Origin of the sequence: Salinibacterium sp. SWN1162 (assembly GCF_015864675.1) — a bacterium.
Classification (GTDB): Bacteria; Actinomycetota; Actinomycetes; order Actinomycetales; family Microbacteriaceae; genus Rhodoglobus.
The window spans coordinates 171,921-227,987 of record NZ_JADYWT010000004.1; the positions used below are offsets into that span (position 1 = coordinate 171,921).

A 56,067-nucleotide genomic window follows, 5' to 3' on the forward strand; every position below is an offset into this window, starting at 1 on the left:
CGCTGCTGCTCGACTGGCGAGTTCCTCAAGCACGCGCGTTTTATCAAGCGACCGCCGCGACGCCACTCGGTGCCCGAGCGCGCCGGCACCTGCAGAGTAACGGCCGCGACATCGTTCGCATCGACGACGAAATCTTCGACTCTGAACTTCTCGAAACTGATGCTGCTTCCCTTCAGGGCGAAGCGGCACTCATGGCGAGTCTCACCGCCGAGCGCACGGGTCGCATGGGCGACATCGTGGCAACGATCCAGGCAGAGCAAGACGCCATCATCCGTTCCGAGCTTCGCGGTGCTCTCGTCGTGCAGGGTGGGCCGGGAACGGGCAAGACGGCGGTCGCGCTTCACCGCGCCGCGTTCTTGCTGTACTCGCATCGAGAACGGCTGTCGGCATCCGGTGTGCTCATCGTCGGGCCTTCGCGCTCGTTCTTGCGCTACATCGAAGCAGTGCTGCCCTCGCTCGGCGAGACAGGTGTCGTACTCGCGAGTCTCGGCCAGCTGTTCCCGGGAATTGATGCGCGCCGCGAAGATGTCGACGTGGTCGCGCGGCTCAAAGGCTCGCTCGACATGGCGGAGCTCATCAAACGCGCCGTTCGTTCGCGGCGTGTGGTGCCGACCGAAACGCAGCGTATGGAAATCAACGGCGAGATTCTGGATGTACCCGCCGACCTGCTCCGTGCGGCGATGCAGAAGGCGTGGGACTCTCACAAGCCCCATAACCTCGCTCGGGTGATGTTCAACAAGGCTGCGATCGCCGGAATCAGTCGTTTGCTCGCCGACCAGTTGCGCTCCCACGGCAACACGATCGATGATGCTGACCAGAAGTGGTTGCGCGAAGATATTCGCACAGCGCACGACGTTAAGGTTGCGCTCAACACGGCGTGGATGCCGCTGACGCCCGAAAAGCTTATTAACGATCTCTATGCCCGCCCCAGCTGGCTGCGCAGCCTCACGCCCCGCTGGACGCCCGAAGAGCGCGACCTGCTGCGTCGCGAGCGCGACGCTCCATTCACCGTGAGTGACGTTGCGCTACTCGACGAAGCGGCAGAGTTACTCGGTGAAGTCGATGTGGCTCAGACGGCAGCAGAGCGCGAGCGCAAGCAACAGCGCAAGCGTGACGTTGAAAACGCGGCTGCGGCCATCCGCAACATGGATGTCGAAGGCATGATCGATGCAGAGACTCTCGCCGAGGGCTTCGAAGCGAGCGCCGAACGCGCAACGACGGCAGATCTGGCGGCGGCAGACCGCTCGTGGACGTACGGCCATATTGTCGTCGACGAAGCGCAAGAGCTCTCGCCCATGCAGTGGCGGCTGCTTGCGCGCCGCAACCCGCTCAAGTCGTTCACGATTGTGGGCGATGTCGCTCAGGCCAGTGCGGCTGCCGCGACGAATAGCTGGGGTGCTGCGCTCGCAGCAGATGTAGGCGACCACTGGCGTCTCGAAGAGCTCACCGTCAACTACCGCACGCCATCACAAATTGTGGCAGTGGCCGAAGCTGTGGCACTGGCCCACGATGTCTCGATCACACCGTCGCGTGCTGTTCGTCAGAGTGAGTGGCCCGTCGATGTCACGCTGGTGTCGGCCTACGAGCTGGGTGCTCGCGTTAGCGACGTTGTCGGTGCCGATCGAGCGATTTCCAGCGACGGCACTCTCGCGGTCATCGTCAGCGATTCGCTCACGAGCAGCATTGTGGATGCACTGCAGCAGACTTTCGCCGGAGAGGTGGGCGAGGGCGCTGCCGGCCTGAACAAGCCGATTGCTGTGCTCACGCCGCGCGAATCTAAGGGACTCGAGTTCGACTCGGTGGTCGTCGTCGAACCTCAGCGCATTGTCGACGAGATTTCCCGCGGTGCTGCGGCGCTCTATGTGGCGATGACGCGCTCCACTCAGCGGCTCAGCATCGTTGCTTCCCAGGGGCTTCCTGAAGGTATTCCCCTTCCGGAATAGGGGTGGTCGGGGGAGTTCACCCCCACTCGGGTATGCCCAATAGTGGGGGTTTCGGTGAATTCACAGGTTAGGCATTATTGATCTAGAAGTTATTCCTCGGGGGAGGAACCTTCACTCGGGAGCGATTCTTCGCCACGAGTCGGGCCGGAGGCGGGGGAGCCTCCGGCCCAACGTATTTCTTCATGCATCTCACTGCATGGAAGAGCTGGAGGGTCTGCGTGCCGCAGAATAACTATCTTCGCGGCCGGATCGCTGGACAATCAGCCATGGCCGCCGTCATCGCGGCGCAAGCACACTGTGCGCCGCGTGGATTTCTCGCGCGCATCGTTGGCGTCTCGCCGCTCACGGACGAAAGCCGAGCACACTACCGTGGGGCGGTCGGTGAACTGCTGGTCGGCTCCATCCTCGATCGTCTCGGTGATAGCTGGGACGTCCTTCACGGAGTGCCATTGGGGGCATCGTCTCTCGATCACTTCGCCGTCGGCCGCGCTGGCGTCTTCGCCATCTCGGTGGTTAATTGCCAAGGCGATGATGTAGCAATCCGCGGTGACGAACTCGTCATCGCGAAGACCATCAGTAACGCCATCAGCGAAGCGCGCGAATCGGCTCTGGCCGTTGCGGCGTCGCTTGAAGCAGCGCTGGGTACAGCCGTCAACGTGGTGCCGGTTCTCGTCATGGTGGAGCCCGTGAAGGTGTCTATGCCGGCACTTCCGGATGGCGTTCAGGTTCTTACCTCGATGCAATTAGAACAATGGTTGCTCTCGTCTGCTGCCACGCTCAGTGGCGAAGAAGTCGCGACGATCTCTGCGGCAGCTGAAGCGAGCGCCACGTGGCCAGAACCGGAGCTTTCCGCCGTCACCTCCCACACCCTCACGCGCGCTTTCGTGCAGATTCACCACGACGTTCGTGCTGCGAGCCTTCGACGTTTCTTGTGGGTGGTGGCCGCGTTGATCGTCACCTTCCTCTCGGTGTGGTCTCTGGTCTCTGTATTGACTGGCCTTGTCGTCGGTTTCTAGCGCGTCAAGCGCTTTCCGAGCTTCGGTAGGGCACGATTGGTGGATGTTTCGGCGCCATCCCTACCTAAGCGCCGCGACGTTCAGTTACTTAGCCCTAGTGGCGTGGCTGACATTGAGCCCGCAAGCCCCGGATCAAAGTGACGGTCCGTTGTGGCAATTCGCCGTATTTCTCGATCAGTTCTCGGCCACCGAATGGCTCACTTTTAACGACCTCGAGTTTGTGGCCAATATTGGCCTGTTCGTGCCCGTGGGATTGTTTTTCGTGTTGCTCGTAGGAAAACGGCAATGGTGGCTCGCACTTGCCCTGGCAGTTCTACTGACGGCGGGGATCGAGTGGGTGCAGCAGTTCATCCCGTCACGGGTATCTGACGTTCGAGACATCGTTTCCAACTCCGTTGGCTCTTCGATTGGGGTGGTCATTACTCTTATCGTGGCCGCGGCACGAGCCCGCGCCCGCCGCAGCGACCGTAATTGACGACAGTGTTCCGCTGAACCGTCAGCAACCGTAGGCTGTGGCCGTGACTTTTTTGCGAGGGTTTATCGCCTACTGCGTGGTGGCGACTGTGCACGTGGTGAGTTTGGCCGCAGGGTGGAATGACGTGGCGAGCGCGAGCAAATTTTCGCTCATGCCCGCGCTCATTCTTGGCGTCGTGATCGCGAGACGCCGGCCGTTCTCGCGGCCCGACTATCTACTGCTCGCAGCGTTGGCATTGTCGTGGCTCGGCGATATTTTTGTCGCGGATGCGGAGAGCTCAAGCTTTCTCGTCGGGCTCGCCGCGTTTTTCGGCGCCCACGCTCTTTACCTTGTGCTTTTCCTGACGGCAGTGCGATCGCGGCGGATACCGGGGTTCACGGCGCTGCTGATTGTGTGGTGGGTGGGCTTGCTCTTAATCCTGCGCCACGACCTCGGCTTCTTTTTCATTCCCCTTGCGGTCTACGGAGCAGTGCTGGCGGCGTCCACAGCAGCGGCCTTCGCGACGCAGCGTCTGATCGCAACGGGAGCGGTTCTCTTCCTCGCCTCGGATACGGCATTAGCGGGGGCTCTGTTCTCTCCGAGCGCGGTGTGGTGGCAATCGGATGTGCTGATCATGAGCTTGTACATCGCCGGCCAAGGCGCGATCGCTGCCGGGGTTGTGCAGGCAAGGAATGCTCCGCAGAACACTGCTAGCGTGGGCGAGTGAACCCTGATCCTTCCGAACCCGTCGTGCAGCGACAGGTCGCAGTGGGTCCGGTCGTCGCTGCGGTCGTAGGGCTCCTCATATTTGCGGTGATCGTGACCGTTGTCATTACTCTCGCCGCCGCATCCCCGCCGCCCTCGGTAATGTCGACCCCCGTGGCTCAGGATTCTTCATCAGCCGCTCCCCAGCAAACCAGTGCCCCGACGCCGGAGTCGACTCTTATCCCGCCCCGCGCACAGACGACGGCGAACGAATGCCGTGATTACACTGCTGAGGTTGAATCCCTCGATATTGAGTCTGCGCGCGTCGAGCAGTCCGATCGCGACGTAATTGTGGCCGAAATCACGTTCACGGCACCGCTCGAGCGCGATACTGCCGAGCTCGGGATCTACGCGGAGCGATCGGATGGCGATCGCTCCTACCAATTTTCAGTCGAGATCGATGATGGCGAGATCGACGATGTCACGGCGTACGAAATTGAGCGCGACGATAGCGATGGACTTGAGTCTGATGACGCCGAGATCGCGGGGAACACCGTGCGGTTCGTGGTCCCGCGATCCATCGGCAAGAAGTTGGGCGACGAATGGTCGTGGTTCGCCTTTAGCGCTGTCGACGGGGCCACCGTCGATACGTGTCCCGGAACCCCGGCGGCGCCGGAGTACCAGCGCTTCGAACGCTAATCTCGACTCGATAGCCGAACTCGGCACCACGAGTCTCGTTAGTGTGCGATGCACACGCCACTAGAGACGGTGGTACTGAGATCGGCAGCGTTTTGCGCAACCGGGCGAACAGCATCCAACGTCAGGGCGTAGCCCACATTGTTCTGCTCGGTGCTGCTGCCAAAGATGGTCCCGGCGATATCGCCGTCGAGCGTGAGCAACGGGCCGCCCGAGTTACCGGGATTCACTTGGCCGGCGAGCGTATATACCTCGCGCGGCGCGCCACCATCTCCATAGATATCGGGGCTCTCAAAAGTGCTGACCTGCTGTACCAGGGCAGGGTTTGTTGTAAAAGGTCCGCCATAGGGATAACCCTGAATCGCGGTGCTCGTACCGGGCCGGGCCGTGTCGCCGAGTCGCAAAGCATCAACGGTAAGGCCGGGTACCGCCAGTATCGCAAGGTCGTTGACGGAATCGAAGTACACGATCGTGGTGCCCAGAACTTGGCCGTTCATCGCCTCGACAACCGGGCCGCTCGTTCCGGAGACAACGTGGGCGTTGGTCATGACGCGTTCTGGGGCGACGACAAAACCACTCCCTGTCTGACCTTGACCGCACGCGTAGGCGTTTCCCGTGATGCGCACGACCGATTGGGCCGCAGCGTCAAGGGCGGGGCTCTCGGTGTCGATGGAGGGAATTTGTGCGTTCGGATCGCCGAGAGGGGAACCCAGCAACGGAAGCGCGCGGTCGCTGAGGGCCGTTCGCCAGCGGGCGATGTTCGCCTCGACCACATCAGGAGTTGCGTCTTGAATCGTGCGGATGACCGAGGAAGCAGCAATCGTGCGGGAAAGTATCGGTATTCCCAGCTGAGCCGCGCTGAAGCTGACGGTCGAGATGACTAGCGCGGCAAGCATCGCAATCGCGAGGCCGCCCACTGCGCGGTCGGCGCCACGGAGAGCCCGGGTTTCGATCGCTACGTGGATTGCTCGACCGGCGGCGGAACCTAATGCATGCCCGAGAGCAACGAGCGCGACCGCGACGGACACCGCGATGAGAACGCGCGCTTGCGGGTTCGATGCGATCTCCGCCACGCTGCGGGCGAACAGTGCGGCGAAGAAAATGCCGACGGCTACTCCCGCGATGACGAAGATGCTGCGGGTCAGACCGATCCGGAGCCCGTAGATCGCGTAGCCCACCAACACGACGACCAAGATGAGGTCGAGTAGCGGGGCGATATTCATTGTCTCAGCCTAGGTGGCAGCAGTGGGATGCTCCGTCGAATTGGGCGATCGCCCCACGCGAGATAATCTCTCACGGGGGAAGTTGTGGGGGATCTGGTGGGTAATAGTGTGCACGACAATGGTGCTCCGGCACTCGCGGCAGGGGGAACGGGCTTCGGTCTGGCCATGTCAGCGTGCTTGCGGGCTCAAGCCGCGCACGAGCAGCGCACGTGGTTTCAGCGGCTGCGCGGAGCCAATCCGCTGTCGGCCGAGGCCAGCGAGCTCTACGCCCACGGAGTCGGGGAGCTCGAATCCGCGGTCGCGCTCGCCGCGCTGGGAGGCGACTGGATCGTGGCCGCAGCCACCGACGAACAAAATGCGAGTCGCGGCGCGGACCACGTTGTTGTGGGTCCCGCTGGAGTATTCGCTGTGTGCAGCCGCCGGCATCCCGACGCGAAAGCGGTGACGGCGGGAAGGATGATCCTTGTCGACGGTGGGCGCGTGGCGTACGTGCGAGACGCCTCGATTCTCGCAGAGCGACTTACCGACTCCTTCGCCGCGCTCGGTGCGCCGAGCGTTAAGGTGCAACCCCTCGTCGCGCTCATGGGTACTTCTGAATTGGTGCACGGGCGGATGAAAGCTCCCGTTCCGGTGCTGTCGCTGCGAGATGTCGCAGCCTGGCTTATCCGCCATGAAGTGGTTTACTCTCGCGCCGAGGTTGCCGCTCTCGCGCCCGTTGCCGCACGTTTGAGTGGCTGGAACGTGCGGCCAGCCGCTACCGGCGCGAGCGTTCGCCTTACCGCTCGCTTTGAACGATTGCGCACAGAAGTGGATGCCGCTCGCCGGCGCTATCACCGGTGGCTCGTTGCCGGGGGAGCGGTCGCGCTCGCGGCCACCGTCACGATGGTGGTTGTCGCGATTCCCGCCGTTGTCGCTCTCTTCGCCGGGTAGTACTGCGGGAGCCCCGCCTCTGCTAAACTTTCAAGGTTGCCGTCTAACGGCCGCGGATAAAGAGAGCTCACGCATTCAGCAATGGGCACCGCGCAACGACTAGAAAGGGGATCACCTTATGGCTCTAGAAGCAAGCATCAAGAAGGCGATCATCGAAGAGTACGCAACCCACCCAGGTGACACGGGATCCCCCGAGGTTCAGATTGCGATGATGACTCGTCGCATCCTCGACCTCACGGAACACCTCAAGATGCACAAGCACGACCACCACTCACGTCGTGGACTGCTTCTTCTTGTTGGTCAGCGTCGTCGTCTGCTGGGTTACCTGCAGAACGTTGACATCACGCGTTACCGTACGCTGATTGAGAAGCTGGGACTGCGCCGCTAGTCGACTCGTCACACTTGCCACAGGCCGTCATCGCATTGCGATGGCGGCCTGTGTTGTTTCTGGGCGGTTATTTCTGGGCGAGGGAGAATCGCCGCCTACTCAGCGGCTACCGGTGCGCTGGTCGCGGTGTTCTTGGGCTTGCGCGGCAGCGTGAGCAGTGTGGTGAGGCTCACGGCGATCATCAGAACGGCGCCGATGGCGACGAGCGAGAACACGCCAGCTGCGGGGAGCACGAACATGGCGACGCCAGCGGCCATCGAGACGATGCCGCTGACCCACCCGAACCAGCGCGGGTGGATGGTGCCGCGCACACCACCGACGAGGTCGACGACTCCTTCGAGAATCCAGCCGATGCCGATCACCAGGGCGAGCGCGATGAGCGTTTGGAACGGGTTAGAAAGACACAGGATGCCGGCGATCACGATGAGGAGCCCAAGCAGGCCCGTGGTCCAGCGCATCGGCGAGTCGAGATTGTTAGCCACGAAGGCTGCAGTGACGCGGTACATGCCCGACGCGATGAGATAGATGCCAAAAAGCACCGCGATGGTGAGGAGTGTGGCATCGGGGAACAGCAAGCCGATGACTCCGAGCACGAGCCCGATCACGGCGACGGCCATGAGTTGTCCGCGGTGAACGCGCAAGAGTCCGGGCAGAAGATCCTCGGCCGAGAGGGAGCGGGCAGTCGTGTGTTCAGTCGAGCTCATTGCGGTCCTCACCAAAGTTGTCCGTGCGTGCCTTACGCGCCCTATTCTCCCAGTTCGAGCGCCCCGGTGTGCAATTGCGACGCACCGGTTAGGCTCGAAGGATGTCGCGTCGCGTTACTTACTCTCAGCTCGGTGGGCCAGAAGTGCTCACGATTTCCGAAATCACCGCTCCTCACGCGGGCGACGGCGAGGTGCGCGTGCGAGTGAAATTCGCGGGCATCAACCCGTTCGACGCGAAGGTATTTAGCGGAGCGGCCACGGCTAATCCTCAAAACGTGACATTTCCGAGTGGTAATGGCAATGATTTCGCCGGCGTGGTCGACGAAATCGGCGACGGCGTCGAGGGCTGGACGGTGGGCGACGAGGTACTCGGAGGCAAGGGTTTCAGCGGTCAAGCGGACTTCGTTGTCGTTCCGGCGGAGAAGCTCGTCCGCAAGCCGGCGCAACTGAGCTGGGAACAGGCGGGCGGTCTCGATATCGCCGGTCGCACGGCGTGGGCGAGCGTTGACGCTGTTGCTCTTACCGCGGCGGATACCGTTCTCGTGAGTGCCGCAGCGGGTGGCGTCGGCGTCATAGCCGCTCAGCTCGCCAAGCTGAAGGGTGCGACCGTCATCGGTTCCGCCAGCGCGTCGAACCATGATTTCTTGCGATCGCTTGGCATCCACCCCGTCACGTATGGCGAGGGTATGGTCGAGCGCATTCTCGAGATCAGCCCCGAAGGTCTCACGGCCGCTCTCGACAACAACGGCCGCGAAACCGTGGATGCTGCACTCGCGCTCGGAGCCCCGGCTGACCGCATCAACACCATTGCCGACTATGCGGCAGTGTCGGAGTACGGCACGTCGGGCGTGGGCGCTGCGGGTGCGACTCCGCAGGATCTCGCGTCATTGGCGGCCCTCATCGCTGCCGGCACCGTGCAGGTGCCGATCGACGAGGTGTTCCCGATCGAGCAGGTCTCTGCGGCGTATACCAAGCTGCTGCACGGGCATTCGCGGGGCAAGATCGTGCTCGCGCTCTAATAAACTGTAGATCCGCTGCGATTGAGAAGCAGCCGAACTCATTGCGGCAGAGGACACCACTTTCGTGAGCCAAGAATTGCCGGCGTCTCCGGCACGCTCGTCGGATAACGCCGCGAACAGAGCTCGTGCGCGCGATCCTTACTTCGACAACGCCAAAGCGATTCTCATCGTGCTCGTCGTCGTCGGCCACGCGATTGAAAGAATCGATCGCGGCTCTGCAGACACGCTGTACACCTGGATTTACCTTTTCCATATGCCAGCCTTTGTGCTCGTATCCGGCTACCTCTCTCGATCGTTTTCTGGCACCCCGCGGCAGGTCGCTAGTCTTATTTCTCTCCTGCTCGCGCCTTATTTTCTCTTCCAGACGGTGCTCGCTCTCGAGAACTGGGCTTTCAACGGAAACGATTTTGCGCTTCAGCTTTTCGTTCCGACTTTCTCGCTCTGGTATCTCGTCGCTCTGCTGGCGTGGCGACTCGCGATTCCGCTCGTGCGCGTCATGCGACATCCGATGATTTTCTCGATTGCGGTGTCAGTGTTGTCAGTTCTCGGAGGCGGTATTTCCCAAGAGCTCTCGGGCGCCCGCATCCTCTCGTTCTTGCCCTTCTTCACTCTCGGTTTGATGCTGACTCCTCAGAAGATCGAGGCCTTCACGCGGCTCACATCGTCGCTCTGGGTTCGCGCGGGTATCGCGTCTCTCCTTGTCGCGACGCTGCCAGTCGTCTACCTCGGTCGAGACGTCATCGACCGGCGCTGGCTCTATATGTATGGTCAGGTTGAGAAGTTTGGCCTCAGCGAAGCAGAGAACGTGCTGGTGCGTGTGATTGTCCTGGTCGTGGCGCTGGCGATGACGGTGGCTGTGCTGGCTCTCGTTCCGCGACGCAGAAGCGCAATAACGGTGCTCGGCGAGCGCACCCTCGAGGTCTACCTGCTGCACACGATTATTCTCTACCCGCTTTTTCCCCTGATAGCTTCGTGGCCAGGCTGGTCATGGGCTTCGGTAGCAGTGATGGTGGTCGCGGCGGTGCTGCTGACGTTCGCCCTCAGCAGCCCGCTCGCAATGAAAGCGACTCGATGGCTCACTCACCCCCTCGATGCTGTGCGGTGGGGCCAAAGCGTGTTCGGGCGCAGGCCGCTGCCTTAGCTCGGCTCTGACTGCGCCGCGCGACAGCCCTCGTCGAGCGCGCCGGTAGAGTGGGGCCGCACAACTTTCGTGCGGTCAACCCACCGAAGGATTTCGACATTTTCCAGCTCTTCTCGACCGGCATCATTGCGGGGATCGCGGGCTTCGCGTCATCCTTCACGCTCGTGGTTGCTGGCCTGCAGGCGGTGGGGGCGAGTGATGCGCAGGCAGCATCCGGTCTCTTGATCCTCACGGTGATGATGGGGCTTGTCACGATCGGGATGGCATGGCGCTACCGGATGCCGATCACAGTGGCGTGGTCAACTCCCGGTGCTGCGCTGCTGATCGTTGCAGCCCAGGGAGACGTGCAGTTTCAGGCTGCGGTCGGAGCCTTTATCGTCTGCGGAGTTCTCATCATGGTGTGTGGCCTCGTGCCCGCGCTAGGGCGATTGATCACGCGGATTCCGCAGCCGATCGCGAGCGCGATGCTCGCGGGCATCCTGTTCCCGATCTGTCTCGCTCCCATCACTGCGTCCGTTGAGTATCCCTGGCTCGGCTTGCCGATGGTAGTGACGTGGTTGATCCTGCTCAAGGTTGCCCCGCGGTGGGCTGTACCCGGAGCGCTCGTCGCGGCGATTGTCGCTATTGCACTCACCACAGAAGGGAGTGTGTTCGGTGGTGCAGCCGTCGCGCCGCAGCTCACGCCCGTTGTGCCAGTGTTCGACCCGACTCTTATCCTGAGCCTCGGCATCCCTCTCTTCGTCGTCACGATGGCGGGGCAGAACGTGCCGGGTTTTACCGTGATGCGCAGCTATGGCTACGCGGTTCCGGCCGGCCCCGCACTTTCTGTCACCGGAGCCGCATCGGTGGCGAGTGCGTTCTTCGGCGGTCACGCTCTCAATCTCGCCGCAATAACTGCCGCGCTCACCGCCAGCGAGGAGGCACACGACGACCCCAAGAGACGCTGGATCGCCTCTGTCGCCGCTGGGAGCACCTACGTGGTGATCGGTCTCGCCGCCGGGTTCGCAACGGCACTCGTATCGGTGGCGCCGCCCATCGTTGTCGTCGCCATAGCGGGGCTCGCAGTAATCGGCGCCCTCATTACGTCGGTGCGCTCGGCTCTGGATGCTGCTGAGCACCGGATCGCCGCGATAGCGACCTTTCTCGTCGCGGCTTCGGGGGTGACCGTGATCGGAATCGGCTCCGCGTTCTGGGCGCTCCTTGTGGGAGCAATCATCATGCTGTGGCTCGGCTGGAGCCGATCTGCCGGTCGGTCGAAACCCGTGACGACAGAAGAACCGAGTTCGACATGACCCAGAACACTTCACGCGACCCTTATCTTGACAATGCCAAGGCGATTCTCATCATCCTTGTCGTCGTCGGCCACGTGATCGAGCGCATCGATCGAGGATCAGCCGATGGCGTATACACGTGGATCTATCTCTTTCACATGCCGGCGTTCGTGTTCGTCTCGGGCTACTTCTCGCGAAGCTTCGTGGGTAACCCGAAGCAAATGGCGAGTCTTATCTCGGTACTAATCGCACCCTACGCGCTCTTCCAGATCATTTTTGCTCTCGAAAATTGGCTGATTCTCGGCAACAGCTTCGAGTTGCGACTCTTCGTTCCGGGGTTCGCGCTCTGGTATCTCCTGGCGTTGCTGGTGTGGAGACTCGCGATCCCGCTACTGCGCGCAGTGCGCCATCCAGTGCTGATTTCGTTCGCTGTCTCGATTCTTTCGGTGCTGGCGGGTGGCGTCTCACAGGATCTGTCAGCGGCCCGCATCCTCTCGTTCTTGCCCTTCTTCACTCTCGGGCTTTTCACCACGCCTGACCACATCGATAAATTCAAGCGGCTGACCGCTCCGCTGTGGGTGAGAGTGGGTACCGGAACGTTGTTCGCTGCTGCTGTGGTTGCCACCTATCTCGCGCACGACGTGCTGCCTCGACGCTGGATCTACATGTACGGCCAAATGGATACATTCGGCCTCACCGAGGTTGAGCATGTCGTGGTGAGGGTGGGCGTGCTCGTCACGGCGTCAGTGATGTCGCTCGTGTTCTTCTCGTTGGTGCCTCGATTCAGTAGCCCTCTTACCGCCCTTGGGCAGAGAACGCTCCAGATCTATCTGCTGCATACGATTGTTCTCTACCCATTGCGGCCGCTGATCGGTGACTGGTCTGGCTGGACCATCGGCACCGTCGCCTTAGCCGGAGTATTCGGTGTCGCGCTCGCGGTGGTTCTGGGCACACCGGCCGTGGCTCGAGCCACGCGGTGGCTCACTGATCCGCTGGCGTTCGTGGCTCTGGTTCGCGGCACTAGAGAAAGTCCCGCGCGGCTAAAGATCCGCTGCCGTGCGGATGACCAAACGAACCACCACGAAAAGAAACTTTAAAGTTTTGTGAGATTGCTGCATCCAAAACAGGGGTTCAGTCGGAAGTACTCCATGTAAGGCGATTTACGCCCGACCATGAGAGGACATGAACAGTGCGAAACAAAATTTTTGCTGGTGTAGCCGCCGGAGCCATTGCAGCCGTCGGAGTAGCAATCCCCGCGAACGCCATTTCAGACACCACCGCAGACCTCTACGTTCTGCACGGAGTACCAGGACTCACCGTTGACGTCTACGTGAACGGCGAGCTGACCCTCGATGACTTCGAGCCCGGTGACCTTGCTGGCCCGCTCGACCTTCCGGCCGACACGTACACAGTCGCGATCACCGCTGCGGATGCGGAAGACGACTCCGAGCCGGCCATCGGCCCGATCGACCTCACGCTCGAAGCCAACATGAGCTACACCGCGGTCGCTCACCTCGACGAGTCCGGTGACCCCACCGCCAGCCTCTTCACCAACGACCTTTCTCCGGTCGCTGCTGGTGAAGGTCGTCTGACGGTCCGCCACACGGCCGCAGCGCCTGCGGTAGACATCCTTGCCAATGACGCCGTGGCCTTCGAGAACCTCAGCAACCCCGACGAGGTGAAAGCTGACCTCGCCGTCGGAACGATTTCCGCAGCGGTAGCCCTCACGGGAACGACTGACCCGGCCATCGGCCCGGCTGATGTCGACATTGCTGAAGGTGTCAACACGATCGTGTACGCCTGGGGTAGTGCAGAAGACGACAACCTCGACCTCGCCGTACAGACCATTGACGGTCTTCACTCGAACCCGAGTGGCGTAGATGCAGGAACCGCCGGCCTCGCGGCTGACAGCAACAATGGCGCACTCGTCGCTGGCCTCGGTGGCCTCGCAGCGCTTCTTGCCCTCGCCGGCTTTGCTGCAACACGTCTCTTCGCTGCACGCGCAGCCAAGTAGACAACACCTGCTACAACTCAGTCACACTCAATAACAAGCACCCGCAGAACCCCAGCAAGGAGAACGTCATGGCCTCGAGAATCCTAGCCCTCACCGCCATGGCGCTTCTCCTTGCTGGTTGTGCTTCACCCCCCGCCGAATCGATCGCTCCGCGTCCCGTGCCGTCTGCGGCCCCGACCGCCGTGGTCGACGTACCCCGCCAGTCGAGTGAGATCGCTCCCGTCGAGCAGCTCGCCGCTCCGGTACGCATCCAGATCCCTTCCGTCTCGATCGATATCGAGATCACTCCCGTCGGTGTCGAAGATGACGGCGTCATGGAGATTCCCCAAAACATTCGTGTCGCCGGGTGGTACCGCTACGGCCCCTCGCCGGCCAGCGACACCGGCTCGACCGTGATCACCGCGCACGTCGACGACTTCGAGCAGGGCCTTGGCCCCTTCGCGTATCTCAAAGAGATGCCCGCGGATGCCGAGATCATTGTCACGACAGATGACGGCGTCGACCACCGCTACCTCCTCGAATCTCTGCAAAACATCAAGAAGACGCAGTTGCCTCTCGACCAGGTATTCGATCGAGATGGCGCACCTCGAATTGTGCTCATCACGTGTGGGGGACAGTTCGACGAGAACGTCTTGAACTACTCTGACAATGTCATAGCGATTGCCAACCCGCTGTGAACACCCTCAACCGGAGAGCTATGACCGACGACGAAGCCGCAGACGAAGCCCGCACCACGCAGGCATTCATCGCTGGCGACGAAGCGGCGCTCGCCGCGGTGTACAAACGGTGGTCGTCGCTCGTCTTCACGTTGGCGGTGCGGTCGCTCGGCGATCGGGGAGACGCGGAAGACGTCACTCAAAAAGTATTCGTCTCCGCGTGGACTGGGCGCTCGAGTTTCAAGCCGGAGCGTTCGAGCCTCTCCGCCTGGCTGGTCGGCATTACCAAAAACAAGATTGCCGACACTCACGAGGCTCGCGCCCGTATTCGTCGGCTTCAAGAAGAGCTGGCGTCTACGACATCGAGAGCAGAGGCAGTCGCGGAAGACTTCGATCTGGCCGACACCCTCATGATGGCCGACGAGATCTCTCGCCTCGAACCGGACGCCCAAGCAATTATGCGATTAGCGTTTTTTGATGATCTCACCCACAACCAAATAGCCGACCGTCTCGAACTACCTCTCGGAACGGTCAAGAGCCATATCCGGCGCAGTCTGCAACGGATGCGAACACGATTGGAGGCGACCTATGCGACACGTTGATCCTGAGGTCCTTGCGCTGCTTGCCCTGGGCGAGCAAGTTGCCCTCCCCGAAGACAGCGCGCACGTCAGCGAATGCGATCGGTGCCGCGGTGAGATAGAAATCCTCTCGCGCGCTGCCATGATCGGCCGCTCGACGTTTGATGCTGGCGAACTGCTCGAGGCACCGTCACGAGTTTGGGATCGCATCAGCGACGAACTGTCTCTGTCTGCTCAGACGACCAGCGTGTCATCCGATACTGCTGTGATCGATGACAGTGAAGCCGAGGTGCCAAGCGATGACTTGGCACATAAGCGCGCCGCACGGCTCAGCGAGGGGCGTGAGGAGTCAGAATTCGATGCTTCTGGCGACTCTGTGGATGCCCTCGCCAGCGACACTGATGCCGCCGTCTCTGAAGGCGCCATCGTGCATTCGCTCGCTGAGCGTCGACGCCGCCCGTGGATCGGAATCGTTGCCGCTGCGGCCGCCGTCACACTGGTCGCGGGTGCAGGAACCGCCCTCTGGGCGACGCTGAGCCCCGCCGCACAACCGACCATTCTCGCCAGCGCTACGCTCGACGCTTTTCCCGGTTGGCAAGATTCCACCGGCGAAGCGACGCTTGAGCAACTACCCGATGGCACGCGGGTGATCGACGTCAACCTCGATGCTCCCGCCACCGACGGTGGTTATCGCGAAGTGTGGTTGATCACGACGGATGCCACGGCTCTCGTCAGCCTCGGAATTGTGGAGGGCACGTCAGGTCAGTTCACCGTTCCCGAGGGCCTCGATATGTCGAGTTATGACCTCGTCGATATTTCGGAGGAACAGTTCGACGGAGACCCGGCGCACTCGGGCGATTCAATTGTGCGCGGGCAGCTCTCCACTCAAGCGTAAAGATCGAGGCTGCCGTCGCTGGCAGAGTGTCGCGGGCAGAGTCTCGCGGGCCGGGGATCGCCGGCCGCGAGCGGGGTCCGATCGAAGCGGTGGTTACTCGGGCGGCGCCTACTCGAAGCGGGCGGATTCCAAGCGGTGAAGGGCGAGCGCAACGGAGAGCCGGGTGCGACCGCGCGACGTGCGCACGTCGAAGCCGAGCTTGGCGCTTAACTCTTCTGCCCGGGATTGCACCGTGGAGTGGTGAAAGCCGAGTGTCGCCGCCGCAGCCCGCAGACTCTCGCTCGCGGCCAGAGTGTCGAGCATCGGCAAGATGCGCGGGGTTTCGCGAATCACGACACCGAGCGATTGCAGATCGCAATTCTCCGGAGCTTCGGCGGGACTGATCTCGGCGAGCAACAACAGCGAACCTAGATCGTCGCCATACAGCACGGGCTCATGATCGGAAGTCAGCCGCAGCGCGGTGAGCGCCGAAGCCCACGAACGCCCCAGATCGGCGGGGGAGGCAGCGATGCCGACGCCGGCACGCTCGGCGACGACGGCATCCGTGCTCAGCACAATCTCGGCGCGAACTGCTCCGGCCATGGTCGTGATCACGGCGGAAGGCCCCGCAGCGACTCGTGTAGTACTGGCCGGCTGCGCGATGATGCGATAGCGGGTGGTGGGGACCAGGCGAAGTGTCTGAGCCGCGGCGTGGCGGCTCTCACCTGTTTCGGCAGCGTCGAGAAGGGTTTCGACCGGATTGTGAACTGATTCGGCCGGGCCGGTGCGTTCGAAGAGGATGCTGAGGGCAAGCGTGACGCGCTCGAGGATCATGTCATCGTTGGCGTGCGCGTTTCCGGTCCGTTCGAGCCAGACGGTCCCTCCGCCCGTAACTGCTCGCGCTGGCCACGACTCCGGCGTACCGAATTCTGCGCTTCGACGCCCGCGCTCATCGACGCGCAGGCTGAGGGACGGTGAGAGGAGCCCGGTGGCGCATCCGGCCAGCATGCTGGCGCCGCGCAGCAGAACTTCAGCGCTCGCGTGACCCGCGGTGAGCGCGTCGAAGTAGGAGATCACTCGCAGCGTTTCGCTGGCCTCGGGATCGAGCGCCTTCAAACGTCCGGCTAGTTCTTGCATTGTCGTTCCGCCTCTGTGGTTCGAGCCCCACTCTATTGCGGACCATTCAGAACGAACAGTCGGGAGCGGACTCGAACCACAGTTGTGTCGGCTTCGGGTGCGTGCGGTTGGCTCGTTACAGGCCGAGCGTGCGACGCAGCCAATTCAGTCGGGCATCCTGAGTCGCGACCGAGAGCGCCGCTAACGGAGCCATCGAGTCGTAGCCGTGGAAGCCACCGGGCCAGACATGGAGTTCGCAGTTTCCCCCTGACGCCCAGATCGCCGAGGCATACGCAACATCTTCGTCGCGGAAAACCTCCGAGGTCCCCACGTCGATAAAGGTGGGCGGCAAGTTGCTCAGATCTGTCGCACGAGCGGGGGCCGCATAGATCGAGACCTGATCAGTCTTGCGACGGTCGCCAAGTAGAGCGTCCCACCCCGTGTCGTTGCTTCCGCGATCCCACACGCCGGTGCCATCAATCTGATGACTCGAGACGGTCTCGTTGCGGTCGTCGAGCATCGGGTAGATCAACAATTGCGCGGCCAAAGCGGGGCCGCCGCGGTCGCGCGCCATCAGCGTTGTTCCCGCCGCAAGACCGCCGCCGGCACTGCCACCGGAGATGATGAGCTTCGCGGGGTCAATGCCGAGCCGCTCAGCATTGTCGGCCGTCCAGACGAGAGCTGCGTAGCAGTCGTCGACCGGGGCGGGGTCTGGATGCTCCGGAGCCAGACGATACTCGACGGACACCGCTACGGCATCCAACTCTTCGACCCACGCGAGCATCGTCTCCATGCCCATGAATCGATCGCCGATGATCATGCCGCCACCATGAGTGTGGAGGATACCGAGACCGGCAGTGGTGTGATCAGTGCGCTGGAAAATGGAGACGATCAGGTCGCCACCGGGCCCCGCGAAGGTTTCTTCTCGATGGCTAACGGGACGATCGAGCAACAGCTCATCGACGGCGGTGACGAAGCCGGCCCGCAGAGGCTCAATCATCTCGGGAGTAACGGTCGGGGGCAGCTGCTCATTGACGATGGCTAACACGGCGGCAAGCTCGGTATCAAACGGGGGAGCGGGATGAATTTTACGAGTAGACATGTGACCTCCATTGGTCAGGCGCCACGGCATTGTGACGGCCTGTCTCCACGCTAGAGCGTGGAACCGCGCACCAGTACCGCCACACGGTCCACGTTTCTCGTGCAGCAGCCGCCAGATGGCGGTGTCAGCCCGAAATCATCCTTCACACCGTGGGAAAGTTGGCCCCCAGCGTGTCGCCGTCTTCGTAAATCGATTGCGGGCTTCCGATCACGCGGGAGTCAGGAGTGCCGACCACCTCATAGTCCTTATTCGTATAGGGGAACTGTGCCAGTAGCCAGCGCATTGCTTCGATGCGTGCGAGCTTCTTGTCGTTGGATTTCACCACTGTCCACGGGGCTTGTGGGGTATTGGTGTAGAAAAACATGGCCTCTTTCGCTTGCGTGTAGTCGTCCCATTTGTCGAGGCTCGCGAGGTCGGTGGGGGAGAGCTTCCACTGTCGAACAGCGTCGTGGGATCGGGCCGCAAACCGCGCACGCTGCTCGTCGCGGCCCACGGAGAACCAGAACTTGACGAGATGGATGCCCGATTGCACGAGCATGCGCTCGAACTCCGGCGCGGAGCGAGTGAACTCGAGATGTTCTTGCGGCGTGCAGTAATCCATGACGCGTTCAACGCCCGCTCGGTTGTACCAGGAACGGTCGAAGATCACGATCTCGCCCCCGGTCGGCAGATGCTGCACGTACCGTTGGAAGTACCACTGCTTTCGTTCCCGCTCGGTCGGAACTTCGAGAGCGACGACGCGGGCACCTCGGGGGTTCAGGTGCTCCATGAAACGCTTGATTGCGCCGCCCTTGCCGGCGGCGTCGCGTCCCTCGAAGATGATGACGACTTTGCGGTCAGTTTCTTTGATCCACGACTGAAGCTTGAGCAGCTCGATCTGAAGCAAGCGCTTCTGGCGCTCATATTCGCGCCGGGACATTTTGGTCTCGTAGGGATGCCCGTGCCGCCACGCTACCTTGGGCGCATCGGGAGGCAGGACGGTATTCGGCAGCGCGAGGGGAGCGCTTGTCGTGGGATCAACAGAGTCACTGTTAGCAGGGTCCATATCTCAATTCTACAGAGTGTAGAAATAATCGCACTGTGTGCGACGCTCCAACTCGAGTACCCGCCATGTGGCGGTACGGGGCTGGAATGATCCGCCGTCAGCGTGGTTGAACCGGATAACTGATCCATCCACACAGATTTTGGGAGACCGGAGCACACCATGCAGTTCGGAATTTTCACCGTCAGCGACGTCACAACAGACCCGACGAACGGCCGCACGCCCACCGAGGGCGAGCGCATCAAGAACATCGTCACGATCGCGAAGAAGGCGGAAGAAGTCGGGCTCGATGTATTCGCCCTGGGGGAGCACCACAACCCGCCGTTCGTCTCCTCAAGCCCCACGACGACGCTCGCGTACATTGCGGCGCAGACCGAGAAGCTCATTCTCTCGACGAGTACGACGCTGATCACCACCAATGACCCCGTGAAGATAGCCGAAGACTACGCAATGCTTCAGCACCTCTCCGATGGTCGCACAGACCTGATGATGGGCCGCGGCAACACGGGGCCCGTGTACCCGTGGTTCGGCAAAGACATTCGGGAGGGCATCCCGCTCGCCATCGAAAACTACTCGCTGTTGCACAAGCTCTGGCGCGAAGAGTTCGTCGACTGGCAGGGCAAGTACCGCACCCCGCTGCAGGGCTTCCAGTCAACGCCGCGACCCTTGGATGGCGTGCCTCCCTTTGTCTGGCACGGGTCGATCCGAAGTCCCGAGATTGCCGAACAGGCTGCGTTCTATGGCGACGGCTTCTTTGCGAACAACATCTTCTGGCCCAAAGAGCACTACATGAAGCTCGTGAACTACTACCGTCAGCGCTTCGAGCACTACGGCCACGGCACGGCAGCTCAGGCCATCGTGGGTCTTGGCGGTCAGGCGTTCATGCGCAGCAACTCGCAGGCCGCGAAGGCCGAGTTCCGTCCCTACTTCGACAACGCTCCCGTGTACGGTCACGGGCCGTCGATGGAGGACTTCACAGACCAGACGCCCCTGGCCGTCGGCAGCCCGCAAGAGGTCATCGACAAGTACGCCGGAATGCGCGAACACTTCGGCGACTACCAACGTCAGCTCTTCCTCATGGACCACGCCGGCTTGCCGTTGAAGACGGTTCTCGAGCAGCTCGACATCCTCGGCGAAGAAGTTGTCCCAGTGCTCCGCAAGGAGTTCGCCACCAACCGCCCCGCCGAAGTTCCGGATGCCCCCACTCACGCCTCGCTCGTCGCGAAGCGTGATGCGGCGCTCGCTACCGCCGCAGCCGGCGCCCCGGCAACCGTCTAGCTCCGCTACCGGCTTGCACCCACTCCACTAGCTCCCGAGAAAGAAGCAACTCATGTCCGACGTCAAGAAGATTGCCGTCATCACTGCCGGTCTCAGCCAGCCCTCGTCCACTCGACTACTCGCCGACCGTCTCACCGAAGCAACCGTCGCCGACCTGCGCGCTCGCGGCGTCGAAGCCGAGGTGACCGTGATTGAGCTTCGTGACCTCGCGCACGACGTCACGAACAACCTGCTCACGGGCTTCCCGAGTACCAAACTCGACGAAGCGATCGCCGCCGTCACGGGGGCCGACGGGCTCATTGCCGTCACGCCTATCTTCACCACGAGCTACAGCGGGCTCTTCAAATCGTTTATCGACGTGCTCGATCCGCAATCGCTCACGGACCTGCCCGTGCTTCTGGGGGCGACCGGTGGTACCGATCGGCACTCGCTCGCGATCGACTACGCGATGCGACCGCTGTTCAGCTACCTGCACGCCGTGGCGGTGCCGACCGGCGTGTACGCGGCATCGGCCGACTGGGGCAGTGGGGGAGAAGGTAATTCGGGAACACTGCCGGCTCGGATCGCGCGAGCCGCGGGGGAACTGGCGGCGCTCGCCGCAGTGTCCGACCGTTCAAACCGGATCGTTGATCCGTTCGCGCTGCCGGATGGCTTTAGTCCGGTGGCGAGCTTCGGCGCACAGTAACCGCACGAGGGCACCCGCACTTCAGGTAGCGAGCAGGCCCGGAAACCAGAAAAGACCGTGCTGCTCGGCGAACTCCGTGATGAGGTAGTCATCCGGTGTCGCCGGGCGGCAACGGTCTTTGTGCTGCGTTATCTTGTGTCGCTGCGTTATCCGGTTTTGCGGCGGAAGTCGCGCTTGTGATCAGCGCGATCTTGCGTGCCATGGATAGCCGATTCGGCATCCAAGTGACCGGGGCGTGCGGTTTGCTTGCCCTGCTTGCGATCAAGCGCCTCGCGGAACCTGCGCTTGTTCTCTTCGCTCGCAGAGGGTGTTTCTTCTGTGGGTTCCATACCCGTTAGCTTAAACCACCCGCATGGCAGCGGGCACCGAAACCGTGTCGCGCGCCAATCTCTAGGGCTTCCCAGACCCTCGGTGCTACGATTATCTTCAGTTGCCCACGTTGTTGTAGGGCAACAAACGGAGCAGGCTGGCAAGAAGCTGGTCACCGGTGGTAATTTTCCGAGTCGTTCGGAGGCTTTCTACTGTTGGCCAGACACGCGCCGCCACTCTAGGCATGCGCGTGAACCATCGCGTCCTTCTGCCCGCTCCTGCTCCTTGACGAGTCGCTCACCACACGGGTGCGCGACGTAAAACAAAGGAGAAACCCCCGCATGGAGGGTCCAGAAATCACATTCGCCGAAGCCGTTCTCGATAACGGCAAGTTCGGCAAGCGCACCGTGCGCTTCGAAACCGGTCGACTCGCTCAGCAGGCACAGGGTGCCGTTGCTGCGTACCTCGACGAAGAAACAATGATCTTGAGCGCCACGAGCGCGGGTAAGCACCCGCGCGAAGGCTTCGACTTCTTCCCCCTTACCGTGGATGTCGAAGAGCGTTCGTACGCTGCCGGCAAGATCCCCGGTAGCTTCTTCCGCCGCGAGGGTCGTCCCTCCACGGAAGCGATCCTCGTCTGCCGTCTCATCGACCGTCCGATGCGTCCGACCTTCGTTGAGGGCCTTCGCAACGAGGTTCAGATCGTCATCACCGTTCTGAGCATCGCTCCGGACGAGTTCTACGACGCTCTCGCGATCAACGCCGCATCGCTCAGCACCCAGATCTCAGGACTTCCGTTCTATGGTCCGGTTGCCGGCATCCGCATGGCTTTGATCAACGATCAGTGGGTTGCCTTCCCGAAGTACAGCCAGCTTGCTGACGCTGTCTTCGACCTCACTGTTGCTGGCCGCATGGTCACCAACGACAAGGGTGAAGAAGACATCGCCATCATGATGGTGGAAGCAGAAGCTACCGAGAACAGCTGGGAGCTCATCAAGGCGGGCGCAACGAAGCCCGACGAGACTGTTGTCGCTCAGGGCCTCGAAGCATCGAAGCCGTTCCTCAAGCAGCTCGTCAAGGCTCAGCTCGAGGTTTCGACCAAGGCCGCAAAGCCCGTTGCCGAGTACAAGCTCTTCCCGCCCTACTCCGACCAGGCGTACAACGCGGTCAGTGAAATCGCTGAAGCTGAGCTTCGCGATGTCTACAAGATCGCCGACAAGATCGAGCGCCAGACCGCTGACGACGAGCTCAAGGCTCGAGTTAAGGCTGAGGTTCAGTCCAAGGTTGACGCTGAAGAACTCGGCGAAGATGTACTCGGCATGGTTGGCGGAGCGTACAAGGCCGTCAGCAAGAAGGTCATGCGTACTCGCGTGCTCACCGAGGGCATCCGTATCGACGGCCGTGGCTTGAGCGACATTCGTGCGCTAGATGCTGAGGTCGAGGTCATTCCTCGCGTTCACGGTTCGGCAATCTTCCAGCGCGGCGAGACTCAGATCCTGGGTGTCACCACGTTGAACATGCTCAAGATGGAGCAGCAGATTGACTCACTGGCACCAGTGACCAAGAAGCGCTACATGCACCACTACAACTTCCCGCCCTACTCGACTGGTGAGACCGGTCGTGTGGGTAGCCCGAAGCGTCGCGAGATCGGGCACGGCTTCCTTGCCGAGCGCGCCATCGCACCGGTACTTCCTGCTCGTGAAGACTTCCCTTACGCGATCCGCCAGGTATCCGAGGCTCTCGGCTCCAACGGTTCAACGTCGATGGGTTCCGTCTGTGCATCGACTCTGTCGCTGCTCAACGCTGGTGTGCCGTTGCGCGCACCGGTTGCGGGTATCGCTATGGGCCTGATTTCGGATGAGGTCGACGGCGAAACTCGCTACGCAGCTCTCACCGACATCCTCGGTGCTGAAGATGCTCTCGGCGACATGGACTTCAAGGTTGCCGGTACGAGTGAGTTCATCACTGCTATCCAGCTCGACACCAAGCTCGCTGGTCTGCCCTCGTCGGTTCTCGACGGTGCACTCAAGCAGGCCAAGGAAGCGCGTACCGCGATTCTTTCGGTGATCAACGCTGCAATCGACGCTCCCGACGAGATGGCCCCCACGGCTCCTCGCGTGATCTCGGTTCAGATCCCGATCGACAAGATCGGTGAGCTCATCGGGCCCAAGGGCAAGAACATCAACCAGATCCAGGATGACACCGGAGCCGACATCTCGATTGAGGATGACGGAACGGTCTACATCGGCGCTGTCGATGGTCCTTCTGCCGAGGCTGCACGCGCGGCGGTTAACGCCATCGCGAACCCGCTCAACCCTGAGGTTGGCGAACGCTTCTTGGGTACGGTCGTCAAGATCGCTACCTTCGGTGCCTTCGTATCGCTCACCCCGGGCAAAGACGGACTGCTGCACATCTCTGAGGTTCGCAAGCTTGCCGGTGGCAAGCGTGTGGAGAACGTCGAAGACGTGCTCGGAGTCGGCCAGAAGATTCAGGTTGAAATCACCAAGATCGATGACCGTGGCAAGCTCTCGCTCGCACCCGTCACTGACGAGACTGACGCAGAAGCAGCGGCTCCCGCTGACGAAAGCTAAGTCCCGCTAAACGCAGGTCACGCTGAGCGCCCATCCTCTGTAGAGGATGGGCGCTCAGTCGTTGACGGCAGCCCCGGGGGCCTGACGGGAGTTTTTCTTTTTCTCAGAGGCAGCAGTTACGGGGGTAGTCACCCTAGTCTGCCCTTCGTTGGGGTCCCCCATAGTGGGGTGTTGGGCACTATCCTGAGCGAGTGACCCGAATCACTACACCTTTTGATGTCTTCATGAGCGATATGCTCCTGTGGCTCGAGACCGCTTGGTACCTCTGGGCAGCCCTCGGCATAGTTATCGTCGTCGTGGTCGTCAGCGTGGCTGTTGCAAAGATGCGCAGCCGTGGCTACGAACGCGTTCCGCACTACTACCGTCGTAACACCTAAGAACACCGTTCGCGTTATCTCGACTGCCCGCACGACCGCTGCGGGACGCTAGTCGTGCCCGTCTTCTGTAGCGCTACTCGGCCGGCGTGCTGGAGTATCCGATCAGTTGCGCACGAGCGACAACATGATCGCGCAGCGCGAAGCCCAACATAGCGGGGGTGCTGCCCGGGGCAAGATCGAGGCGCTCGACGTTAAGCGCGCTCACGGTGAATACATAGCGGTGGGGCCCGTGGCCAGCGGGTGGGGCGGCGCCCTGGAACGCTTCGAGGCGGAGTTCATTTGGAGCGGTCATCGCGCCATTCGGCAGGAGTTGAGATTCAGGGTTGCCGGCGTCCTGAGGCAGCGATTCCACGGAGGCGGGGATGTTGTAGACAGCCCAGTGCCACCATCCGCTGCCGGTGGGGGCATCCGGGTCGTAGGTGGTGAGCGCAAAGCTCTTGGTGCCGGAAGGGAAGCCGTGCCAATGAAGAGTAGGGGAGCGGTCTTCACCGCCGGCATTGGCGATGCCGGATCGTGCGAACGTGGGGAGCTCTCCTCCGGCTTCGAAGTCGGGACTCTCCAGAGCGAACGACGGTACTTCGGGCAGTTTCCAATTGGGGTCATTCACGGCAGTGGTCCTCTCGATTGCTGAAACTCAACTGTGGCCATTATGGCGAGAATGACGGCGAGGCGACACCGCGGGGGAGGCTGACGAGCTCATCACGGCCTATTTCGACACGGACTAATAACGATCTGTCTGTCCTCCGCCTACGAAGGCAGTCGACGACATATTCTTACCAAAAGCCTTGTGGGAGGCCGTTATGACGCAAGTGCACCCGACGCGATCACTGCCGGGTTCTACTCGTGTGCGCCCAGTAGCTGGGCAGCACTTTTCGACCCGAGTCATCGGGTCTTCTGACCTTCGAGTTTTTCCGCTCGCGCTGAGCGGAAACATCTTCGGCTGGACTGCAGACGACGCGGCGACGTCGTCCATTCTGAATACTTTTGCCGATGGCGGTGGCAACTTCATCGACACGGCTGACTCGTATGCCTCTGGTCGCAGCGAGCTCATGATCGGCAAATGGATGCGCACGCGTCGCAATCGCGATCAGATCGTGGTTGCGACCAAGGTGGGAAAGAGTCGGGATAACCCGGGCATGGACTCCTCCGCGATAAAGCGTTCGGTGGATGCTTCTCTCGCGCGCTTGGGTACGTCCCACATTGACCTGTTGTACCTGCACGTTGACGACGAGTCCGTCGACTTCGATGAGACGTTGCTCGCGGTTGATGAGCTTATTGGCGAGGGTAAGGTTCGCTACTTTGGCGGCTCTGATCACACCGGCAACCGCCTCATTCAGGCCCGTATCGCGTGCGGTCAAATGGGCGTGGCTCCGATGGTGGCGGTGCAAGCTCATTACAACCTGCTCCACCGTCAGGAGTATGAAACTGGGCTCGCGCATGTCGCGGCGATTCAGGGGCTCGGCGTTATGCCGCGCTTCGCGCTCGCCAGCGGTTTCCTGAGCGGTAAGTACCGCCAGCGCGCCGATCTCGCGCTCAACTCGCGTGGCCACGATGCCGCGCAGTACTTGCGTCGTCGCGGAGTCAAGATCCTGAACGCGCTCGATGAGGTTGCTGACGAGCAAGACGAGAGCGTAGCTACCATCGCGTTGGCGTGGTTGCTGAATAAGCCAGGTATTGTGGCGCCCGTGGTGAGTGCGAGTCGTGCTGAGCAGGTCCCCGAGCTTATTGCTGCGGCGCGAGTTCAGTTGACCCGGCACCAGTCGGCCGAGCTCGACCGGGTCTCCGGCTACTAACGCGGACTCGGCGGGGGTGCCAGCAGGGCCGAGCGCACGACGATGAAAACGCTGCACGGCCGCACTGCGGCCGCGAGCGTGGTAACGAACGTGGTAACGAACGTGGGTTGTTAGACCTTGACGGCGTCGTTGAGCACTCGCTTGACGACGCGAGCCATCGCGGCGCCTGCAGCAATGGTGTCTCCGGCATATCCGCCGGCAAGAGCGCCGTCTTTAGCGAGCATGAGCTCGTCAGCGGCGTCACCCGCAAACGGGTGTTCTGCTGCGCGCATGAGGTCGTACAGCGTCTCGTTGTACCAGTCGCGATGGTCGGCGATGAGTACACGCACGGGGTGCGTCGGGTCGGGAAACTCTGCGACGACATTGAGGAACGGGCAGCCACGAAAGTCGGGCTTCGTTAGCTCGCCAGCAACCGATTCGAGGAGGCCGAGCACGGCATCGTGAGGCGAGGCGGCATTGTCGATGATCGACTGCACCTCAGCTTCGACCGCAGCCCGGCGGCTCTTGACGTACTCAAGGATGAGGTTGTCTTTTGAGCGGTAGTGCTTATAAAAAGTTGCCTTGGTCACGCTGGACTGGGCGATGATGCGATCTACACCGACGTTCAGAATGCCGTCTTGGTAGAAAAGTATGTTGGCCGTGACGAGGATGCGGCCTTTGGCCGGAGCGCGCTGCGCAGTCTCAAGAGTCTCAAATACCATCGCAGCGCACTCCTTCCGTGGAGGTTCGGATCAGGAACGTTTCCCCACTGTGTGCATCGCAAGAATTCGGGTTCAAGCGATGCGGCTTATTGAATGTGAGCGAGTTCGGGTCTCGCTCACATGGTTTACATCACCGGGTTCGGGTCCCGGTGATGGGTTGTCGGCTTCGGGTGCCTAGAAAGAACATTACCACGTGAGGACATACAGACAAGTCTGTCTGTCCTCATTTTTATCCCCCAATTTGGGGGACGTAAACGTGACTAATCCACGCTCTTGCCGTTGCGAGACCCGCAATGACGTAGGCTCATAGGTGATGAGCGACGCTGTAATTCTTCCTCTTGACCTTCCCGAACTGTCGTTCACCGCAACCGGCGACAGTCTCGTTCGTAGAACTGTGTTGCCGAGCGGTGTGCGCATTCTCAGCGAACAAGTACCGGGCGCACGCAGCGCAACGGTCGGCTACTGGGTAGCAGCAGGCTCTCGCGATGAGCATCCCGAGACCTACGGCGCGACACACTTCCTAGAGCACTTGCTCTTCAAAGGCACTGCGTCGAGATCTGCCCTCGATATCGCGGTGAGCTTTGACGCGGTCGGCGGCGAACACAACGCCATGACGGCCAAGGAATACACCTGCTATTACGCCAAGGTGCAAGACATCGATTTGCCGATGGCGATCGAAGTCATCGGGGACATGCTCACCTCAAGCCTCATCGATCCCACTGAATTTGCTAACGAACGCGGTGTGATTCTTGAAGAACTGGCGATGGCGGATGACGACCCGACCGACGTCGCGAGCGAGCGTTACTTTGAGGCCGTCTTCGGCGCACATCCGCTCGGTCGTCCCATTGGTGGCAGCCCCGAGACAATCAATGCAATCTCTCGAGAAGCCGTCTGGGATCACTACCAGTCGAACTATCGCCCCCAAGATCTCGTCATCACAGTGGCGGGAGCGGTCGATCACGACGAGCTCGTGGCTGCTATCTCGTCGTGCCTCGTGGCGGCAGGCTGGGATCTGTCTACCGAAGCGGCTCCGGTCGCTCGCCGAGACCTTTCTCGCAGTGCTCACTCCACGGTTCTAACACCGGGCCAGCGCCTGCACGTGACGCAGCGACCGATCGAGCAAGCGAACATCATTGCCGGCGTCGAAGGGCTCTCCGCCACCGACAGCCGCCGTGCCACGATGACGGTGCTGAACTCCATTCTGGGCAGCGGCATGTCGTCGCGACTCTTTCAAGAGGTGCGCGAAAAGCGGGGTCTCGCGTACTCCGTTTACTCCTTCTCGCCCAGTTACTCTGACGCTGGAGTTTTCGGCATCTACTCCGGATGCTCGCCCGCCAAGGCCAGCCAGGTGACAGACCTCATGCTCGAGGAGTTCCACAAAATGGGCACGGCTCACGTGACCGACGAAGAAATCAGTCGCGCTATCGGTCAATTGCGCGGAGCATCCGCCCTCGCGCTTGAAGACTCCGACTCGCGCATGTCGCGCCTCGGGCGCAGCGAACTCACCCTCGGCGAATTTATCGACCTTGATGCATCGATCGCCCGCATCTCTGCGGTCACTGCCGAGGACATCCAAGAACTTGCTCAAGAACTTTCGTCGCGCCCTCTCTCTATCGCAGCAGTGGGCGCCGTCAACGAAGAGATGTTCTCCGGCATCGATCTCGGCAGCGCTGCCGAGAGCTAGATCGACAAAGGAATGATGATGGCCCATTACCTGTACCTCGTGCGGCACGGCGAGCAGCAAGACGCAGAGCACGGTTTACCCGACGGCCCGCTGTCGGGCAAAGGCGTCCGGCAAGCTCAAGCGATCTCTGAGCGGCTGAGCGGGGTGCCGTTCACGCGAGCGTTCCATTCTCCGCTCCAGCGGGCCGCTGAAACCGCCGCGATCATGACCGAGCGGATGCCCGCCCTCGAGTCACAGCCGACGACGCTGCTGATGGACTGTATTCCCAGCGGGCCCACGCACGATATGCCTGCCGCTTTCGAGCCATTCTTCGGTTCGATTACCGACGAAGAGATCGATGCCGGTCAGGCGCAAATGGAAGACGCCGTTGCAGAATTTCTCACTCCGGCGCGGGAAGACCGTCACGATCTGCTGATTACGCACAACTTTGTGATCTCGTGGTTCGTGCGAGAGGTGCTCGGCGGCGATCAGTGGCGGTGGCTCGGGCTCAACCAAGCTAACTGCGGTCTCACGATCATCCGGGTGCGCAGTGCTAAACCGCCCGTTCTCGTGAATCACAACGACCTCGGCCACCTTCCCGTTGAATTACGCACCGGAATGCCGAGCGAACAGCCGTACTAAGCGTCTGTTCCTTCACACGACGTGAGGCCTAGTTTCTCGAGACGAGCGTCTTGAGATACCAGGTTGTCGCGTTGGGATTGTCGTTGTACGGCGCGCACGGTTCGAACCCGCTCGAGCGGTAAAGCCCACCAGCCGCGGCAAGACTCTCGTTGGTGTCGAGCACGAGCTCGGTTGCTCCCCAAGCACGCGCACGACGTTCTAGTTCGCCTAGTAGATCTCGCCCGAGTCCTGCTCCGCGACCCTCGGGCCGCACCCAGAGATGCTTGATCTCGAAGCGGCCGGGCTCCAGCTGGCGGATGCCGCCACAGCCCAGAGCGCGGCGTTCAGTGCCATGGTCGGCATCGCTGCCGTCCGGCTCGATCACGACGAAAACCCCGTGCGGTTCGGTGAACTGCTCGGCGCGAGGGAACGTCGTGACGTACCCCGACGGCGTCGGAAAGGTCTCAGCGCGATAGCTGAAGTACTCGGTGAGCAACTCAATAGCGAGAGCATCCGAGACAGGGAGAGAACGAAACTGAGGCACACGACCACAGTACTCTCGGCCGTGGGAGTGCATGCCGGCTGCCCACTCACCGGCAGCCGCTTCAACGCTAGTAGCCGGGGGAGTCTGCGACGCTACTCAGCGTTGGTAGATTTGAACCATGACAATGAAAGTAGCGGTAGTCGGCGCAACCGGCCGTATGGGCACATACATCAGCGGCGTGGTTGAGGCATCCGCTGAATTCTCGCTCGTGGCCTCCCTCAACTCGCGCTCAGAGCTCAGCGACATGCTCGTAGCCGACATCGTGGTGGATGTCACCGAGCCCAGTGTCTCGCCATCGGTTGTCGACTTCGCCGTGCGTAACGGCAAGAGCGTCCTCGTCGGTACCTCAGGATGGAGTGAGGATCGAGTGCAAGGCTTACGTTCGCTGCTCGCGGATACCCCTGAAATCGGCGTCGTGATCATCCCCAACTTCTCGCTTGGCTCAGCACTCGCGACGTCGTTTGCAGCCTCAGCGGCACGCTACTTCGACTCGATCGAGATCATTGAGAGTCACCACGCAGCCAAGGTCGACTCGCCCTCCGGAACCGCCGTCCGTACAGCGGAACTTATGGCCGACGCTCGCCGCGAACGCGGTCCCGCACTTGCTCCGCACGTCGACCAGCGCGCACGCGGCGAACAAGTTGCCGGAATCCCCGTGCATAGCCTGCGTATGACGGGCGTCATCGCCCATCAGCAGGTTATTTTCGGTGGCCCGGGAGAAGTGCTCACGGTCGATCACCGCACAATGTCGCAAGACTCGTACGAAGCGGGCATCCTGCTCGGCCTGCGCGCTGTGCCCACTGCTCAGGGGGTCACCGTTGGTCTCGACCAGCTCATCGATCTTTCCCCGGCAGGATCGGCCTCCGAGTGAAGACCCGTATCGCGGCCCTCGTCATGGTGGCGCTGCTCACGATCTACCTGATCTTCGTCATCAACTATGCGACGATCCTGATCCGAGCAGCCGAGCCCGTAGTGAACGTGATGGGCTGGGCACTGCTGGTGCTGCCCCTCATCGGATTTTGGGCGCTCGCGGCTGAACTGTTCTTTATTGTTCGCGCTGAACGTCTTCTCACGACGCTCACCGCCGAGGGAGCCTTGCCGGATGAGGTTGTGGAGTTGCTCCCGAGCGGTCGCCCGGACCCCTCTGCGGCGGATCGCGCATTTGATCGGTACCGCACGGAGACAGAGGCTGAACCCAGTTCCTGGCGTACGTGGCTGCGCCTAGGCCTCGCGTATGACGCCGCCGGAGACCGGGGGCGAGCGCGCTGGGCTACTCGTCGCGCTATTGCGCTGTCGCGCGGTAAAACCCCGCGCTAGTCCATAACGCCGCCCCGTTACCCCGGCCCGGCTCGCCTAGTGACTAGTGGCTAGTGATTAGTCGACAAATGCGTCGATTGCCTGCTCGATGGTGGTGTGAGTGAACGTGAACCCGGTGCTCGCCAGAGTCGGAGATTGAACATTCTCGTCGACCAAAATAAGGTCCTTGCCGGCGTCGCCCAGCATCCGAAATGCGAAACTCGGCACGGCGAACCAGTGCGGTTTGTTCATCTCGCGCGCTAGCGTTCGGGTGACGGTTTCGGCGGTAGCGGGTGTTGGGCCCACGAGAGATACGACTCCAGAAAATTCGCTACCGAGAAGGTGCACGATCGCGGCGGCTTCGTCATGCAAGCTGATCCACGGCCAGTACTGCGCCCCGCTTCCGAGCCGACTGCCTACGCCGTAGCGGGTCAACAGATTGAGCGGGGTGAAGGCTCCGCCCTTTCCTACGACGATTCCGGTACGAAACATGACGAGTCGTGTTGTCGGCGGCGTCAGACGAGCTGCTTGTTCCCACGCGTAGACAACGTCGCTCAAGAATCCAGTGCCCTTGCTCGATTCATCGGTGAGTACTTCACCAGGCCGGCTACCGAAAAAGCCCACGGCTGAACCGCTCAAAAACACCGACGGCGGCGCACTGGCGCGGCGAATCGCTTCGGCGAGCAGGCGGGTTCCATCGACGCGCGAACGCAGGATCTCGCGCTTGTAGCCGGGAGTCCACGGGATCTTTCCCGTGGACGCTCCCGCAAGGTTGATGACGGCATCCGCTCGCTCGATGGCGCGATCGTCGATCGTGCCAGCGCTGGGATCCCAGCGGAATTCGTCCGCACCCTCCGGTGCGCGGCGCACGAGACGCAGCACTTCGAAGCCGGCGGCTTCCAACTGCGACACGAGTTCGGTGCCGATATAGCCAGAAGCACCCGCAACAAGGACGCGGGAGACAGCAGGAGCAGAAGTCGATTCGCTCATACTTACCCCAGGCTCGCTTCGAGGGTGATGGGGATGCCAGAGAGGGCGCGCGAGACGGGGCACCCTTCTTTCGCTTCGTTTGCCAAGCGCTGGAAGTCTTCGTCGCTGAGATTCGCCACCGTGGCGCTCACGAGCAAGTGGCTTCCCGTAATGCCTTCGGCCGGATCAAAGGTGACTGCCGCAGTCACTTGAAGGCTCGCTGGGGGAGTGCCGTTTTCGGCGAGTCCGTTAGAGAACGCCATCGCGAAGCACGACGCGTGAGCGGCCCCGAGCAGTTCCTCGGGATTGGTTGTTCCTTCTTGACCTTCGGATCGTGCGGCCCATGTCACGGGGAATTCTGCAGCGTCAGAGGAATCGAGAGACGTCGTTCCCTTGCCGCTGAACAGGTCTCCGAACCAGAGTGTTGTTGCTTCGCTCGTTACAGGCATTGCCGTTCCTTTCGTCGTTTCCAACCCTAGGCGTTGGCTGCGCGGCAGGGGTGAGAAAGCCGTGTGAAGTACGTACTATTGATGCGATGGCAACCACGATCGCAACACCCTACGAAGACTTGCTGCGCGATACGCTCACCAACGGCGTCGCTAAAGGAGATCGCACCGGCACTGGCACGCGCAGCGTGTTTGGGCGCCAGTTGCGGTTCAATCTGGCGGAGGGCTTTCCGCTCATCACGACCAAACGCGTTCATTTCAAGTCGATTGCCTATGAGCTCTTGTGGTTCTTGCGCGGCGAGAGCAACGTGTCATGGTTGCGCGATAACGGCGTCTCTATCTGGAACGAATGGGCGGATGCCGCTGGCGAACTCGGCCCCGTCTATGGCGTGCAGTGGCGTTCTTGGCCCACCCCCTCCGGCGAACAGATCGACCAAATCTCTGAGGTCATCGAGCAGATTAAGACGAACCCTGATTCTCGACGGCTGATCGTTTCGGCGTGGAACCCGGCTGACATCCCCAGCATGGCGTTGGCGCCCTGCCACGCGTTCTTCCAGTTCTACGTCGCCGACGGCAAACTGTCGTGCCAGCTCTACCAGCGCAGCGCCGACCTTTTCTTGGGCGTTCCCTTTAATATCGCGAGTTACGCGCTGCTCACCCACATGGTGGCCGAGCAGACAGGGCTTGAAGTGGGAGACTTCGTCTGGACCGGCGGCGATTGTCACATCTACGACAATCACGTCGAACAAGTGACCGAGCAATTGGCTCGGGAGCCCTACGCCGCACCACAGCTGAAGATCACGAGCGCACCCGAGAGCATCTTCGATTACGTCTACGACGATTTCGAGATCGTGGGCTATGAGCACCATCCCGCCATCAAAGCGCCGGTCGCGGTGTGAGCGAGAGCTTCCGCGTGAGCGAGAGAGTTGCCCCTGTCTCGGTCGCGCTCATTTGGGCACAGTCTGCTGGCGGAATTATCGGCCATAACGGTTCGATGCCGTGGCATCTTCCCGAAGACCTCGCGCATTTCAAGGAACTCACGCTGGGCAGCCCGGTGATTATGGGGCGCAAAACGTGGGACTCCCTGCCTCCGCGATTCCGCCCGCTACCCGGACGCCGCAATATCGTCATCACGCGCCAAGAGGAGTGGAACGCGCCAGGGGCTGAAGTCGCTCACACCGTGACATCTGCTCTTGAGCTGGCGGCGGCATCCGCTGTGTTGCTCGATCACGACGCAGCCGATCTCGATTCGAACGAGCACGCTGAGACCGTCTGGGTTATCGGTGGCGCTGAGATCTTTGCGTCGGTGCTCGAGAGTGCAGATCGCCTCGAAGTCACAGAGATTCATGAGACATTCGAGGGCGATACTCTGGCGCCCGAACGCGGAGACGGGTGGATGCTCGTCGCCACCGATCCGAGCGACGGTTGGCACACTTCCGCCACTAATCTTCGCTATCGATTCCTGCGTTACGAGAATCAGCGGGCCCAGCAGCGGTAGCCTAGAGGGGTGACTATTGAGAATCCCTTCGGCCAAGTCCTTGTTGCGCTCATCACGCCCTTCACCGCAGACGGTGAAGTCAGTTGGCCTGATGTAGAGAAGCACATTGACGATGTGATCAGTTCCGGCGCAGACGGCATCGTCGTCACCGGCACCACGGGGGAGACGAGCACCCTCACGGACCCGGAGAAGATCAAGCTTGTGGAGGTCGCTAAGTCGGTCTCCGGCGGGCGCGCCAAGGTGATTACCGGCGGGGGCTCAAACGAGACTGCTCACGCCATCGAACTCTACAAAGCCAGCGAGAAGGCCGGCGCCGACGGTGTCATGATCGTTACGCCGTACTACAACAAGCCGACCCAGGCCGGAGTGCTCACTCATTTCCGCATGATCGCGGATGCGACCGACCTGCCGGTCATCATGTACGACATTCCCGGCCGCACTGGCATCCCGATCACCTTCGAAACGATTCTACGGGCGGCGAAACACCCGAATATTCTCGCTGTCAAAGACGCGAAGGGCGACTTCAGCGAAGTCAGCCGTGTGCTCAACCAGACAGACCTCTTGTACTTTTCGGGCGACGACTCGAATGCTCTTCCGCACATGTCTATCGGTGCTTCTGGCCTCATCGGCGTCACGGCGAACATCGCCCCGGCCCCGTACCGCGTGATGGTCGATGCCGTAAACGCGGGCGACCTGGCCACCGCTACTGCGGCGCACCAAGCTTTGGAACCTCTCGTGCGCGCGGCAATGACGCACGTACCCGGCACCGTCGCGGCCAAGTACATTCTCCATGGCTTGGGCCGCATTTCGAGCCCACGGGTTCGCTTGCCGCTCGTCGGGCCTGAAGATGCCGAAGCCGCGATGATCGAGGATGAGTTGGCGTTGGTGGGCGAGATCAAGGGTCTTGACCTCACCAACTTCCGCCCTGACCGCAACGCGGCCGCTGGTGGAGCTCTCCCGAAAATCGCGGGAGCAACGCGCTAGCTTTCTCCGCGAGGAGTAGGCTCTGCCCTGGGCTAGGCCCACATTTTTAGCACGGGGGCTGACGGCCCCACACCACTAACTGCAAGGTACTGAATGCCCGTTTCTGTTTATGACCCGCCCGCACTCGAGAAGGGCACGCTTCGTGTGACCCCGATTGGTGGTCTCGGCGAAATTGGTCGCAATATGACCACGTTCGAGATTGACGGCAAGATTCTCATCGTCGACTGCGGTGTGTTGTTCCCCGAGGAACACCAGCCCGGTGTCGACCTCATTCTGCCCGACTTCAGCTCGATCCGGGACCGTCTTGACGACGTTCTCGGCATCGTGCTCACTCACGGCCATGAGGACCACATCGGCGCTGTTCCGTATCTCTTGCGCTTGCGCCAAGACATCCCGCTGATCGGCTCCACGCTCACGCTCGCCCTCATCGAGGCCAAGCTCAAAGAGCACCGCATCAAGCCGTACACCCTCAACGTTGCTGAGGGTCAAAAAGAAAAGATGGGGCCGTTCGATCTCGAGTTCGTCGCGGTTAACCATTCGATTCCGGATGCTCTTGCTGTCGCCATCACGACCGTTGCCGGCACTGTGCTGCACACCGGTGACTTCAAGATGGATCAGCTGCCGCTCGACAACCGCATCACCGACTTGCGTGCCTTTGCTCGCCTCGGTGAAGCCGGTATCGACCTGTTCCTCTCAGACTCGACTAACGCTGACGTTCCCGGCTTCACGCCGAACGAGCGCGACATCGGCCCGGTTCTCGAAGCCGTTATCGCCAAGGCTCCGCGCCGCGTTATCGTCGCCAGTTTCTCCAGCCACGTTCACCGTGTGCAGCAGGTTCTGGATGCCGCGATCGCCAACAACCGCAAGGTTGTTCTTATGGGGCGCTCGATGGTGCGCAACATGGGTATCGCGGCCGACCTCGGGTTCCTCAAGGTGCCCGACGGAGTGCTGTTGGACGCCAAGAAGGCCGTCAACTACCCCGACAACCAGCTCGTCTACATGTCCACGGGTAGCCAGGGTGAGCCGATGGCTGTGCTTGCGCGGATGGCGAATATGGAACACCAGATTGAGGTTGGCCAGGGTGACACCGTCATTCTCGCGTCGAGCCTCATCCCGGGTAACGAGAACGCGGTGTACCGCGTCATCAACGGCCTCACGAAGCTGGGCGCCAATGTCGTGCACAAGGCCAACGCCAAGGTGCACGTCTCCGGTCACGCTGCCGCGGGGGAGTTGCTTTACTGCTACAACATCCTGCGCCCCAAGAACGTTCTGCCGGTTCACGGCGAGTACCGCCACTTGGTAGCGAACGCGAACCTCGCTATCCAGTCCGGCGTGCCAGCCGAAAACACGATCATTGCCGAAGACGGCACCGTGATCGACCTCAAGGACGGTCACGCTGCCGTCGTGGGCCAACTCGATGTCGGACTCGTGTACGTCGATGGCTCCAGCGTCGGCGAGATCACGGATGCTGACCTCAAAGACCGCCGCGTCCTCGCCGAAGAGGGATTCATTTCCATCTTCGTGGCCGTCGATGCGCAGACGGGCAAGGTTATCGTCGGGCCCGAGATTCAGTCTCGCGGTTTCGCTGAAGACGAGAAGGTCTTCGATGCGGTGCTGCCGCAGGTTGTCAAAGCGCTCACGGATGCCGCCGCTAACGGAACGCGCGACACTCACGCGTTCGCGCAGGTCGTTCGTCGCACGGTCGGCCGCTGGGTCAACACGCAGCACCGCCGTCGTCCCATGATCGTTCCGGTCGTCATCGAGGTTTAATCCCTTCAGTATTGGCGCGGAGGCTGTGGCTTCCGCGCCATTGTTGTGCGCCCGGAACTAGCGGGGGCAGCGCGACACAGTGGGGGAGAACAGAGGCCGCGTCACGCTTGTTTTTCTCTCACTTTGGTGATGTGATGTGAAGATTGCTCGGCTGTACAGGTTGGGAACAATCGGATTCGGAGACTCCATGGGTGTTGCGCGCAGATGGGTTTTCCCCATTATCTGGATGGTTATTTTTAGCGTCATCGCTGCAGCATTGGTTAAATTCGCCTTCTTTGGCGATGCGCTGAAAGCCGACGATCTCGAGTTTCCGACGGTGGCGATCGAGGAACCGCACTACGAGGTGGTCACGGGCACGATCCGCAACGATGTTTCGCTCAGCGGCAGCATTGCCCCAGCGGCGACCGTTCCGATTCCCGCAACGCTGTCCGGTGAAGTTCGAGAAGTCGCGGTGTCGTCGGGACAGTCCGTCAAGAAGGGCGAGGAGATTCTCAAACTTCGCGCTGACGTTATGAACTCTGACGGTACGGCGGGTACTCAGTGGAAGATCGTCGAGGCGCCGGCTACGGGAAAGCTCACTGACTTCACGGCCCTTGTCGGTTCATCATTCCAAGTGGGATCGCCTGTAGGCGGCGTTGCGCCGCCCACCTACATCGTTAGTGGAACGGTGCCTTCAGAACAGCTCTACCGCCTCATTGACCGCCCGAAAGACGCGAGCGTCGCTATCAACGGCGGCCCGGCGCCCTTTACCTGCACGAAGCTTGCCATCTCTTTCGCTGAAGAAAGCGATTCTGCGGCGGAAGCGACATCCGGCCCCAGCGTCTCGTGCACGGTGCCGAAGGACGTGGTCGTGTTCCCGGGTCTTACCGCCGAGATCACGATCGCGGGCGGTGTTGCTGAGGACGTGCTCATCGTGCCGATAACGGCTGTCGAGGGAACCGCACTCTCTGGCAACGTTTATATCGTGCTGCCCGACGGAACTTCTGAACTTCGCGAAGTAACACTGGGCCTGAACGACGGCATCAGCGTTGAAGTCGTCTCAGGCCTCGACGAGGGCGATACGATTCTGCAGTTCGTTCCCGGGGCCGAGGCTCCGGAAGTCCTTCCCGATAACTGCTATCAGGAGAACGATGAAGTGGTGTGCTTCTAATGCCCCTACTCTCCCTGCAGGGGGTCACGCGTTCTGTTGAACTCCCGGATTTTTCACGGCTGGACATCCTCAAGGGAATCGACCTTGATGTCGAAGTCGGCGACCACCTCAGCATCGTCGGACGGTCGGGGTCCGGAAAGTCCACGCTCCTCAATTTACTGGGACTCATTGACAACCCCTCGACCGGCAGTATCGCGTTCGATGGCGAACCGCTGGAAAAGCTTTCGGGAAGTAAAAGGGACCGTAAACGGGGCCGGGATGTGGGGTTCATCTTTCAGCAGTTCAATCTGCTTGCGGGGCGAACCGCTCTCGAAAACGTGATGACTCCACTGCTCTATGCGTCCGGTAGCCAATTCTGGCGACGCCGGGCGCTCGCGAGCGACATGCTCGAACGCGTCGGCTTGGGAGACCGGATGTCCTCCTTGCCCGACAAGCTGTCTGGCGGCGAGCAGCAGCGCGTTGCTATCGCGCGTGCTCTGGTACGCAGCCCGCGCCTGATTCTCGCTGACGAGCCCACGGGAGCTCTCGATGTGGAAACAGGAAAGACAGTCATGGCGCTACTCGATGACGTGGCAGAACAATCAGGCGCTGCGCTCATTACGATTACGCACGATCCCACTGTTGCCGCACTCGCGCGCAGACACTACCGGCTCGATGATGGCGTTCTTCAATCCATCGATGTGCGCCGGATCCTCGCCACGAGTCTTCCCGAGGCAGCGCTATGAAGTGGTGGCGTCGAAAGAAAAAGACAGCAGCGGCTGTCGAGCACGTGACGCCGTCCCCCATATCGACGACGACGCCCGCGCCACGAGACGAGTCGCGACATTCCTGGCTCAGTTCTCTCGTGGGCTCGGTCGTCGAGGCATGGGATGAGGTGCGTATCAATCGCACGAGGGTCCTGTTGAGCTTGATCGGCATTGGGGTGGCGGTGTGCGCCCTCGCCACAGTCGTGGGAGCCGGTGCAGTATTCGGTCAAGCGCAGACAGAACAGAGCGAACGTTCCGGTGGCAGGCCGGCCACTATCTCCGTCTACCCACCATCAATGGAGAGCGGACAGGATCGAGCGACTACTGAAGAATTCGTGGCGCACATGACTACCGTGATTGAGCGATATCAAATCTCCCACGCCACGCCTCGTTTTGCCGGGAGCGTGGCGGTCAATCTGGTCAATGGGCGGCAGTACTCCGCGGTTCAAGGGGTCAGCGCGGCTTATGGCGTTATGCATCGAGTTGAACTGAGCACCGGCCGCTGGCTGACCGACGCCGATCAACAGCGGCTCGCACCTGCGGTCGTCGTGAACGACGTCTTCTACGAAGCGCTTGGGCGCCCCGACGTGAGGACTCACCCCACCCTTGAGCTTGAAGCGGATGCCAGCATCACCGCCGTTGTCGTCGGGGTGCTGGCGCCGGAGCCGTACCCAAGCGGCCTGAGTTTCACGATGCTCGCGGAGCCCTTCACCGCGTTCGTGGGCGCTGGCGACTCTCAAGAAAGCAATCTCAACTACGAACTCTGGGTTCCCGAAGAGCAATCAGCACAACTGGAGCAATTGATCGCGCGAGATGTGACGGTAGATTTCGGCGAGGGATGGCGTTCTGAATTGAATCGCAGCGACTATCGGGCGTGGGGTGGTCCCGATCCGCTCGAGCCGTTGCAGTGGGTGGTGGGTGGAATCGCCGGGCTCATCCTCGTGCTTGGCGCGCTTGGGTTGGTCAACATTTCACTCGTGACCGTCAAATATCGAGTGCGTGAAATTGGCGTTCGGCGAGCATTCGGTGCCACCGCGAGTCGTGTTTTCTTTGCGGTAATGATGGAGAGTGTCGTGGCGACCGTAGCCGCGGGTGTCATCGGGGTTTCGGTGGCGATCGCGATCGTTCAGAATCCGGCGGTGCAGAATCTCATTGCTCCGGGCGTGCAAGACCTCCCACCTTTCCCGCTAGAAGCGGCGTTGCTTGCTCTCGGTGCTTCTGCGGCGGTAGGGGTGCTTGCCGGGCTAACTCCAGCCCTCGTGGCTGTGAAAGTTAAGGTCATTGACGCGATTCGCTATTAGCGCGTGGGGGTGGTGACTGCTCTTGCGGTTGGCTGTGTCGAAGCAGCAGCGCTCTCGCTCCGCCGGCTATAGCGCGGCGCGATGAGTGTCGCTGCGTCGCTCTGACAGAGGCCGCAGGTAGCGTTGAATTATGGCTACGCGTACAACGTCGACCTCGCGCTCGGGTGCGTCGAAACCGCGCGCCAAGAATGCGGCTACTAAGACCCAAGCAACGAAGCGGCTTCCGCGGGGCAAGCAGCCTCCGGTCGAGCCCGAGGGTCCGCTGACAAAATTGTGGCTTGCGCTCGCTCACATGGTGGGTGGAGCGTTCCGTGTCTTCGGGCGCGAAGAACTCACGAAAGATGAACGTCGCGATGGCGTACCGTTCTTATTCTTCGTGCTCGCCATCGTCGGCGCGGTCGTGGAATGGTTCAATCCGACCGACTCCGTCGCCATCGCTCTGGATGCCTACACGTTCGGCGGCCTCGTCGGCCGAGTTGCTTTCGCGCTGCCCGTCATTCTGTTGCTGCTTGCTGTGTGGATGTTCCGGCATCCGTCGAGCGTGCATGACAATGGCCGCATCGGCATTGGCCTCAGCATCCTTATTGTCACGGTCGCGGCGTTGTGCCACGTGTATACCGGTCAGCCGCATCCGGCAGAAGGCGCCGAACTGATCGCACGAGCCGGGGGAGTCTTTGGGTGGCTTCTCGCGAATCCGCTGCTGTGGCTTGGTGGCATGTGGCTCGCAGTGCCCATCATCGTATTCCTGCTGGTGCTCTCACTCTTTATCATTACGAAGACACCGCCGAACCGCCTTGGATCGCGCCTGCGCGAGCTCTACGCGTATCTCTTCGGCGCTCAGCTGCAAACGGACGAAGAGCGTGCGGCTGCAAAGTTGCGGGCGGGTTCCGGCCACAACGACTCGGTTCAGTTTGGCTCGCTGACCGATATCGGACTAGATGCCAACGACACCGGGTCGCTGCCGTGGTGGCGTCGCAACAAGTCGCACCCGACAGAAGACAAGGCTTTCGACAGCCCAGTTATTGGGCGAGAAAGCTCCACCGAGGTCGTGGACCCTGTGCCCAAGGCCCGGCCCACGCCGCCGCCCGCAGCGAAAGACCTCACGAAGAAAGAGGAAGACTTCGGTGTCGAGCTGCTCGAAGATCTGCTCAAGGCCGAAGACGCGGTAAAGAAGTATGCGACCGGTGAAGTGGATGCTCCCGCCACCGGTGTTCGTGACGACGGCCCTGGCATCCTGCCCGGTTTCACCACCAAGGCGAGCGAAAAGGGTAACGCCGGCGAGTTCGATGGCCCGCACGAAACCACTCCGCAGCAGTCGAACATGACGTACCGCCTACCTCAGGCCTCTATGCTTTCGGCCGGAACACCGCCAAAGTCGCGTTCAGCAGCCAACGACGAGGTCGTTGCTGCCATCACTGAAGTTCTCAAGCAGTTCAGTGTCGATGCCACCGTTACCGGATTCAGCCGCGGCCCCTCGGTCACTCGCTACGAGCTCGAACTCGGCCCGGGTGTCAAGGTCGAGCGCGTTACGGCTCTCGCCCGCAACATCAGCTACGCCGTCGCCAGCAACGAGGTCAACATCCTGTCGCCCATCCCGGGCAAAAGTGCTATCGGTGTAGAGATCCCGAATAAGGATCGTGAAATCGTCTCCTTGGGCGACGTTTTGCGCTCGAGCGCAAGCACCAAGAGCGAGCACCCCATGACTATTGGTCTTGGTAAGGATGTCGAGGGCGGTTTCGTCGTGGCCAACCTCGCCAAGATGCCTCACTTGTTGGTGGCGGGGTCGACCGGGTCCGGTAAATCGAGCTTCGTCAACTCAATGATCACCTCGGTATTGATGCGCGCTAAGCCTGCTGAAGTACGCATGGTGCTCATCGACCCCAAGCGCGTTGAGCTTTCGATCTACGCCGGGGTACCTCACCTCATTACGCCCATCATCACGAATCCGAAGAAGGCTGCCGAAGCCCTCGCCTGGGTCGTCAAAGAGATGGATATGCGGTACGACGACCTTGCCAGCTTCGGCTATCGGCACATTGACGACTTCAACCGCGCTGTCATCGCCGATGAGATCAAGCTCCCAGAAGGCAGCCAACGCAAGCTCAAGCCGTACCCGTATCTTTTGATCGTCGTCGATGAGCTCGCCGACCTCATGATGGTCGCGCCACGAGACGTTGAAGACTCGATCGTGCGCATCACTCAGCTGGCGCGCGCCTCGGGAATCCACCTTGTTCTGGCCACCCAACGCCCCAGCGTGGATGTCGTGACTGGTCTGATCAAGGCCAACGTGCCTTCGCGACTCGCCTTCGCGGTATCGAGCATGACCGACTCTCGCGTCATCCTCGATCAGCCAGGCGCCGACAAACTCATTGGTCAGGGCGATGCGCTCTTCTTGCCCATGGGAGCATCGAAAGCTATTCGTGTTCAGGGTGCGTGGGTGCCCGAGAGCGAGATTGCCGAGATCGTGCAGCACGTGATCGCTCAAGCTCAGCCTGAGTATCGCAACGATGTCACGGTTGTCGCCGAAAAGAAGCAGATCGATGCCGACATCGGCGATGACTTGGATGTGCTTCTCGCCGCCACCGAGCTCATCGTCAGCACTCAGTTCGGCTCGACGTCGATGCTCCAGCGCAAGCTTCGGGTTGGCTTTGCCAAGGCCGGTCGTCTCATGGACTTGTTGGAGTCTCGAGAGATCGTCGGCCCCTCCGAGGGTTCGAAGGCTCGCGATGTTCTAGTGTCTGCCGAACAGCTCCCCGCCGTGCTCGCTCGACTGCGCGGCGAAGACGACCCGGCACCGGTTGACGCGGTAGAAGAGTCACTCAGCGGATACGATGAAGTAGAAAGCTCCTCAGATGAGGATGCTTGGAATTTGACCGATCGGGAGTGATCGCGTGGGTGAACAACCTGTTTCGGAGTCCACTCCACCTGTAGTTCACGGCTACTCGATGCGTGGGCGTGTGCTTCGCCGAGGCGATTCGCCGGCATCGAATGGCAATATTGCCAACATCATCACGGTTGTGCGCATCTTCATGGCGCCGCTCTTTATTTGGCTACTGCTGCTCGATAACGGCGAGATGGGCCCCATTCGCTACATCGCTGCGGCGCTTTTCATCGTTGCGATAGTCACAGACGCGGTTGATGGTCATTTGGCACGTGGTCGCAATTTGATTACTAACGTGGGCATCATCCTCGACCCGATTGCCGACAAGGTGCTCACGGGCGGCGCCCTTGTAGCGCTCTCCATTTTGGGCGAGCTTCCGTGGTGGGTCACGATTCTCATTCTGGTTCGTGAATTCGGCATCACGATTTATCGCTTTGCGGTGCTCTCCAAGGTCGTGGTGCCAGCCTCGCGGGGCGGCAAGCTCAAAACCGTGCTCCAGGCCGTCGCGATCTCGTTGTTCCTTGTCCCGCTGTTTACTGTGCTCGGAACGTGGGTATTGTGGCTCAACTGGTCGGTCATGGCGATCGCGGTCGTGCTGACGGTCTACACCGGCATTGAATATTTGTGGCTAGCCTGGCGCCACACCCGTACATCCAAGCCAGTAAATACAACTCCAGGAGTGTGACCCTTCTCTCGTGACTACTGAAGAGCTCGCTACAAAGATTGTGGCGATTCTCACCGAACAACGCCTTACACTGGCGCTTGCAGAGTCGCTTACCGGCGGCTTGCTCTGCGCGTCACTTGTCGCCGTTCCCGGCGCCTCCGCCGTATTGAACGGTTCCGTCGTTGCCTACAACACGGCCATCAAGCATCAGGTTCTGGGGGTCGACGCGAGTCTTCTAGCGATTCACGGCACTGTTTATCCGGATGTTGCCGCCCACATGGCTATGGGGGCGCGCGATATTCTTGGCGTGGGCGACCAGCAGGCATACTTCGGCCTGGCCACGACGGGTGTTGCCGGTCCTGGGCCGCACGAGGGCAAGGAGCCGGGAACCGTGTTCATCGGCTTCGCTGCTACGGGCTTCGTCGAGACGCGTGACTTCCACTTCACGGGGGATCGCCATGAAATCCGTCAGCAGGCCGTCGAGGCGGCGCTTCAGTGTCTGTACGACTACCTCACCTCGGAGGATTAGGTCGGTCTGGCGAGCTATCGCGGACGGTCTGCAGAAAGTAGCTGCGACCGCAAGGCGTGATGACTGCCCCATAACTGGTCACAAAATCGCCCTGGCGGCGGGAATATCTTACGTTTCGGTGCGGTTACAGTAAGCGAACTCACAAGGCTTCTCCAGTGTGGAGCAGCTAGAGTTCTCAACATATAAGTGGCTGTAGTCTTGACTATCCAGAAGTATCTGGTCGCACGATTCAGTCAGAAAGGGAGTGTCCAATGGTTCTAGTTCGTCAAGAAATCGGTGACGTTCTCCGTGACTTCCGCTTGCAAAAGGGACGCACCCTTCGACAGGTCGCAAGCAAGGCGAGCGTTGCGCTCGGTTACCTCAGTGAAGTAGAGCGTGGTCAAAAAGAAGCCAGCTCTGAAATTCTTGCCTCGGTAGCTGAAGCTCTCGATACACCAATCTCGGTGATCATGCGTGAAGTCGGAGATCGACTCGCTGTCATCGAAGGCGCCAACACAATCCCCGATACTCTGCCCGACGAGCTCGTCGCAGAATTCGATTCCAACTTGGTTACGCGCTAACCCAGCACGTCAGATGCCCCGTTCCGGTGTGGAGCGGGGCATTCGTGCATTCGGTCGCAGGCTGGCGCACGTAGGCTGGTGGGATGCGACTGAGTGAGTTCTGGCTGGCTGTTTCTGACGAGTTCGGAGAGGCTTACGGTCGCGTGCTCGTGAATGACCAAGTGCTTGGTTCTGTTGGCGGGGTCACCGCCTCCCAAGCCCTTTCGCGTGGCGTCCCAGCCAAGCAGGTGTGGGCAGCACTGTGCGATGCGATGGATGTTGCGCCCGATCGTCGATACGGCGTCGGTCAGCGCGAGCCCAAGAAGTAACTCGCCCTGCCCCGCGTGGCGGGTTCGAAGATATGTTCGATATTGTTAGTCTTCTCCCTAACATCCTTTCGAATACCTCAGATGGATGCGTTACGCCCGTTGTAGTCCTGCAATGTCAGAGCCTGCACGTAGCGTGGCATTAGCAACACAGCCTTTGTCGGGGGGCTGCGGGCCTTGCATCATCGGTCCGCACGAATCGCGACAGCCTATGGGCAGCAACCTACGACCAATGGAGAAAATAATGCCATCAGCAGCAGACCGCGAGAAGTCCCTCGAGACCGCTCTCGCTCAGATTGACCGTCAATTCGGCAAGGGCTCAGTCATGCGCCTCGGCAGCGACGAGCGCGCTCCGGTCGAGGTTATCCCTACCGGCTCGATCGCTCTCGACGTCGCACTCGGCACGGGCGGCCTTCCGCGCGGCCGAATCGTTGAGATCTACGGTCCGGAGTCTTCGGGTAAGACCACGCTCACGCTCCACGCCATTGCTAATGCACAACGCAACGGAGGCATCGCAGCCTTCATCGACGCCGAGCACGCTCTCGACCCCGAGTACGCCGCCAAGCTGGGCGTAGACATCGACGCACTTCTTGTTTCGCAGCCTGATACTGGAGAGCAGGCGCTCGAGATCGCCGACATGCTCGTTCGAAGCGGATCGATCGATTTGATCGTCATTGACTCGGTCGCTGCGCTGGTTCCTCGTGCAGAAATCGAGGGCGAGATGGGTGACACCCACGTGGGTCTTCAGGCGCGCCTTATGTCGCAGGCGCTGCGCAAGCTCACCGGTGGTCTCAGCCAGACCAATACGACCATGATCTTCATTAACCAGTTGCGTGAAAAGATCGGTGTCTTCTTCGGTAGCCCCGAGACTACTGCTGGCGGTAAGGCGCTCAAGTTTTACGCGTCTGTTCGCCTCGACATTCGTCGTATCGAAACGCTGAAAGACGGCACGGATGCGGTGGGTAACCGCACGCGTGTCAAGGTCGTCAAGAACAAGATGGCTCCGCCCTTCAAGCAGGCAGAGTTCGACATTCTGTACGGAATCGGCATCTCTCGCGAGGGCAGCCTCATCGACTTCGGTGTTGACCACGAAATCGTACGTAAGTCCGGCGCCTGGTACACCTACGAGGGTGACCAACTCGGCCAAGGTAAAGAGAAGTCGCGCGCGTTCCTCATTCAGAACCCCAAGATTGCGCTCGAGATCGAACAGCGCATCATGCGCAAGCTCGGCGTTGGTGCCGAGGCCAAGGCTGCGAACGCACTTGAGGCCAAGGTTGCCGCAGAAGCGGCCGCTGCCGCAGAAAAGGCAGCGAAAGCGGCTCCCAAGGCTGACGGCCCCACGCTGCCTGTAGCGGCTAAGGCTGCCGCCGCGCCGCTCAAGAAGGCCTCCGGGCAGTAGGAAACGCCATGACCAACTCCGACGACGACTACATCGCCCCCGTCATTAACCTTTTTGGTGATAGGGCACCAGCAGCTCAGCGTGACGCGGCTGCGATGGAGCCGTCGTCGGAGAACGTCGGCGGCACGAGCACTAGCAGCGCCCATGTCGTGAGCGAAGATGACGGCTGGGCAAAGGAAGCGCCAGTCGAACCCTCGCCTTACGACGCCCGCGACCTTGCTGTTCCCGCAGCGTCACTCGCTCCGGTTGCATCGATCAGCCCCGGGCGGGCGCTGCCCACAATGCGCGACTTTGAGCCGGCACAAAGTCGCGACCACGACCACGACGACGTCGACAGCGCCGCGCGTGAAAGCGGCACCGAACTGGTCGCGGAAGGTTCTGAGAGCTCCGGCTCGCAGGGTACGGGCTCGTCTCGGTCCGCCCGTCGAGAAGCGCGGGACGGTTTTTCGGAAATCAGCAGGGTGAGCATGCGTGCGCTCGCCCGAAGGGGCATGTCTTCCCGGGAAATGACGCAGTTTTTGGGTACCCGAGAATTCGAAAGCGACGACATCGATGCCGAGATCGAACGTCTCGAAGGTTCCGCGTTACTCGACGACGCTGCCCTCGCCGAAACGCTCACGCGCACCCTGCGTGAGCGCAAAGGTCTTGGCGCTTCCGCTATTACGGCAGAGTTGCGCCGCCGCAAAATTGATCAAGAGCACATTGACGTTGTCGTCGATTTTGAGCGAGATGACGAGCAAGAGAGAGCTAATGAACTGGCATTCAAGCGTGCACCGCAGTTGCGTTCGCTCGACAGCGTCACGGCCAAACGACGCCTGAGCGGATTTTTGATGCGCCGAGGATACTCAGGGTCGATAGTCTCTGCGGCGGTGAACGCCGCTCTGGCCTCCGGCGGATCATCTAACGGGCCCACATTTCGCTAGTCCTCGTCACGCTCCCCACCTGTGGAGGCTTAAGGTGGAACACATGATTGACGAGAAACTGGCGAGCCCGCGTAGCTACGAAGTGCGCACCTATGGATGCCAGATGAATGTGCACGACTCCGAGCGCCTCAGCGGCTCCCTCGAAGCTGCCGGCTACATTCGCGCCACTGAGGGTCAAGCCGACGTCGTCGTTATCAACACCTGCGCTGTTCGCGAAAATGCTGACAACAAGCTCTACGGCAATCTCGGCATGCTCGCGAGTGTCAAGAAAGAACACGAAGGCATGCAAATTGCCGTCGGTGGTTGCCTCGCTCAAAAAGACCAGGGTGTCATCCTCGAAAAGGCGCCCTGGGTCGATGTCGTGTTCGGTACCCACAACATGGGGTCTCTTCCCACGCTCCTCGAGCGGGCGCGTCACAACGAAGAAGCTCAACTAGAGATTCTTGAATCTCTCGACGTCTTCCCCTCAACGCTTCCGACTCGTCGGGAGTCGACTCACAGCGCGTGGGTCTCCATCTCGGTCGGCTGCAACAACACCTGCACTTTTTGCATCGTTCCCACTCTCCGGGGCAAGGAGAAAGACCGTCGGCCCGGCGAGATTCTCGCTGAAGTGCAAGCGGTGGTTGATGACGGCGCGACCGAAGTAACCCTTCTCGGGCAAAACGTGAACTCCTACGGCGTTGAGTTCGGTGACCGGCAAGCGTTCAGCAAGCTGCTTCGGGCGACAGGTTCGATTGAGGGCCTCGAGCGCGTTCGATTCACCAGCCCGCATCCGGCAGCATTCACCGATGACGTGATCGACGCGATGGCCGAGACCCCGAACGTCATGCCTCAGCTGCACATGCCGCTGCAGTCCGGCTCCGACCGCATCCTCAAGGCCATGCGTCGCAGCTACCGTTCGACCAAGTTTTTGGGCATCCTCGAACGGGTTCGCGCCCAAATGCCGGATGCAGCCATCACTACCGACATCATTGTGGGTTTCCCGGGCGAGACGGAGGAGGATTTCCAAGACACCCTTCGTGTTGTCGAAGAATCACGGTTCGCCTCCGCATACACGTTCCAGTACTCGATTCGTCCCGGCACTCCGGCAGCGACGATGGACGATCAGATTCCTAAAGAGGTAGTGCAAGAGCGTTTCGAGCGACTCGCAGCCCTGCAAGATCGCATCTCCCGTGAGGAGAACGATAAGCAGATCGGCCGCACGCTAAAAGTTATGGTCACTGCCGCTGAGGGCCGGAAGCAGGCGGAGACATCGCGACTGTCGGGCCGCGCCGAAGACTCCCGTCTCGTCCATTTCAACGTGCCCGAAGGCAGTGCGATTCCGCGTCCGGGCGACGTCGTCACCGTGACAGTCACTGAAGCCGCAGCATTCCACCTCGTTGCAGACACGGTCACTGGTGGTCAGCTCGACATCCGCCGCACCCGCGCGGGTGATGCGTGGGATCGTGCCGAGGCGGCATCCTGCGGAGTCCCGAGCGCCGCGACCGCGGGCGACGCTGCACCACGCGTCTCGCTGGGTCTCCCCACGATTCGCGTCGCTACGACGCCAATCTACGATCCCAGCGACTCGCTGCGCTAATCCGCAGATGGGTATCGGCAGCACTCCATCCCTCGTCGTCGTCGTAGGCGCGACAGGAACAGGCAAGTCCGAGCTTTCGCTCGACATCGCCGAAGCTGTGATGAGCCGCGGTGTTCCCGCTGAGATTATCAACGCCGATGCGATGCAGCTGTATCGCGGTATGAACATCGGTACAGCCAAGCTTCCGCTAGAAGATCGCCGCGGCGTCCCGCACCACATGCTCGATGTCCTTGACCCCACTGACGACGCCAGCGTCGCTCAGTATCAAGTGGACGCTCGACAACTCGTTACTCAGATTCAGAGTGCGGGGCGGGTACCGATCATGGTCGGCGGGTCAGGACTCTACGTCTCAAGCGTCATCCACGATTTTCAGTTTCCCGCACGGGACCCCGAAGTGCGGGCGCGGCTAGAAGCCGAACTCGAGCGCGATGGCGTCGGCCTTCTCTTTCAGAAGCTCCAAGCCATGGACCCGGCCGCTGCGCAGTCGATCGGCGCGAGCAACGGCCGCCGTATCGTCCGAGCGCTCGAAGTGATCGAGATCACGGGGGAGCCTTTCGGCGCGGGCCTGCCCGAGGAGACAAAGCTCTGGACACCGGCGCATATCTTTGGCCTCACCGCTCCGCGTGACGAACTTGTGCCGCGGCTCAACCGGCGGGTGCAGCAGATGTGGGATGCCGGTCTGCTCGACGAGGTCCGTGGTCTTCGCGACAAGGGCCTCGGCGTCACGGCGGCGCGCGCGATCGGCTATGCGCAAGCGATCGAGCAGCTCGATGGCACGCTCAGCGAAGCCGAGGCTATCGAGCAAACCGCGGCCCTCACTCGCCGTTATGCTCGCCGCCAAGTGGGCTGGTTCAAGCGATACGAACAATGCCACTGGTTGGCCTACGACGATCCCGACCGCGTGCAACGTGCTCTGGAGGTTGTGATGGGAGAGAATGGATCGCATGGCGACGCTTAACTTCACCAAAGGTCAGGGAACTGGCAACGACTTCGTTCTCTTCACTGACCCAGATGGCGAGATCACTCTCACTCCCCAACAGGTCGCGGCAATATGCGACCGTCGTTTCGGGGTCGGTGCCGACGGCGTCATCCGTGCTGTGCGCTCCCGCAGCCTTGAGGCCGGAGCAGCGGCGCTTGCCGAAGACGCCGATGCCGAGTGGTTCATGGATTACCACAATGCCGACGGCAGCATCTCCGAAATGTGTGGCAACGGCATCCGCGTGTATGCGGAATACCTTGCTTCTGAAGGACTCGTCGATTTCGCGCCGGGCGATACGCTGCCGATCGGTACGCGAAGTGGTGTTCGTGACGTGCAGAAGAACATGGCCGGCTATCAGGTTGACATGGGGCGCTGGAGGCTCGACGGTGGCGAGCCGCTCGTGCGCGCCAAGGAGCTCGAGGTGGCGCGACCCGGCCTCGGCATTAACGTCGGTAACCCCCACGTGGTGGTAGCTCTGGCCGAAGAAGCCGAGCTCGACGGCGTTGACCTCAACTTCATCCCCGTCATCGACCCCGTACCCGAGCACGGTGCCAACGTCGAATTCGTTGTGCCGGCCGAACCGCTCGTGAAAGACGGCGTTGGATCGATCCGGATGCGAGTGCATGAGCGCGGCAGCGGCGAAACGTTGTCGTGCGGAACGGGTGCAGTCGCGGCGGCGCTTGCTATCCGCCACTATGCCGGACGCAGCGCACCCCACCAATGGCGTGTCACGGTACCTGGCGGCACCGTCGTTGTTCGAATGTTCCCGACCGAAGACGGCGAGCACGTCTCGTTGAGCGGTCCGGCCGAGCTCGTGTTCACGGGCACGCTAGAACTCGCTTAGCGGGCCTCACGCGGCTGTTGAAGAGCCTCTCGATGTGCAGGGCGGGCGATTCAGCACGACCCTGGACACGCTAGCGATGAGCCGATACCGTTCGGTTAAGCGCCGCCTCGGAGCGCGAACTAGTCGTTATCGGCGTGGTGACGCGCCCGCAACACGCGATAGCCCTTGTTGGTGGCAGCGCGAGTGAAGGTGAAGCTCGCGGGGAAGGTCGCTTCCATCCACCGCTGAAGGGAATCTGATCCGAGGTTCTTTTGTACGACGAGCCAGGCATCAGCATCATATTCGAGGCGTGGCAGCCACGTCTGCAGAATGTTGTGGAGTTCGTTCTTGCCCACGCGAATCGGCGGGTTCGACCAAATAGACATAAATGTTATGTCTTCGGGAACATCTGCGGGCAGAACCGCGTTAATATTAGATATGGACAATTTTTCGGCGTTAGCCCGCACAAGATCCAGTGCGCGCTCGTTGACGTCCACCGCCCACACCGTTGCATGAGGTGACTCGAGGGCAAGGGTGAGCGCCATCGGTCCCCAGCCGCAACCGAGGTCAAGCAGGTTTCCACCGGGTGGAGGCGCCGGCACATTCGACAGCAGAACTTTCGTTCCAGCGTCGATGCGTTCGGGGCTGAAGATCCCATTTGATGTGACAAGTTCACGCTCAACACCGGCAATGGTCGCGTGAATCGTCCGCAACTTGAGATCACTCTCGGGTGATGACGAGAAGTAATGCTCGTTGGCCATGCACAGAACTTACCGAAAACTAGACAAGTAGGGTTAACCCAAATGACGCGAAACACGACAGAAACCAGTATCGAGGCCAATAACGGCGACGACGCCGAGCGTTCAGTCGACCGTGTTCTAGCGAGCGAGGGCTCAGATCACGCCGCAGTAAAGCGGTTCGGAGCCGCGGGGCTCGGCAATTCCGGCGCGCAAGCGTTGCAGTCGGATGCCCACTATGAAGCCGACCGCGATGGCGACCAGTTTGATCGAGACGATCGACACGCGCTCAAGCGCGTCGCTGGTCTCTCCACCGAACTTGACGACGTCACCGAAGTTGAGTATCGCCAATTGCGTATTGAGAACGTAGTTCTCATCGGCATCTACGGCCAGGGCAATCTTCAGGATGCCGAAAACTCCATCCGCGAACTCTCTGCTCTTGCTGAGACAGCGGGCGCTGTGGTGCTTGATGGCCTGCTGCAGCGCCGGACGCACCCCGACCCGAGTACGTATCTCGGCAAGGGTAAAGCGCGAGAACTGAAAGACGTCGTAGCTGCGACGGGCGCCGATACCGTGATTGCCGATACTGAGCTCGCGCCAAGTCAACGGCGCGCGCTGGAAGATGTTGTCGGCGTCAAGGTGATCGACCGCACCGCCGTCATCCTCGATATTTTCAGCCAGCACGCTACGAGCCGCGAGGGCAAGGCTCAAGTCGAGCTTGCCCAGCTCGAATACTTGTTGCCCCGACTGCGCGGTTGGGGTGAATCGATGTCCCGTCAGGCTGGTGGTCAGGTCGGTGGCGCTGGCGCCGGTATGGGTAGCCGCGGACCGGGTGAGACAAAAATCGAACTTGATCGTCGACACATCCACACGCGCATGTCTCGCCTGCGAAAGCAGATCAAGAGCTTCGCGCCGGCTCGCGAAGCTAAGCGGGCTAACCGCGACCGCTTCGAGGTTCCGAGCGTCGCAATCGCCGGCTACACGAACGCGGGCAAATCGAGCTTGCTCAACCGCATGACTAAGGCCGGCGTGCTCGTCGAGAACGCGTTATTCGCAACTCTGGACGCCACTGTTCGTAAGTCGACGACCGCTGATGGGCGACTGTTCACCCTGAGTGACACCGTCGGATTCGTTCGAAACTTGCCTCATCAACTCGTGGAGGCGTTCCGTTCGACGCTGGAGGAAGTGGGACAGGCCGACGTGATCGTGCACGTCGTCGACGCCTCGCATCCCGATCCTGGCGCGCAACTTGCTACCGTGCGCGACGTAATTGGTGAGTTGGGTGCCCGCGACATTCCAGAGATTGTCGTCTTCAACAAGAGCGATCTTGCGGATGATGACCAGCGTTTGGTGATCCGTGGCCTTGAACCGACGGGCATCTTTGTGTCGGCGCGCTCCGGTGAGGGCATTGACGAGCTCAATGCGCGCATCGCGGATCTACTGCCGAAGCCTGAGATTGAGGTAACGCTACTCGTGCCCTACGACCGCGGAGAGGTCATTTCTCGTCTGCACGTGCAGGGGCGAGTAATCTCGACGGACTATCGCGAGGACGGAACGCTGGTGACGGCACTCGTGCACCCCGCGCGCGTGCCGGAGATCGAAGAGTTCGTCACCGCTGAGGTGAAGTAGCTTGCCGCGGTGTAGCCCCGATCACACGGGGCTACACCGACTTGGTCAGCGCTTAGAGTGCGCGCAGTACCGTAACGACTTTGCCGAGAACCTGGGCGTAATCGCCGAGAATCGGTTCGAAGTTGGAGTTGCGGGGGAGCAACCACGTGTGGCCGTCTCGCTGGCGGAACACCTTGACGGTGGCTTCTTCGTCGAGCATTGCTGCCACGATGTCGCCGTTCTCCGCAGTTTGTTGCTGGCGCACCACTACCCAGTCGCCGTCGCAAATCGCTGCGTCGATCATGGAATCTCCGACGACCTTGAGCATGAAAAGCTCGCCCTTGCCGACGAGCTGACGGGGGAGTGGGAAGACCTCTTCTACGTGTTGCTCCGCGGTGATGGGGATACCAGCGGCGATGCGACCCACCAGGGGGACCATCGCTGCGTCACCCATTGACGGGCTAATGGTGCTGGATTCGTCAACAGCACTCGGCACGTCAATCAGTACTTCAATCGCACGGGGGCGATTGGGGTCGCGGCGAACGTAGCCGCTCAGCTCAAGCTGGTTGAGCTGGTGAGTCACGCTGGACAGCGAGGAGAGGCCGACGGCGTCACCAATCTCACGCATGCTCGGCGGATATCCCTGAGTCGCGACCGAGCGCTGGATCATTTCGAGGATCGCCTGCTGCTTGGCGCTCAGGCTTGTTCGCCGCCGCGTTCCGCGCTCGGAAGCGTCGTCTTGGCGGGCTGTTGCGTCAGTCACGAGTCCTCATTTTCTGCCAGTGACGATTCCAATGTCAGTGGCTCATTCGAAACTTTATCCGCAGGAGAAGCCAAAACCAAACATTTGTTCGAGTGTCTGAAACAAATGTCGGTGGTTTCTTCGAAAATGTACTTGATATTCGAATTATTCGAATGTATGTTCGGAACACAGCTTCGCACCCGGCTCTCCCGGCCGAGAGTCGGGTGCGATAACCCTTAGAGGAGTGAATGATGTCTACTGCAGTGATTGCACCTAACGCGGTCGTCCGTGCACGTCAGTCCGCACCACGTCTTCGCCTTACTCGGCGCGGTCGCATCGTATTCACGGCTCTTGCAGCCGCTCCATTTGTCATTGCGGCACTCCTTCTCTCCCTCGACGGTGGAGGGGCCGAAGCAACGCTCGACGCGGATGACACTGCTTTCGTGTACGTCGACGTGGCAGCAGGGCAGTCACTCTGGAACATTGCTGAGCAGCACGCTCCAGAGCAGGATCCCCGCGACGCGGTTGCTCAGCTTGTGAAGCTCAATCAGCTTCCGTCGGCCGACATCTTCGCTGGTCAAGAGATCGCTATTCCAGCGACCTTCTCCCGCTAGCAAGAGTAGGTTTCGCGTGCGCTGACGAAGGGTTCACCGCTCGGTGCCGATCAACAGCCGTGCGGCTCCAGGGCGATCCGCCTTCCTCTAGCATTGATGAGTGACTTCGCTTTCTGATCTCCCCATTCGTGACGACCTCCGTGGTCTCAAGCCGTACGGTGCGCCGACTGATCCCGTGCGTATTCAGCTCAATGTCAACGAGAACACGCATCCGATTCCAGAAGCGGTCGCGACTGACATCGTGATGGCTCTGGCGGCAGCGGTGATGAATGCAAACCGCTACCCGGACCGTGAGTTCACCGAACTGCGCGAGTCCCTAGCCGGATACCTCGGTCACGGCCTCACTGCCGACAACATCTGGGCCGCCAATGGCTCCAACGAAGTTCTGCAACAAACGCTGCAGGCCTTCGGTGGCCCTGGGCGTCGCGTCCTCGGGTTCCCCCCGACGTATTCGATGCACTCGATCATCGCCTCGGGTACCGGAACCGAATGGGTCACCGCGCCGCGCGATCCGGGCTATGACATCACGCCACAGAGTGTGATTGCGGCGATCACAGAACACAACCCAGACGTCGTGTTCTTGTGCTCGCCCAACAACCCCACCGGTACCCCTGTGAGCAACGACACCATTGCTGCGGCCTATGACGCCACCGATGGCATCGTTCTTGTCGATGAGGCCTACGCTGAATTTTCCGACCGGGAATCTGCACTCATACTGCTCGAGGGCAGACCACGACTCATCGTGTCTCGCACCATGAGCAAGGCCTTCGCATTTGCGGGTGCCCGCGTGGGTTACCTCGCAGCAGACCCGGCCATTTCCGATGCGCTTCGCCTAGTGCGATTGCCGTATCACTTGTCGGCGCTCACTCAAGCGGCTGCCGTAGCGGCGCTAGCCCACGCACCGGAGATGCTTGCGATGGTCGACGAGATCAAGACTCAGCGTGACCGAATGAGCGCCGGGCTGTCGGCTCTGGGCTTCACGCCAGTGCCCAGCGAGGCAAACTTCGTGCTGTTCGGGGGAGTTGACGACCCGCAGGCGCTATTCCACAAGCTTCTCATTCAAGACATTTTGATTCGCGATGTGGGCATCCCGCACCACTTGCGTGTGACTGCCGGAACTGCCGAAGAAACAACGGCGTTCCTCGATGCGATGGCTGACCTTCAAGCGCTGGGTAGGGTTGAGTAATGACTTCAGATCGCACCGCGACGATTAAGCGCGAAACTAGCGAGTCGAGCATCGAACTTTCGATCAACCTCGACGGCACTGGCACCTCATCCATTGAGACTTCGGTTCCTTTCTACGACCACATGCTGACGGCGTTCTCTAAGCACTCGCTGATCGACCTCACCGTCAAGGCAAGCGGAGACACGCACATCGACGTTCACCACACGGTGGAAGACATCGGTATCGCCTTGGGGCTCGCGATCAAGCAGGCTCTGGGGAGCAAGGCAGGGATCTCTCGGTATGGAGACGCCCTCGTGCCTCTTGACGAAGCTCTCGTGCGTGCAGTCGTCGACGTATCCGGTCGCCCGTACCTTGTGCACACCGGCGAGCCTGCCGGCTTTGAGATGCACCTCATCGGTGGTCACTTCACTGGTTCGATGGTTCGGCACGTCTTTGAGGCGATCAGCTACAACGCGGGCATCACGGTTCACGTCACTGTTTTGGGCGGCCGGGATCCGCACCACATTGCTGAAGCAGAGTTCAAGGCCTTCGCGCGCGCGATGCGCGCCGCAGTTGAGCCGGATGCTCGTGTCACTGGCATCCCTTCCACGAAGGGTGCGCTCTAGAGTGGCTACTCCCTCTGTTGTCATTCTCGATTACGGTTCCGGAAACGTTCACTCGGCGGCGAAAGCACTCGAGGCCGCCGGCGCGAACGTCAGGTTGAGCGCAGATCGGTCGGTTGCTGAAGCGGCAGACGGTCTTCTGGTGCCCGGCGTCGGGGCTTTCGCTGCCGTCATGTCGGCTCTTGAGTCGGTTCGGGGTGGTGCGATCATCGAGAAGCGCCTGACGGGTAGCCGGCCCGTCCTGGGTATCTGTGTTGGCATGCAGGTGCTTTTCGCCTCAGGCAACGAACACGGTGTGCAGACCGAGGGGCTCGATGAGTGGCCGGGTGTTGTAGAAAAGTTACC

General features: G+C 61.0%; 59 protein-coding genes (2 of these 59 running past the window's edge). 46 read left to right on the forward strand and 13 right to left on the reverse strand.

The annotated features are described in order from the left end of the window. The 5 genes from I6E58_RS13660 to I6E58_RS13680 form a co-directional block, all read left to right on the forward strand. Positions 1-1,943 carry the 3' portion of a UvrD-helicase domain-containing protein gene (locus I6E58_RS13660; protein WP_197134746.1) on the forward strand. Its footprint begins 334 nt before the window's first position, so only the last 1,943 of its 2,277 coding nucleotides appear in the window; its start codon lies off the left edge, out of view; its stop codon occupies positions 1,941-1,943. A gap of 218 nt (positions 1,944-2,161) precedes the next feature. Continuing rightward, complete coding sequence (locus tag I6E58_RS13665) at positions 2,162-2,959, forward strand: nuclease-related domain-containing protein (protein WP_307842161.1); 798 nt, start codon at positions 2,162-2,164, stop codon at positions 2,957-2,959. A 43-nt stretch (positions 2,960-3,002) separates the two neighbouring features. Further along, a complete protein-coding gene (locus tag I6E58_RS13670; RefSeq protein ID WP_129071028.1) occupies positions 3,003-3,434 on the forward strand; it encodes a VanZ family protein in 432 nt (143 codons plus the stop codon). Between the two features lie 43 nt (positions 3,435-3,477). After that, the gene (locus tag I6E58_RS13675; protein WP_197134749.1) at positions 3,478-4,140 is read left to right on the forward strand and encodes a lysoplasmalogenase; all 663 of its coding nucleotides are present in this window, start codon (positions 3,478-3,480) and stop codon (positions 4,138-4,140) included. Further along, entirely contained in the window at positions 4,137-4,817 is a 681-nt protein-coding gene (locus I6E58_RS13680; RefSeq protein ID WP_129071026.1) for a hypothetical protein, read from the forward strand. The genes I6E58_RS13675 and I6E58_RS13680 overlap by 4 nt, the downstream gene beginning before the upstream one ends. Positions 4,818-4,855: 38 nt before the next feature. On the opposite strand, the gene I6E58_RS13685 is transcribed toward I6E58_RS13680, so the two are convergent. After that, on the reverse strand, positions 4,856-6,037 hold the full coding sequence (locus I6E58_RS13685; protein WP_129071025.1) for a MarP family serine protease: 1,182 nt from the start codon (positions 6,035-6,037) through the stop codon (positions 4,856-4,858). A 96-nt stretch (positions 6,038-6,133) separates the two neighbouring features. Between I6E58_RS13685 and I6E58_RS13690 the strand changes: the two genes are divergently transcribed. Next, positions 6,134-6,967, forward strand: a complete 834-nt coding sequence (locus tag I6E58_RS13690; RefSeq protein WP_197134752.1) for a hypothetical protein — start codon at positions 6,134-6,136, stop codon at positions 6,965-6,967. Between the two features lie 118 nt (positions 6,968-7,085). Next, entirely contained in the window at positions 7,086-7,355 is a 270-nt protein-coding gene (rpsO, locus tag I6E58_RS13695) for a 30S ribosomal protein S15 (protein WP_009771894.1), read from the forward strand. Between the two features lie 95 nt (positions 7,356-7,450). On the opposite strand, the gene I6E58_RS13700 is transcribed toward rpsO, so the two are convergent. After that, complete coding sequence (locus tag I6E58_RS13700) at positions 7,451-8,059, reverse strand: HdeD family acid-resistance protein (protein WP_129071023.1); 609 nt, start codon at positions 8,057-8,059, stop codon at positions 7,451-7,453. Positions 8,060-8,160: 101 nt separating this feature from the next. Here I6E58_RS13700 and I6E58_RS13705 point away from each other — a divergent pair, with 101 nt between their 5' ends. The 8 genes from I6E58_RS13705 (at position 8,161) to I6E58_RS13740 (ending at position 15,633) form a co-directional block, all read left to right on the forward strand. After that, positions 8,161-9,078 (forward strand): NADP-dependent oxidoreductase, encoded by a 918-nt coding sequence (locus I6E58_RS13705; RefSeq protein WP_197134755.1) that lies wholly within the window; start codon positions 8,161-8,163, stop codon positions 9,076-9,078. A gap of 64 nt (positions 9,079-9,142) precedes the next feature. Then, positions 9,143-10,219: an acyltransferase family protein gene (locus tag I6E58_RS13710; protein WP_197134756.1), complete on the forward strand. Its 1,077-nt coding sequence runs from the start codon at positions 9,143-9,145 to the stop codon at positions 10,217-10,219. A gap of 50 nt (positions 10,220-10,269) precedes the next feature. Beyond that, positions 10,270-11,511, forward strand: coding sequence for a benzoate/H(+) symporter BenE family transporter (locus I6E58_RS13715; RefSeq protein ID WP_307842162.1), 1,242 nt, complete (start codon positions 10,270-10,272; stop codon positions 11,509-11,511). Then, positions 11,508-12,587, forward strand: a complete 1,080-nt coding sequence (locus I6E58_RS13720) for an acyltransferase family protein (protein WP_197134757.1) — start codon at positions 11,508-11,510, stop codon at positions 12,585-12,587. The genes I6E58_RS13715 and I6E58_RS13720 overlap by 4 nt, the downstream gene beginning before the upstream one ends. Positions 12,588-12,679: 92 nt before the next feature. Then, on the forward strand, positions 12,680-13,504 hold the full coding sequence (locus I6E58_RS13725; RefSeq protein ID WP_129071019.1) for a DUF4397 domain-containing protein: 825 nt from the start codon (positions 12,680-12,682) through the stop codon (positions 13,502-13,504). A gap of 68 nt (positions 13,505-13,572) precedes the next feature. Continuing rightward, complete coding sequence (locus I6E58_RS13730) at positions 13,573-14,181, forward strand: class F sortase (RefSeq protein WP_129071018.1); 609 nt, start codon at positions 13,573-13,575, stop codon at positions 14,179-14,181. Between the two features lie 20 nt (positions 14,182-14,201). Beyond that, entirely contained in the window at positions 14,202-14,762 is a 561-nt protein-coding gene (locus tag I6E58_RS13735; RefSeq protein WP_129071017.1) for an RNA polymerase sigma factor, read from the forward strand. After that, positions 14,749-15,633 carry an anti-sigma factor gene (locus I6E58_RS13740; protein ID WP_197134758.1) on the forward strand — a complete coding sequence of 295 codons (885 nt, stop codon included), beginning with the start codon at positions 14,749-14,751 and terminating at the stop codon, positions 15,631-15,633. Before I6E58_RS13735 ends, I6E58_RS13740 begins: the two co-directional genes overlap by 14 nt. Before the next feature lie 108 nt (positions 15,634-15,741). Here the strand turns inward: I6E58_RS13740 and I6E58_RS13745 are convergent, their stop codons facing one another. From I6E58_RS13745 to ppk2, 3 genes are all read right to left on the reverse strand, one after another. Next, a complete protein-coding gene (locus tag I6E58_RS13745) occupies positions 15,742-16,749 on the reverse strand; it encodes a helix-turn-helix domain-containing protein (protein ID WP_197134759.1) in 1,008 nt (335 codons plus the stop codon). A gap of 115 nt (positions 16,750-16,864) precedes the next feature. Next, entirely contained in the window at positions 16,865-17,830 is a 966-nt protein-coding gene (locus I6E58_RS13750; protein WP_197134760.1) for an alpha/beta hydrolase, read from the reverse strand. A 142-nt stretch (positions 17,831-17,972) separates the two neighbouring features. Next, on the reverse strand, positions 17,973-18,875 hold the full coding sequence (gene ppk2, locus I6E58_RS13755) for a polyphosphate kinase 2 (protein ID WP_197134761.1): 903 nt from the start codon (positions 18,873-18,875) through the stop codon (positions 17,973-17,975). 159 nt (positions 18,876-19,034) lie between these two features. Between ppk2 and I6E58_RS13760 the strand changes: the two genes are divergently transcribed. Both I6E58_RS13760 and I6E58_RS13765 read left to right on the forward strand, forming a co-directional pair. Continuing rightward, a complete protein-coding gene (locus tag I6E58_RS13760) occupies positions 19,035-20,150 on the forward strand; it encodes an LLM class flavin-dependent oxidoreductase (RefSeq protein WP_197134762.1) in 1,116 nt (371 codons plus the stop codon). A 52-nt stretch (positions 20,151-20,202) separates the two neighbouring features. After that, entirely contained in the window at positions 20,203-20,835 is a 633-nt protein-coding gene (locus tag I6E58_RS13765) for an FMN reductase (protein WP_197134765.1), read from the forward strand. Positions 20,836-20,981: 146 nt separating this feature from the next. Here I6E58_RS13765 and I6E58_RS13770 read toward each other — a convergent pair whose 3' ends face one another. Next, positions 20,982-21,164 carry a DUF5302 domain-containing protein gene (locus I6E58_RS13770; protein WP_129071010.1) on the reverse strand — a complete coding sequence of 61 codons (183 nt, stop codon included), beginning with the start codon at positions 21,162-21,164 and terminating at the stop codon, positions 20,982-20,984. A gap of 321 nt (positions 21,165-21,485) precedes the next feature. Between I6E58_RS13770 and I6E58_RS13775 the strand changes: the two genes are divergently transcribed. Both I6E58_RS13775 and I6E58_RS13780 read left to right on the forward strand, forming a co-directional pair. Beyond that, entirely contained in the window at positions 21,486-23,735 is a 2,250-nt protein-coding gene (locus I6E58_RS13775) for a polyribonucleotide nucleotidyltransferase (RefSeq protein ID WP_197134768.1), read from the forward strand. A 191-nt stretch (positions 23,736-23,926) separates the two neighbouring features. Next, the gene (locus tag I6E58_RS13780; protein ID WP_129071008.1) at positions 23,927-24,112 is read left to right on the forward strand and encodes a hypothetical protein; all 186 of its coding nucleotides are present in this window, start codon (positions 23,927-23,929) and stop codon (positions 24,110-24,112) included. A 73-nt stretch (positions 24,113-24,185) separates the two neighbouring features. On the opposite strand, the gene I6E58_RS13785 is transcribed toward I6E58_RS13780, so the two are convergent. Next, positions 24,186-24,719, reverse strand: a complete 534-nt coding sequence (locus I6E58_RS13785; RefSeq protein ID WP_197134771.1) for a YbhB/YbcL family Raf kinase inhibitor-like protein — start codon at positions 24,717-24,719, stop codon at positions 24,186-24,188. A 193-nt stretch (positions 24,720-24,912) separates the two neighbouring features. Here I6E58_RS13785 and I6E58_RS13790 point away from each other — a divergent pair, with 193 nt between their 5' ends. Then, the gene (locus tag I6E58_RS13790) at positions 24,913-25,905 is read left to right on the forward strand and encodes an aldo/keto reductase (protein WP_129071006.1); all 993 of its coding nucleotides are present in this window, start codon (positions 24,913-24,915) and stop codon (positions 25,903-25,905) included. A 110-nt stretch (positions 25,906-26,015) separates the two neighbouring features. Here the strand turns inward: I6E58_RS13790 and I6E58_RS13795 are convergent, their stop codons facing one another. After that, the gene (locus I6E58_RS13795) at positions 26,016-26,606 is read right to left on the reverse strand and encodes a TetR/AcrR family transcriptional regulator (RefSeq protein WP_129071005.1); all 591 of its coding nucleotides are present in this window, start codon (positions 26,604-26,606) and stop codon (positions 26,016-26,018) included. Positions 26,607-26,919: 313 nt separating this feature from the next. Here I6E58_RS13795 and I6E58_RS13800 point away from each other — a divergent pair, with 313 nt between their 5' ends. Beyond that, positions 26,920-28,290 (forward strand): pitrilysin family protein, encoded by a 1,371-nt coding sequence (locus tag I6E58_RS13800; protein ID WP_197134773.1) that lies wholly within the window; start codon positions 26,920-26,922, stop codon positions 28,288-28,290. 18 nt (positions 28,291-28,308) lie between these two features. Beyond that, complete coding sequence (locus I6E58_RS13805) at positions 28,309-28,911, forward strand: histidine phosphatase family protein (RefSeq protein WP_129073432.1); 603 nt, start codon at positions 28,309-28,311, stop codon at positions 28,909-28,911. A gap of 28 nt (positions 28,912-28,939) precedes the next feature. Here I6E58_RS13805 and I6E58_RS13810 read toward each other — a convergent pair whose 3' ends face one another. Further along, the gene (locus I6E58_RS13810; RefSeq protein WP_307842164.1) at positions 28,940-29,434 is read right to left on the reverse strand and encodes an N-acetyltransferase; all 495 of its coding nucleotides are present in this window, start codon (positions 29,432-29,434) and stop codon (positions 28,940-28,942) included. A gap of 118 nt (positions 29,435-29,552) precedes the next feature. Here I6E58_RS13810 and dapB point away from each other — a divergent pair, with 118 nt between their 5' ends. Further along, on the forward strand, positions 29,553-30,305 hold the full coding sequence (gene dapB, locus I6E58_RS13815) for a 4-hydroxy-tetrahydrodipicolinate reductase (RefSeq protein ID WP_197134777.1): 753 nt from the start codon (positions 29,553-29,555) through the stop codon (positions 30,303-30,305). Next, positions 30,302-30,751, forward strand: a complete 450-nt coding sequence (locus I6E58_RS13820) for a hypothetical protein (RefSeq protein WP_197134779.1) — start codon at positions 30,302-30,304, stop codon at positions 30,749-30,751. Before dapB ends, I6E58_RS13820 begins: the two co-directional genes overlap by 4 nt. Before the next feature lie 57 nt (positions 30,752-30,808). Here the strand turns inward: I6E58_RS13820 and I6E58_RS13825 are convergent, their stop codons facing one another. Both I6E58_RS13825 and I6E58_RS13830 read right to left on the reverse strand, forming a co-directional pair. Continuing rightward, positions 30,809-31,720 carry a TIGR01777 family oxidoreductase gene (locus tag I6E58_RS13825; RefSeq protein WP_197134781.1) on the reverse strand — a complete coding sequence of 304 codons (912 nt, stop codon included), beginning with the start codon at positions 31,718-31,720 and terminating at the stop codon, positions 30,809-30,811. Between the two features lie 2 nt (positions 31,721-31,722). Continuing rightward, positions 31,723-32,148 (reverse strand): OsmC family peroxiredoxin, encoded by a 426-nt coding sequence (locus I6E58_RS13830; protein ID WP_197134782.1) that lies wholly within the window; start codon positions 32,146-32,148, stop codon positions 31,723-31,725. A gap of 86 nt (positions 32,149-32,234) precedes the next feature. On the opposite strand from I6E58_RS13830, the gene I6E58_RS13835 reads away from it, so the two are divergent. The 17 genes from I6E58_RS13835 to dapF all read left to right on the forward strand — a co-directional run bounded on the left by I6E58_RS13835 (position 32,235) and on the right by dapF (position 50,254). After that, positions 32,235-33,044 carry a thymidylate synthase gene (locus I6E58_RS13835; protein WP_197134784.1) on the forward strand — a complete coding sequence of 270 codons (810 nt, stop codon included), beginning with the start codon at positions 32,235-32,237 and terminating at the stop codon, positions 33,042-33,044. A gap of 95 nt (positions 33,045-33,139) precedes the next feature. Further along, positions 33,140-33,643, forward strand: coding sequence for a dihydrofolate reductase (locus tag I6E58_RS13840; protein ID WP_231595802.1), 504 nt, complete (start codon positions 33,140-33,142; stop codon positions 33,641-33,643). 9 nt (positions 33,644-33,652) lie between these two features. After that, complete coding sequence (dapA, locus tag I6E58_RS13845; protein WP_129070997.1) at positions 33,653-34,627, forward strand: 4-hydroxy-tetrahydrodipicolinate synthase; 975 nt, start codon at positions 33,653-33,655, stop codon at positions 34,625-34,627. 93 nt (positions 34,628-34,720) lie between these two features. Further along, positions 34,721-36,397, forward strand: coding sequence for a ribonuclease J (locus I6E58_RS13850; RefSeq protein WP_197134790.1), 1,677 nt, complete (start codon positions 34,721-34,723; stop codon positions 36,395-36,397). Between the two features lie 226 nt (positions 36,398-36,623). Next, positions 36,624-37,547 (forward strand): efflux RND transporter periplasmic adaptor subunit, encoded by a 924-nt coding sequence (locus I6E58_RS13855; protein WP_197134793.1) that lies wholly within the window; start codon positions 36,624-36,626, stop codon positions 37,545-37,547. Continuing rightward, positions 37,547-38,272, forward strand: coding sequence for an ABC transporter ATP-binding protein (locus I6E58_RS13860; protein ID WP_197134796.1), 726 nt, complete (start codon positions 37,547-37,549; stop codon positions 38,270-38,272). Before I6E58_RS13855 ends, I6E58_RS13860 begins: the two co-directional genes overlap by 1 nt. Continuing rightward, a complete protein-coding gene (locus tag I6E58_RS13865; RefSeq protein WP_197134799.1) occupies positions 38,269-39,594 on the forward strand; it encodes an ABC transporter permease in 1,326 nt (441 codons plus the stop codon). The genes I6E58_RS13860 and I6E58_RS13865 overlap by 4 nt, the downstream gene beginning before the upstream one ends. Before the next feature lie 130 nt (positions 39,595-39,724). Beyond that, on the forward strand, positions 39,725-42,478 hold the full coding sequence (locus tag I6E58_RS13870; RefSeq protein WP_197134802.1) for a DNA translocase FtsK: 2,754 nt from the start codon (positions 39,725-39,727) through the stop codon (positions 42,476-42,478). A gap of 4 nt (positions 42,479-42,482) precedes the next feature. Then, positions 42,483-43,157 (forward strand): CDP-diacylglycerol--glycerol-3-phosphate 3-phosphatidyltransferase, encoded by a 675-nt coding sequence (gene pgsA, locus I6E58_RS13875; RefSeq protein ID WP_307842166.1) that lies wholly within the window; start codon positions 42,483-42,485, stop codon positions 43,155-43,157. 10 nt (positions 43,158-43,167) lie between these two features. After that, on the forward strand, positions 43,168-43,665 hold the full coding sequence (locus tag I6E58_RS13880; RefSeq protein ID WP_129070990.1) for a CinA family protein: 498 nt from the start codon (positions 43,168-43,170) through the stop codon (positions 43,663-43,665). Positions 43,666-43,916: 251 nt separating this feature from the next. Further along, positions 43,917-44,225: a helix-turn-helix domain-containing protein gene (locus I6E58_RS13885; protein ID WP_129070989.1), complete on the forward strand. Its 309-nt coding sequence runs from the start codon at positions 43,917-43,919 to the stop codon at positions 44,223-44,225. Between the two features lie 83 nt (positions 44,226-44,308). Beyond that, the gene (locus I6E58_RS13890; RefSeq protein ID WP_129070988.1) at positions 44,309-44,533 is read left to right on the forward strand and encodes a DUF3046 domain-containing protein; all 225 of its coding nucleotides are present in this window, start codon (positions 44,309-44,311) and stop codon (positions 44,531-44,533) included. A gap of 241 nt (positions 44,534-44,774) precedes the next feature. After that, the gene (gene recA / locus I6E58_RS13895) at positions 44,775-45,929 is read left to right on the forward strand and encodes a recombinase RecA (RefSeq protein ID WP_197134805.1); all 1,155 of its coding nucleotides are present in this window, start codon (positions 44,775-44,777) and stop codon (positions 45,927-45,929) included. Between the two features lie 8 nt (positions 45,930-45,937). Beyond that, a complete protein-coding gene (locus tag I6E58_RS13900; RefSeq protein WP_197134808.1) occupies positions 45,938-46,852 on the forward strand; it encodes a regulatory protein RecX in 915 nt (304 codons plus the stop codon). 43 nt (positions 46,853-46,895) lie between these two features. Continuing rightward, positions 46,896-48,431 carry a tRNA (N6-isopentenyl adenosine(37)-C2)-methylthiotransferase MiaB gene (miaB, locus tag I6E58_RS13905; RefSeq protein ID WP_197134811.1) on the forward strand — a complete coding sequence of 512 codons (1,536 nt, stop codon included), beginning with the start codon at positions 46,896-46,898 and terminating at the stop codon, positions 48,429-48,431. A gap of 7 nt (positions 48,432-48,438) precedes the next feature. Next, positions 48,439-49,389 carry a tRNA (adenosine(37)-N6)-dimethylallyltransferase MiaA gene (gene miaA, locus I6E58_RS13910; RefSeq protein WP_197134814.1) on the forward strand — a complete coding sequence of 317 codons (951 nt, stop codon included), beginning with the start codon at positions 48,439-48,441 and terminating at the stop codon, positions 49,387-49,389. After that, entirely contained in the window at positions 49,376-50,254 is an 879-nt protein-coding gene (gene dapF, locus I6E58_RS13915; RefSeq protein WP_197134817.1) for a diaminopimelate epimerase, read from the forward strand. Before miaA ends, dapF begins: the two co-directional genes overlap by 14 nt. Positions 50,255-50,373: 119 nt before the next feature. On the opposite strand, the gene I6E58_RS13920 is transcribed toward dapF, so the two are convergent. Further along, positions 50,374-50,994 carry a class I SAM-dependent methyltransferase gene (locus I6E58_RS13920; RefSeq protein ID WP_197134820.1) on the reverse strand — a complete coding sequence of 207 codons (621 nt, stop codon included), beginning with the start codon at positions 50,992-50,994 and terminating at the stop codon, positions 50,374-50,376. A 42-nt stretch (positions 50,995-51,036) separates the two neighbouring features. On the opposite strand from I6E58_RS13920, the gene hflX reads away from it, so the two are divergent. Continuing rightward, a complete protein-coding gene (gene hflX / locus I6E58_RS13925; protein ID WP_197134823.1) occupies positions 51,037-52,599 on the forward strand; it encodes a GTPase HflX in 1,563 nt (520 codons plus the stop codon). Positions 52,600-52,651: 52 nt separating this feature from the next. On the opposite strand, the gene lexA is transcribed toward hflX, so the two are convergent. Then, positions 52,652-53,341: a transcriptional repressor LexA gene (gene lexA / locus I6E58_RS13930; protein WP_197134826.1), complete on the reverse strand. Its 690-nt coding sequence runs from the start codon at positions 53,339-53,341 to the stop codon at positions 52,652-52,654. 230 nt (positions 53,342-53,571) lie between these two features. Between lexA and I6E58_RS13935 the strand changes: the two genes are divergently transcribed. From I6E58_RS13935 to hisH, 4 genes are all read left to right on the forward strand, one after another. Continuing rightward, a complete protein-coding gene (locus tag I6E58_RS13935) occupies positions 53,572-53,934 on the forward strand; it encodes a LysM peptidoglycan-binding domain-containing protein (protein WP_129073429.1) in 363 nt (120 codons plus the stop codon). A gap of 100 nt (positions 53,935-54,034) precedes the next feature. Beyond that, entirely contained in the window at positions 54,035-55,120 is a 1,086-nt protein-coding gene (locus I6E58_RS13940) for a histidinol-phosphate transaminase (protein ID WP_197134829.1), read from the forward strand. Continuing rightward, entirely contained in the window at positions 55,120-55,725 is a 606-nt protein-coding gene (gene hisB / locus I6E58_RS13945) for an imidazoleglycerol-phosphate dehydratase HisB (protein ID WP_197134832.1), read from the forward strand. The genes I6E58_RS13940 and hisB overlap by 1 nt, the downstream gene beginning before the upstream one ends. Next, positions 55,682-56,067, forward strand: partial view of an imidazole glycerol phosphate synthase subunit HisH gene (gene hisH, locus I6E58_RS13950; RefSeq protein ID WP_197134835.1) — the 5' portion only. Its footprint extends 292 nt past the window's final position; only the first 386 of its 678 coding nucleotides appear in the window; the start codon lies at positions 55,682-55,684; its stop codon lies off the right edge, out of view. Before hisB ends, hisH begins: the two co-directional genes overlap by 44 nt.

Excerpts from the sequence above, each read along its gene's own strand:
- dapF (WP_197134817.1), top strand. The coding sequence starts at position 49,376 with ATGGCGACGCTTAACTTCACCAAAGGTCAGGGAACTGGCAACGACTTC.
- I6E58_RS13850 (WP_197134790.1), top strand. The coding sequence starts at position 34,721 with ATGCCCGTTTCTGTTTATGACCCGCCCGCACTCGAGAAGGGCACGCTT.
- I6E58_RS13750 (WP_197134760.1), bottom strand. The coding sequence starts at position 17,830 with ATGTCTACTCGTAAAATTCATCCCGCTCCCCCGTTTGATACCGAGCTT.
- I6E58_RS13870 (WP_197134802.1), top strand. The coding sequence starts at position 39,725 with ATGGCTACGCGTACAACGTCGACCTCGCGCTCGGGTGCGTCGAAACCG.
- miaA (WP_197134814.1), top strand. The coding sequence starts at position 48,439 with ATGGGTATCGGCAGCACTCCATCCCTCGTCGTCGTCGTAGGCGCGACA.
- I6E58_RS13795 (WP_129071005.1), bottom strand. The coding sequence starts at position 26,606 with ATGGTATTTGAGACTCTTGAGACTGCGCAGCGCGCTCCGGCCAAAGGC.
- I6E58_RS13900 (WP_197134808.1), top strand. The coding sequence starts at position 45,938 with ATGACCAACTCCGACGACGACTACATCGCCCCCGTCATTAACCTTTTT.
- I6E58_RS13770 (WP_129071010.1), bottom strand. The coding sequence starts at position 21,164 with ATGGAACCCACAGAAGAAACACCCTCTGCGAGCGAAGAGAACAAGCGC.
- I6E58_RS13865 (WP_197134799.1), top strand. The coding sequence starts at position 38,269 with ATGAAGTGGTGGCGTCGAAAGAAAAAGACAGCAGCGGCTGTCGAGCAC.
- I6E58_RS13700 (WP_129071023.1), bottom strand. The coding sequence starts at position 8,059 with ATGAGCTCGACTGAACACACGACTGCCCGCTCCCTCTCGGCCGAGGAT.
- I6E58_RS13890 (WP_129070988.1), top strand. The coding sequence starts at position 44,309 with ATGCGACTGAGTGAGTTCTGGCTGGCTGTTTCTGACGAGTTCGGAGAG.
- I6E58_RS13735 (WP_129071017.1), top strand. The coding sequence starts at position 14,202 with ATGACCGACGACGAAGCCGCAGACGAAGCCCGCACCACGCAGGCATTC.
- rpsO (WP_009771894.1), top strand. The coding sequence starts at position 7,086 with ATGGCTCTAGAAGCAAGCATCAAGAAGGCGATCATCGAAGAGTACGCA.
- I6E58_RS13830 (WP_197134782.1), bottom strand. The coding sequence starts at position 32,148 with ATGCCTGTAACGAGCGAAGCAACAACACTCTGGTTCGGAGACCTGTTC.
- miaB (WP_197134811.1), top strand. The coding sequence starts at position 46,896 with ATGATTGACGAGAAACTGGCGAGCCCGCGTAGCTACGAAGTGCGCACC.
- I6E58_RS13730 (WP_129071018.1), top strand. The coding sequence starts at position 13,573 with ATGGCCTCGAGAATCCTAGCCCTCACCGCCATGGCGCTTCTCCTTGCT.
- I6E58_RS13835 (WP_197134784.1), top strand. The coding sequence starts at position 32,235 with ATGGCAACCACGATCGCAACACCCTACGAAGACTTGCTGCGCGATACG.
- ppk2 (WP_197134761.1), bottom strand. The coding sequence starts at position 18,875 with ATGGACCCTGCTAACAGTGACTCTGTTGATCCCACGACAAGCGCTCCC.
- I6E58_RS13670 (WP_129071028.1), top strand. The coding sequence starts at position 3,003 with ATGTTTCGGCGCCATCCCTACCTAAGCGCCGCGACGTTCAGTTACTTA.
- I6E58_RS13825 (WP_197134781.1), bottom strand. The coding sequence starts at position 31,720 with ATGAGCGAATCGACTTCTGCTCCTGCTGTCTCCCGCGTCCTTGTTGCG.
- I6E58_RS13840 (WP_231595802.1), top strand. The coding sequence starts at position 33,140 with ATGCCGTGGCATCTTCCCGAAGACCTCGCGCATTTCAAGGAACTCACG.
- dapB (WP_197134777.1), top strand. The coding sequence starts at position 29,553 with ATGACAATGAAAGTAGCGGTAGTCGGCGCAACCGGCCGTATGGGCACA.
- I6E58_RS13760 (WP_197134762.1), top strand. The coding sequence starts at position 19,035 with ATGCAGTTCGGAATTTTCACCGTCAGCGACGTCACAACAGACCCGACG.
- hisB (WP_197134832.1), top strand. The coding sequence starts at position 55,120 with ATGACTTCAGATCGCACCGCGACGATTAAGCGCGAAACTAGCGAGTCG.
- I6E58_RS13775 (WP_197134768.1), top strand. The coding sequence starts at position 21,486 with ATGGAGGGTCCAGAAATCACATTCGCCGAAGCCGTTCTCGATAACGGC.
- I6E58_RS13790 (WP_129071006.1), top strand. The coding sequence starts at position 24,913 with ATGACGCAAGTGCACCCGACGCGATCACTGCCGGGTTCTACTCGTGTG.
- I6E58_RS13885 (WP_129070989.1), top strand. The coding sequence starts at position 43,917 with ATGGTTCTAGTTCGTCAAGAAATCGGTGACGTTCTCCGTGACTTCCGC.
- I6E58_RS13740 (WP_197134758.1), top strand. The coding sequence starts at position 14,749 with ATGCGACACGTTGATCCTGAGGTCCTTGCGCTGCTTGCCCTGGGCGAG.
- I6E58_RS13855 (WP_197134793.1), top strand. The coding sequence starts at position 36,624 with ATGGTTATTTTTAGCGTCATCGCTGCAGCATTGGTTAAATTCGCCTTC.
- recA (WP_197134805.1), top strand. The coding sequence starts at position 44,775 with ATGCCATCAGCAGCAGACCGCGAGAAGTCCCTCGAGACCGCTCTCGCT.
- I6E58_RS13745 (WP_197134759.1), bottom strand. The coding sequence starts at position 16,749 with ATGCAAGAACTAGCCGGACGTTTGAAGGCGCTCGATCCCGAGGCCAGC.
- I6E58_RS13935 (WP_129073429.1), top strand. The coding sequence starts at position 53,572 with ATGTCTACTGCAGTGATTGCACCTAACGCGGTCGTCCGTGCACGTCAG.
- I6E58_RS13805 (WP_129073432.1), top strand. The coding sequence starts at position 28,309 with ATGGCCCATTACCTGTACCTCGTGCGGCACGGCGAGCAGCAAGACGCA.
- I6E58_RS13800 (WP_197134773.1), top strand. The coding sequence starts at position 26,920 with ATGAGCGACGCTGTAATTCTTCCTCTTGACCTTCCCGAACTGTCGTTC.
- hflX (WP_197134823.1), top strand. The coding sequence starts at position 51,037 with ATGACGCGAAACACGACAGAAACCAGTATCGAGGCCAATAACGGCGAC.
- I6E58_RS13720 (WP_197134757.1), top strand. The coding sequence starts at position 11,508 with ATGACCCAGAACACTTCACGCGACCCTTATCTTGACAATGCCAAGGCG.
- I6E58_RS13860 (WP_197134796.1), top strand. The coding sequence starts at position 37,547 with ATGCCCCTACTCTCCCTGCAGGGGGTCACGCGTTCTGTTGAACTCCCG.
- I6E58_RS13705 (WP_197134755.1), top strand. The coding sequence starts at position 8,161 with ATGTCGCGTCGCGTTACTTACTCTCAGCTCGGTGGGCCAGAAGTGCTC.
- I6E58_RS13920 (WP_197134820.1), bottom strand. The coding sequence starts at position 50,994 with ATGGCCAACGAGCATTACTTCTCGTCATCACCCGAGAGTGATCTCAAG.
- I6E58_RS13685 (WP_129071025.1), bottom strand. The coding sequence starts at position 6,037 with ATGAATATCGCCCCGCTACTCGACCTCATCTTGGTCGTCGTGTTGGTG.
- I6E58_RS13765 (WP_197134765.1), top strand. The coding sequence starts at position 20,203 with ATGTCCGACGTCAAGAAGATTGCCGTCATCACTGCCGGTCTCAGCCAG.